The sequence below is a fragment of the Streptomyces sp. NPDC051569 genome, assembly GCF_044454085.1.
Lineage (GTDB): Bacteria > Actinomycetota > Actinomycetes > Streptomycetales > Streptomycetaceae > Streptomyces.
Genome location: NZ_JBITDJ010000016.1, coordinates 57,547 through 115,217, shown reverse-complemented (window position 1 = coordinate 115,217; position 57,671 = coordinate 57,547). Strand labels below are relative to the sequence as shown.

Annotated in this window: 41 protein-coding genes (2 of these 41 only partly in view); 32 read left to right on the top strand and 9 right to left on the bottom strand. The window is 70.7% G+C overall.

Features of this window, described 5'->3' with window-relative positions:
- Both ACIBAE_RS21915 and hflX read left to right on the top strand, forming a co-directional pair.
- Positions 1-1,309: the 3' portion of a M1 family metallopeptidase gene (locus ACIBAE_RS21915; protein WP_399288074.1), read on the top strand. Its footprint begins 224 nt before the window's first position; only the last 1,309 of its 1,533 coding nucleotides appear in the window; its start codon lies off the left edge, out of view; it ends in the stop codon at positions 1,307-1,309.
- A gap of 134 nt (positions 1,310-1,443) precedes the next feature.
- Positions 1,444-2,934: a GTPase HflX gene (gene hflX, locus ACIBAE_RS21910; RefSeq protein ID WP_399288067.1), complete on the top strand. Its 1,491-nt coding sequence runs from the start codon at positions 1,444-1,446 to the stop codon at positions 2,932-2,934.
- A gap of 181 nt (positions 2,935-3,115) precedes the next feature.
- Here hflX and ACIBAE_RS21905 read toward each other — a convergent pair whose 3' ends face one another.
- Positions 3,116-4,339, bottom strand: coding sequence for a trypsin-like serine peptidase (locus tag ACIBAE_RS21905; RefSeq protein WP_399288064.1), 1,224 nt, complete (start codon positions 4,337-4,339; stop codon positions 3,116-3,118).
- A gap of 407 nt (positions 4,340-4,746) precedes the next feature.
- Between ACIBAE_RS21905 and ACIBAE_RS21900 the strand changes: the two genes are divergently transcribed.
- The 5 genes from ACIBAE_RS21900 to ACIBAE_RS21880 all read left to right on the top strand — a co-directional run bounded on the left by ACIBAE_RS21900 (position 4,747) and on the right by ACIBAE_RS21880 (position 12,770).
- Positions 4,747-6,111 (top strand): diaminobutyrate--2-oxoglutarate transaminase family protein, encoded by a 1,365-nt coding sequence (locus tag ACIBAE_RS21900; RefSeq protein ID WP_399288061.1) that lies wholly within the window; start codon positions 4,747-4,749, stop codon positions 6,109-6,111.
- Between the two features lie 29 nt (positions 6,112-6,140).
- Positions 6,141-8,039 (top strand): IucA/IucC family protein, encoded by a 1,899-nt coding sequence (locus tag ACIBAE_RS21895; protein ID WP_399288059.1) that lies wholly within the window; start codon positions 6,141-6,143, stop codon positions 8,037-8,039.
- 41 nt (positions 8,040-8,080) lie between these two features.
- Positions 8,081-8,818, top strand: coding sequence for a GNAT family N-acetyltransferase (locus ACIBAE_RS21890; protein ID WP_399288056.1), 738 nt, complete (start codon positions 8,081-8,083; stop codon positions 8,816-8,818).
- A gap of 104 nt (positions 8,819-8,922) precedes the next feature.
- Positions 8,923-10,761: an IucA/IucC family protein gene (locus tag ACIBAE_RS21885; RefSeq protein WP_399288171.1), complete on the top strand. Its 1,839-nt coding sequence runs from the start codon at positions 8,923-8,925 to the stop codon at positions 10,759-10,761.
- A 38-nt stretch (positions 10,762-10,799) separates the two neighbouring features.
- Positions 10,800-12,770 (top strand): ATP-dependent DNA helicase, encoded by a 1,971-nt coding sequence (locus tag ACIBAE_RS21880; protein ID WP_399288053.1) that lies wholly within the window; start codon positions 10,800-10,802, stop codon positions 12,768-12,770.
- Between the two features lie 208 nt (positions 12,771-12,978).
- Here ACIBAE_RS21880 and lexA read toward each other — a convergent pair whose 3' ends face one another.
- On the bottom strand, positions 12,979-13,764 hold the full coding sequence (lexA, locus tag ACIBAE_RS21875; RefSeq protein ID WP_399288050.1) for a transcriptional repressor LexA: 786 nt from the start codon (positions 13,762-13,764) through the stop codon (positions 12,979-12,981).
- A gap of 598 nt (positions 13,765-14,362) precedes the next feature.
- On the opposite strand from lexA, the gene nrdR reads away from it, so the two are divergent.
- Both nrdR and ACIBAE_RS21865 read left to right on the top strand, forming a co-directional pair.
- The gene (nrdR, locus tag ACIBAE_RS21870) at positions 14,363-14,872 is read left to right on the top strand and encodes a transcriptional regulator NrdR (protein WP_399288048.1); all 510 of its coding nucleotides are present in this window, start codon (positions 14,363-14,365) and stop codon (positions 14,870-14,872) included.
- A 147-nt stretch (positions 14,873-15,019) separates the two neighbouring features.
- Positions 15,020-17,917: a vitamin B12-dependent ribonucleotide reductase gene (locus tag ACIBAE_RS21865; protein ID WP_399288045.1), complete on the top strand. Its 2,898-nt coding sequence runs from the start codon at positions 15,020-15,022 to the stop codon at positions 17,915-17,917.
- 194 nt (positions 17,918-18,111) lie between these two features.
- On the opposite strand, the gene ACIBAE_RS21860 is transcribed toward ACIBAE_RS21865, so the two are convergent.
- The gene (locus ACIBAE_RS21860; RefSeq protein ID WP_399288043.1) at positions 18,112-18,636 is read right to left on the bottom strand and encodes a TerD family protein; all 525 of its coding nucleotides are present in this window, start codon (positions 18,634-18,636) and stop codon (positions 18,112-18,114) included.
- A gap of 214 nt (positions 18,637-18,850) precedes the next feature.
- On the opposite strand from ACIBAE_RS21860, the gene ACIBAE_RS21855 reads away from it, so the two are divergent.
- The 5 genes from ACIBAE_RS21855 (at position 18,851) to ACIBAE_RS21835 (ending at position 22,865) form a co-directional block, all read left to right on the top strand.
- Entirely contained in the window at positions 18,851-19,456 is a 606-nt protein-coding gene (locus ACIBAE_RS21855) for a YdbC family protein (protein WP_399288040.1), read from the top strand.
- A gap of 32 nt (positions 19,457-19,488) precedes the next feature.
- Entirely contained in the window at positions 19,489-20,148 is a 660-nt protein-coding gene (locus tag ACIBAE_RS21850; RefSeq protein WP_399288037.1) for a histidine phosphatase family protein, read from the top strand.
- Positions 20,149-20,160: 12 nt separating this feature from the next.
- Positions 20,161-21,084 carry an ADP-ribosylglycohydrolase family protein gene (locus tag ACIBAE_RS21845; RefSeq protein ID WP_399288035.1) on the top strand — a complete coding sequence of 308 codons (924 nt, stop codon included), beginning with the start codon at positions 20,161-20,163 and terminating at the stop codon, positions 21,082-21,084.
- A gap of 313 nt (positions 21,085-21,397) precedes the next feature.
- Positions 21,398-22,108, top strand: coding sequence for a ribonuclease HII (locus tag ACIBAE_RS21840; protein WP_399288032.1), 711 nt, complete (start codon positions 21,398-21,400; stop codon positions 22,106-22,108).
- A 118-nt stretch (positions 22,109-22,226) separates the two neighbouring features.
- The gene (locus ACIBAE_RS21835) at positions 22,227-22,865 is read left to right on the top strand and encodes a hypothetical protein (RefSeq protein WP_399288029.1); all 639 of its coding nucleotides are present in this window, start codon (positions 22,227-22,229) and stop codon (positions 22,863-22,865) included.
- A 127-nt stretch (positions 22,866-22,992) separates the two neighbouring features.
- Here the strand turns inward: ACIBAE_RS21835 and ACIBAE_RS21830 are convergent, their stop codons facing one another.
- Positions 22,993-23,622: a hypothetical protein gene (locus ACIBAE_RS21830; protein WP_399288026.1), complete on the bottom strand. Its 630-nt coding sequence runs from the start codon at positions 23,620-23,622 to the stop codon at positions 22,993-22,995.
- Between the two features lie 217 nt (positions 23,623-23,839).
- A complete protein-coding gene (locus tag ACIBAE_RS21825; protein WP_399288023.1) occupies positions 23,840-26,011 on the bottom strand; it encodes a RecQ family ATP-dependent DNA helicase in 2,172 nt (723 codons plus the stop codon).
- 110 nt (positions 26,012-26,121) lie between these two features.
- Here ACIBAE_RS21825 and ACIBAE_RS21820 point away from each other — a divergent pair, with 110 nt between their 5' ends.
- The 7 genes from ACIBAE_RS21820 (at position 26,122) to ACIBAE_RS21790 (ending at position 36,332) form a co-directional block, all read left to right on the top strand.
- The gene (locus tag ACIBAE_RS21820; protein ID WP_399288020.1) at positions 26,122-27,459 is read left to right on the top strand and encodes a DUF4192 domain-containing protein; all 1,338 of its coding nucleotides are present in this window, start codon (positions 26,122-26,124) and stop codon (positions 27,457-27,459) included.
- Positions 27,460-27,574: 115 nt separating this feature from the next.
- The gene (locus tag ACIBAE_RS21815) at positions 27,575-29,626 is read left to right on the top strand and encodes a glycogen debranching N-terminal domain-containing protein (protein WP_399288017.1); all 2,052 of its coding nucleotides are present in this window, start codon (positions 27,575-27,577) and stop codon (positions 29,624-29,626) included.
- Positions 29,627-29,733: 107 nt separating this feature from the next.
- The gene (locus ACIBAE_RS21810; protein WP_399288015.1) at positions 29,734-30,498 is read left to right on the top strand and encodes an NUDIX domain-containing protein; all 765 of its coding nucleotides are present in this window, start codon (positions 29,734-29,736) and stop codon (positions 30,496-30,498) included.
- 140 nt (positions 30,499-30,638) lie between these two features.
- Entirely contained in the window at positions 30,639-32,402 is a 1,764-nt protein-coding gene (locus ACIBAE_RS21805; RefSeq protein ID WP_399288012.1) for an ATP-binding cassette domain-containing protein, read from the top strand.
- Positions 32,403-32,562: 160 nt separating this feature from the next.
- Positions 32,563-33,450 carry a FadR/GntR family transcriptional regulator gene (locus tag ACIBAE_RS21800; RefSeq protein WP_399288009.1) on the top strand — a complete coding sequence of 296 codons (888 nt, stop codon included), beginning with the start codon at positions 32,563-32,565 and terminating at the stop codon, positions 33,448-33,450.
- A 351-nt stretch (positions 33,451-33,801) separates the two neighbouring features.
- On the top strand, positions 33,802-35,349 hold the full coding sequence (locus ACIBAE_RS21795) for an RNA polymerase sigma factor (RefSeq protein ID WP_399288006.1): 1,548 nt from the start codon (positions 33,802-33,804) through the stop codon (positions 35,347-35,349).
- A gap of 134 nt (positions 35,350-35,483) precedes the next feature.
- On the top strand, positions 35,484-36,332 hold the full coding sequence (locus tag ACIBAE_RS21790) for a serine protease (protein ID WP_399288003.1): 849 nt from the start codon (positions 35,484-35,486) through the stop codon (positions 36,330-36,332).
- Between the two features lie 160 nt (positions 36,333-36,492).
- Here the strand turns inward: ACIBAE_RS21790 and ACIBAE_RS21785 are convergent, their stop codons facing one another.
- The gene (locus ACIBAE_RS21785; RefSeq protein WP_040025353.1) at positions 36,493-36,723 is read right to left on the bottom strand and encodes a hypothetical protein; all 231 of its coding nucleotides are present in this window, start codon (positions 36,721-36,723) and stop codon (positions 36,493-36,495) included.
- Between the two features lie 446 nt (positions 36,724-37,169).
- Between ACIBAE_RS21785 and ACIBAE_RS21780 the strand changes: the two genes are divergently transcribed.
- From ACIBAE_RS21780 to ACIBAE_RS21765, 4 genes are all read left to right on the top strand, one after another.
- Complete coding sequence (locus ACIBAE_RS21780; protein WP_399287999.1) at positions 37,170-39,296, top strand: type IIA DNA topoisomerase subunit B; 2,127 nt, start codon at positions 37,170-37,172, stop codon at positions 39,294-39,296.
- 61 nt (positions 39,297-39,357) lie between these two features.
- Positions 39,358-39,525 carry a LuxR C-terminal-related transcriptional regulator gene (locus ACIBAE_RS21775; RefSeq protein WP_399288168.1) on the top strand — a complete coding sequence of 56 codons (168 nt, stop codon included), beginning with the start codon at positions 39,358-39,360 and terminating at the stop codon, positions 39,523-39,525.
- 98 nt (positions 39,526-39,623) lie between these two features.
- Complete coding sequence (locus ACIBAE_RS21770; protein WP_399287996.1) at positions 39,624-40,106, top strand: DUF485 domain-containing protein; 483 nt, start codon at positions 39,624-39,626, stop codon at positions 40,104-40,106.
- A complete protein-coding gene (locus tag ACIBAE_RS21765) occupies positions 40,103-41,695 on the top strand; it encodes a cation acetate symporter (RefSeq protein WP_399287993.1) in 1,593 nt (530 codons plus the stop codon). Before ACIBAE_RS21770 ends, ACIBAE_RS21765 begins: the two co-directional genes overlap by 4 nt.
- Positions 41,696-41,757: 62 nt before the next feature.
- Here ACIBAE_RS21765 and ACIBAE_RS21760 read toward each other — a convergent pair whose 3' ends face one another.
- Together ACIBAE_RS21760 and ACIBAE_RS21755 are read right to left on the bottom strand one after the other, a co-directional pair.
- On the bottom strand, positions 41,758-42,435 hold the full coding sequence (locus tag ACIBAE_RS21760; RefSeq protein ID WP_399287991.1) for a response regulator: 678 nt from the start codon (positions 42,433-42,435) through the stop codon (positions 41,758-41,760).
- Positions 42,432-44,090 carry an ATP-binding protein gene (locus ACIBAE_RS21755; protein ID WP_399287988.1) on the bottom strand — a complete coding sequence of 553 codons (1,659 nt, stop codon included), beginning with the start codon at positions 44,088-44,090 and terminating at the stop codon, positions 42,432-42,434. Before ACIBAE_RS21755 ends, ACIBAE_RS21760 begins: the two co-directional genes overlap by 4 nt.
- Positions 44,091-44,474: 384 nt before the next feature.
- On the opposite strand from ACIBAE_RS21755, the gene ACIBAE_RS21750 reads away from it, so the two are divergent.
- The 6 genes from ACIBAE_RS21750 to ACIBAE_RS21725 all read left to right on the top strand — a co-directional run bounded on the left by ACIBAE_RS21750 (position 44,475) and on the right by ACIBAE_RS21725 (position 55,797).
- The gene (locus tag ACIBAE_RS21750; RefSeq protein WP_399287985.1) at positions 44,475-48,701 is read left to right on the top strand and encodes a discoidin domain-containing protein; all 4,227 of its coding nucleotides are present in this window, start codon (positions 44,475-44,477) and stop codon (positions 48,699-48,701) included.
- Between the two features lie 175 nt (positions 48,702-48,876).
- Positions 48,877-49,884 (top strand): LacI family DNA-binding transcriptional regulator, encoded by a 1,008-nt coding sequence (locus ACIBAE_RS21745; protein WP_399287982.1) that lies wholly within the window; start codon positions 48,877-48,879, stop codon positions 49,882-49,884.
- Between the two features lie 850 nt (positions 49,885-50,734).
- A complete protein-coding gene (locus ACIBAE_RS21740; protein ID WP_399287979.1) occupies positions 50,735-52,084 on the top strand; it encodes an ABC transporter substrate-binding protein in 1,350 nt (449 codons plus the stop codon).
- A gap of 7 nt (positions 52,085-52,091) precedes the next feature.
- On the top strand, positions 52,092-53,048 hold the full coding sequence (locus ACIBAE_RS21735; RefSeq protein ID WP_399287976.1) for a carbohydrate ABC transporter permease: 957 nt from the start codon (positions 52,092-52,094) through the stop codon (positions 53,046-53,048).
- Between the two features lie 15 nt (positions 53,049-53,063).
- Positions 53,064-54,014, top strand: a complete 951-nt coding sequence (locus tag ACIBAE_RS21730; RefSeq protein WP_399287973.1) for a carbohydrate ABC transporter permease — start codon at positions 53,064-53,066, stop codon at positions 54,012-54,014.
- A gap of 160 nt (positions 54,015-54,174) precedes the next feature.
- Positions 54,175-55,797, top strand: a complete 1,623-nt coding sequence (locus tag ACIBAE_RS21725) for an alpha-amylase family glycosyl hydrolase (RefSeq protein WP_399287970.1) — start codon at positions 54,175-54,177, stop codon at positions 55,795-55,797.
- Positions 55,798-55,950: 153 nt separating this feature from the next.
- Here ACIBAE_RS21725 and ACIBAE_RS21720 read toward each other — a convergent pair whose 3' ends face one another.
- Positions 55,951-57,234: a citrate synthase gene (locus tag ACIBAE_RS21720; protein ID WP_399287968.1), complete on the bottom strand. Its 1,284-nt coding sequence runs from the start codon at positions 57,232-57,234 to the stop codon at positions 55,951-55,953.
- A 101-nt stretch (positions 57,235-57,335) separates the two neighbouring features.
- Between ACIBAE_RS21720 and ACIBAE_RS21715 the strand changes: the two genes are divergently transcribed.
- Positions 57,336-57,671: the 5' end (the start) of a citrate synthase gene (locus ACIBAE_RS21715; RefSeq protein ID WP_399287965.1), read on the top strand. Its footprint extends 828 nt past the window's final position; the window shows 336 of its 1,164 coding nt (coding positions 1-336); its start codon is at positions 57,336-57,338; its stop codon lies beyond the right edge, outside the window.

Genomic DNA, 57,671 nt, shown 5'->3' with positions numbered 1-57,671 from the left:
GACCGAGCGCCTGGAGCGGATCAATCTCGACTTCACCCAGGGCGAGGTCCGCTCGGTCGAGGTCAACGGGGCTCCGGCGGTGTTCGCGACCGCCGGCGAGGATCTGGTGGTGACCCCGGCCGAGGCGGTCGAGGCCGGCTCGCGGATGCGGATCACCGTCAGCCACACCAGCGACCCGAACGGTGACGACGGCGGCTGGGTGCGGACATCCGACGGGCTGGTGATGGCGAATCAGGCCGACGCGGCACACCGGGTCTTCCCGGGCAACGACCACCCGGCCGACAAGGCGTATTTCACCTTCCGTGTCACCGTGCCCGCCGGGCTGACGGCCGTGGCCAACGGGCAGCCCGAGGCGGAGACCCGCAGCGGCGGAGCCACCACCTGGGTCTACCGCACCCGCCACCCCATGGCCACCGAACTCGCCCAGGTCTCCATCGGCACCTCCGCCGTGATCCACCGCGACGGGCCGGACGGGAAGCCCGTACGGGACGTCGTGCCGGCGGCCGACCGCGCGAAACTGGAACCCTGGCTCAAGAAGACACCGGACCAGATGCGGTGGATGGAGCAGCAGGTCGGCCCGTACCCCTTCGAGACGTACGGCGTGCTGATCGCCGGCGCGAACACGGGCTTCGAACTGGAGACGCAGACGCTCTCGCTCTTCGAGCGGTCCCTGTTCACGCGCACCGAGTATCCCGAGTGGTACGTCGACTCGGTCATGGTCCACGAGTTGGCCCACCAGTGGTTCGGCGACAGCGTCTCACCGCGCACCTGGTCCGACCTCTGGCTCAACGAAGGGCACGCGAGCTGGTACGAGGCCCGGTACGCGCAGGAACACGGCGACAAGTCGATGGAAACGCGGATGCGGGACGCCTACCGGCAGTCCGACAACTGGCGCGCGGCCGGCGGCCCGCCGGCCGCGCCCGAGCCCCCGACGCCGGGACACCCGATCAGCCTGTTCCGGCCGGTGGTGTACGACGGCAGCGCTCTGGTGCTCTACGCGCTGCGGGAGGAGATCGGCGACGGCTCCTTCCGGCTGCTGGAGCGGGAATGGGTACGCGACCACCGGGACGGGACGGCGACCACGGCGGACTTCACCGCGCTGGCGTCGCGGATCGCCGGGCGTGACCTGTCCGCCTTCTTCCAGGCGTGGCTGTACGAGCGGAAGACCCCGCCGATGCCCGGCCACCCCGACTGGCGCGTGGGGGCCTCGCCCAAGGCCCCCGAGAGCCGCCCGGGTCACGGAGCGGCGGGCCCGGCCGCCGCTCCGGTGCCCGGACAGCGCCCGGAACAGGGTGCGAAACCGGAGTGACGGCCGCGCCGAACCGTGCCACCATCGACGGGTCGGCACGGCGACCGGGGAATCAATCCCGACGGTCACACGTTGTGACTGCCATACGGGCACGGACTTCTCCGTGACCGGCTTTTCTTCGACGTAAGGATCCAATGACCTCCTCTTCTTCCCCTTCTCAGGACGCGCAGAACTTCGCGGACCCCCGCACGGACAGCCTTCGGGCCGATGCCCTGATGGAAGAGGACGTCGCCTGGAGCCACGAGATCGACGGAGAGCGGGACGGCGAGCAGTTCGACCGCTCCGAGCGCGCCGCCCTGAGGCGCGTGGCGGGGCTCTCCACCGAGCTGGAAGACGTCACCGAGGTCGAGTACCGCCAGCTGCGCCTGGAGCGCGTCGTGCTGGTCGGCGTCTGGACCTCCGGGACCGTGCACGACGCGGACAACTCCCTCGCGGAGCTGGCCGCGCTCGCCGAGACGGCGGGCGCGCTGGTTCTCGACGGTGTGATCCAGCGCCGTGACAAGCCCGACCCGGCCACGTACATCGGTTCCGGCAAGGCCCAGGAGCTGCGGGACATCGTGCTGGAGACCGGCGCGGACACCGTCGTCACCGACGGTGAGCTCAGCCCCGGCCAGCTGATCCATCTCGAAGACGTCGTCAAGGTCAAGGTGGTCGACAGGACCGCCCTGATCCTGGACATCTTCGCCCAGCACGCCAAGTCCCGCGAGGGCAAGGCGCAGGTCGCGCTGGCACAGATGCAGTACATGCTGCCGAGGCTGCGCGGCTGGGGTCAGTCGCTGTCCCGGCAGATGGGTGGCGGCGGTGGTGGCGGCATGGCCACCCGCGGCCCCGGTGAGACCAAGATCGAGACGGACCGGCGCCGGATCCGCGAGAAGATGGCGAAGATGCGCCGGGAGATCGCGGAGATGAAGACCGGCCGCGACATCAAGCGGCAGGAGCGACGGCGCCACAAGGTGCCCTCGGTCGCGATCGCCGGGTACACCAACGCCGGGAAGTCGTCGCTGCTCAACCGCCTCACCGGCGCGGGCGTCCTGGTGGAGAACGCGCTGTTCGCCACCCTGGACCCGACCGTGCGCCGGGCCGAGACCCCGAGCGGCCGCCTGTACACCCTGGCCGACACGGTCGGATTCGTCCGGCACCTGCCGCACCACCTCGTCGAGGCGTTCCGCTCGACGATGGAGGAGGTCGGTGACTCCGACCTGATCCTGCACGTGGTGGACGGCTCGCATCCGGCGCCGGAGGAGCAGCTGGCCGCCGTGCGCGAGGTCATCCGCGACGTGGGCGCCGTGGACGTCCGCGAGATCGTCGTGATCAACAAGGCGGACGCGGCGGACCCGCTGGTCCTCCAGCGGCTGCTGCGGATGGAGCGGTACGCGATCGCCGTCTCGGCGCGCACCGGACAGGGCATCGCCGAGCTGCTCTCACTCATCGACGCCGAGCTGCCCAGGCCCGAGGTCGAGGTCGAGGTGCTCCTGCCGTACACACAGGGCGGACTGGTCTCGCGGGTGCACGCCGACGGTGAGGTGCTGTCCGAGGAACACACCCCGGAGGGCACCGCGCTCAGGGCACGCGTCCACGAGGAACTGGCCGCCGCGCTCGCCCCGTACGTACCGGTGGCGCGCTGACCGCTCCCGTCGGGCGGGCACGCCCCGGCTGATCGTGAGGACGCTGTCGTACGACAGAGGACGCGTCGTACGACAGCGGACCGGCCTGACGGCGAAGGCCCGTCCTCCCCCCTGACATCCAGGGAGGAGGACGGGCCTTCGCCGTACGCCGTGATGAGTCGCGGAGCCCGTGGACCGGGCCCTACCGGCCCGCGAACTTCTCGCTGACCATGTCGTAGACGCCCTTGGCCACATCGCCGAGGCGCGGACCGGCCAGCCAGCCGGCGTCCGCCGGCCCGATGGAGGTGTTGGACACCAGCGCGGGCCTGCGGTCCTGGCCGATCGCGACCCAGCCACCGCCGGACGCGCCGCCGGTCATGGTGCAGCCGAGCCGGTACATCGTCGGGGCATCGGCGTCGAGTGACAGCCGGCCCGGCTTGTCCTGGCACTGGTAGAGCTTCTGGCCGTCGAACGGCCCCGTCGCCGGGTAGCCGCTCGCGGTCATGCCCGCGATGTCCGCGGTGGCCGGAGCGTTGAAGTCCACCGGCAGGGCCGCGCCGACCGTCTCCTCCAGCGATGTGCCGGTGCCGCCCTTCTCCGGGGTGACATGGATGACCGCGAAGTCGTACGGAGCGCCCGCGCCGCCGGTCGACGCGCCCTCCGCCATCCACTGCTCGGAGGTCTGGGCCCAGTCGGCCCACCACATCCCGTGCGGCGTGACCTGCTCCTTGCCGGCGCTGCCCAACTCGGTCGTCGACAGACCGTCGTTGTTGTACGACGGAGCGAAGGCGATGTTCCGGTACCAGCCGCCGGTCCTGCCGGCGTGCACGCAATGGCCGGCGGTCCACACCATGTTGGACTTGCCGGGGTGCGCCGGGTCCTTGACCACGGTCGCCGAGCACACCATCGAACCCTCGGGACCGTCGAAGAACAGCTTGCCCGCCTCCGGCGCGCTGTCGCCGTACGGCGTCTTCACGGCTCGTGCCCCGACCGGCCGCGGCGTCGGGTCGGTGACCCCCGCGTCGCCCGAGATGTCCTGCTCCTCGACGGGGTGCTGGGGTCCCTCGGCGTCCCGCATCCGGTCCGCGTCCCACAGACCCTGGATGATCGGGTTGACGAAGTCCCTGGCCTCACGCAGCCAGGTGGCCCGGTCCCAGTTCTTCCATTCGCCGCCCCGCCACTTGTCCATGTCGATCCCGCGCTCCTTGAGGCGCTCCTTGAGATCGTCAGGGATCTTGATCCTGCCGTCGGACGAGCTGCCGGCGCTCTGATCCGGCTGGTCGGACGCGTTGTCCTCGCCGGGAGCACAGGCGGTCGCCGTCAGCGCGAGGGCCACGGCTATCGAGGCCGCGCCGAGGGCGGAGGACATTCCGTGCCGCGCGCTCGCCCCACGGCGTGCGGTGGACATCGGGCGAATGGGTCGCATGGCGTGATCTCCCTGGGACTTCGGGACGGACGTCGGAACGCGTCGCGGAACGGTGGAACGGACCGCGAGGCGAACGGACTGCTGAACGGATGGCGGAACGGACGGCGCGACCGGCTCCGGAACTGACGCGGAAACAGTTGCCGTGGTGGAAGGAGCCGATGGGGCACCCGGCCGCGGTGCCCGAGCCGGGGCGCGGCCCTCAACTATGCCGTTGCCGATACGGACGGCGCACGGCAGGGCCGTGGTTCCGCGCCACAAGGATCTTCCGACGAACCCGTGATCCCCCGTGTCCGGCGTCGTTGGTATGTACGGGGGACACACCAGCGGTCACCGTCGAACATCCGGCGGGTGAGCGCCGTACGTACTGACACGCAACCGCACTGGGACAGCCGGAGGACCGATCAGCCGTGGCCGTGACCGAACCAGCACCGGCGGCGGCGACCGTCGCTCACGAGGGCATTCTCCGGCGTCAGGCGCTGCGCGAATCGGCGGCCCGGACGTACGCGAGGTCACTGCCCATCGTGCCGGTGCGCGCCCGGGGCCTGACGATCGAAGGGGCGGACGGGCGGCGCTACCTCGACTGCCTCTCCGGGGCGGGCACCCTGGCCCTCGGCCACAACCACCCGGTGGTGCTGGAGGCGATCAGAAAGGTCCTCGACTCGGGTGCCCCGCTGCACGTGCTCGACCTCGCCACCCCCGTCAAGGACGCCTTCACCAGCGAGCTCTTCGCCACCCTGCCACCGGAGTTCGCCAAGAACGCGAGGGTGCAGTTCTGCGGGCCCGCGGGCACGGACGCGGTCGAGGCCGCCCTGAAACTCGTCCGCATCGCCACCGGCCGCGACGGGCTGCTCGCCTTCACCGGCGCCTACCACGGGATGACCGCCGGAGCCCTCGCCGCCTCCGGAGGCGCCCCGGACGTACGGGTGACCCGACTGCCCTACCCGTACGACTACCGCTGTCCCTTCGGTATCGGTGGGGAACGCGGCGCCGAACTCGCCGCTCGCTGGACCGAGAACCTGCTCGACGACCCCAAGGGCGGACTGCCCGCCCCCGCAGGCATGATCCTCGAACCCGTGCAGGGCGAAGGCGGGGTGATCCCGGCCCCTGACACCTGGCTGCGCGCCATGCGCCGTATCACCGCCGAACGGTCCATCCCACTCATCGCCGACGAGGTGCAGACAGGAGTGGGACGGACCGGTACCTTCTGGGCCGTGCAGCACAGCGGGATCACTCCTGACGTCATGGTGCTCTCCAAGGCCATCGGCGGCTCCCTGCCGCTGGCGGTGATCGTCTACCACGCGGACCTCGACCAATGGGAACCCGGCGCCCACGCGGGCACCTTCCGGGGCAACCAGCTGGCGATGGCGGCGGGCGCGGCCACCCTCGCTTACGTACGCGAGAACCGGCTCGCCGACCGCGCCGCGATCCTCGGCGCCCGTATGCTCGGCCAGCTCCAGGGCCTCGCCGTGCATCATCCGTGCATCGGGGACGTACGAGGCCGCGGCCTCATGATCGGCGTGGAACTCGTCGATCCGGAGGCCGGCGACCCGGCCCCGCCGGCCTCCGCCCTCGCCGCCGCGGTCCGGCGGGAATGCCTCGACCGCGGCCTCATCGTCGAACTCGGCGGACGTCAGAGCGCTGTCGTACGGCTGCTCCCTCCGCTCACGCTCACCGACGAACAGGCCGTGGCCGTTCTCGACCGGTTCGCCGACGCGCTGGCCGCCGCCGAGCGTGCCGCCCTTCGCGGAGAAGAGACCGGCTCGTCGTGCTGACCCCTGACCACCCCACAAGGAAGCCCTCCGTGAACCCCACTCCCGCACCCGAAGTGCCCGAGACCGACAGCCTTCCTGCCGCCCGCGAGCCGGGGAAGATCCCGGCGCACGGCACCCGTACCGCCGAATCGGCGACAGTGCCACGGCAGTCGGGGGGCGGCTTCGGGGCACCACACCCGCCCGCCGGGGGCCCGGCTACCCTCCCGGCGGCCGATCACCTCGATCACCCCGACCCGCACAAGGCGGCCGACGCGGCGACCGTCGAGAATCTGCTGCGCTGCTGGGTCAGGGAGAACAACGTGTCCCGCCCCGACGGCCAGGTGCTGCGGATCCCGCTCGACGCCAGCGGCACCGCGCTCCTCGTCCCGGTGCGCTACTGGTCCGCGACGGGCTGGCACCGCTTCGGGATGCCGTTCCTGGAGAACGCGCCCCAGGACGCCCCCGCCGCCGAAGCCGTCACCGTCGCCGCGCTCATCGGCCGTGAGTCGGGCCGCTACCAGGGCGCCGATCTGGTCGGCCGCGTCGCCAACTCGGTCGGCCACACGGCGGACTTCCTCGCCGACCGGCGCCGCCACCCCGGACCGGCCCCCGAAGCGGACCTGTTCCTCACCGCTGAGCAGTCGCTGCTCCTCGGCCACCCCCTCCATCCCACGCCCAAGAGCCGGGAAGGGCTCTCCGAGGCCGAAGGGCGGCTCTACTCACCCGAGTTGCGCGGCTCCTTCCCGCTGCACTGGATGGCCGTCGACCGGTCCGTACTCACCGCCGACTCGGCCTGGACCGAGCAGGGCCGTGTCCTGCCCGCCGAACAGCTCACGGCCCGCCTCCTCGGCGACCTTTCCCTTCCCCGCCACACCGTCCCGCTGCCCCTCCACCCCTGGCAGGCCCGCGAACTGAAGCACCGTCCCGCCGTCGCCGAGCTCCTCGATGCGGGGCTCCTCCACGACCTCGGGCCCCACGGAGCCGCCTGGTACCCCACGTCGTCGATCCGCACGGTGCACCGGCCCGGTGCCGCCGCCATGCTCAAGCTCTCCCTCGGCGTCCGCATCACCAACTCCCGGCGGGAGAACCTCCGCAAGGAACTCCACCGGGGCGTCGAGGTCCACCGGTTGCTGCGGAGCGGCCTCGGCAAGGAATGGAACGCCGCCCATCCGGGCTTCGACATCATCCGCGACCCCGCCTGGCTCGCCGTGGACACCCAGGACGGCGAAGCCGTGGGCGGCCTCGACGTCCTGGTGCGCCACAACCCGTTCGGCCCCGGCGACGACGCCGTCTGCATCGCCGCACTGACCTCGCCACGGCCCGGCCCGGGTGGCCCCGGCAGCCACTCGCGCCTGGCCGGGATCGTCACCGGACTCGCGGCCCGTACCGGCAGGTCCACCGGGGCGGTGGCCGCCGAGTGGTTTCTGCGCTATCTCGACCAGGTCGTACGGCCGGTGCTCTGGCTGGACGGCACCGCGGGCATCGCGCTGGAGGCGCACCAGCAGAACACGCTGGTGCTTCTCGACACCGACGGCTGGCCCGTCGGCGGGCGCTACCGGGACAACCAGGGCTACTACTTCCGCGAATCCCACCGCTCCGCGCTGGAACGCCGCCTCCCCGGCATCGGTTCGGCCAGTGACACCTTCGTCTCCGACAAGGTCACCGACGAGCGCTTCGCCTACTACCTCGGCATCAACAACATCTTCGGCCTGATCGGCGCCTTCGGCGCCCAGAGCCTCGCCGACGAACGCGTTCTCCTCGCCGCCCTGCGTCAGTTCCTCTCCGGCACGGCCCCACTCGGCTCGCCGCTGTCCCGGCATCTCCTGGAAGCCCCCACCCTGCGCTGCAAGGCCAACCTGCTCACCCGGCTGCACGGCCTCGACGAACTCGTCGGCCCCGTCGACACCCAGTCCGTCTACGTCACGATCGCCAACCCCCTCCGCCCCTGACCGCACACGACCGTCCGAACTGCTGAGAGGAGAGCGCCACCGTGCCTCCCACCGACGCGAGCGCCGACACCGGAACCGGCCCCACCCCGCAGATCGGCGAGGGCACCGAGGACACCCTTGATCTACGGCTCTCCGAGGAGCTCAAGGCCATGTTCACCGAGGGCGGCCTGCCGGCCGGTGAGCCGCCGGCCGACGACGCCCCGCCCGGTGACCTCCTCGACACCCCTGGTGGCTGGGGGCCGGTGACCACCTCCTTCGGTGTCTTCCAGCTCGTTCCCGTACGCGTCGAACGTGATCTGGCACTGATCACCCGCTGGATGAACGACCCCGCCGTCGCCGCCTTCTGGGAGCTGGCCGGTCCGGGAAGTGTCACCTCCGCCCATCTGCGCCCCCAGCTCGACGGCGACGGACGCAGCGTGCCCTGTCTCGGCGTGCTCGCCGGCGTCCCCATGAGCTACTGGGAGATCTACCGGGCGGACCTCGATCCGCTCGCGCGCCATTACCCCGCGCGCCCGCACGACACCGGGATCCACCTCCTCGTCGGAGGCGTCGCCGACCGCGGCCGGGGCGTCGGCACCGCTCTCCTCGGAGCCGTCTCCGACCTCGTCCTCGACCATCGTCCCCGCTGCGGGCGGGTCATCGCCGAACCCGATCTCCGTAACACCCCCTCCGTCGCCGCCTTTCTCAGCGCCGGCTTCCGCTTCTCGGCCGAGGTCGACCTGCCCGGCAAACGAGCCGCCCTGATGATCCGTGAACGCGCCCTGCGCGAGCTGCTGTGAATCTTCATCACCCTCTGTACACCGCTCGAGCCGCATCGGTTCCCTTCTGAGGAGTCCCCGTGCCGAAGTCCATAGCCGCCCATGACTCCATCGCCCATGACTCCATCGCCCCCGACTCCACCGCCCCCGACTCCACCGTCCGCACCGGCGCCGCCGAGCCGGCCGCCCTCTTCTCGCCGCCCGAGCTGAACCCGCGGTCCTGGGACCGGGCAGCCGGTCGCCTCCTCGCCAAGATGCTCGGAGAATTCGCGTACGAGGGGATCATCGAGCCGGTCCCAGGACCCGCCGAAGGCCACTACGCCCTGACGCTCGACGACGGCGGGACGCTCACCTTCCGGGCCACGCGAGGCGCGTACAGCGGCTGGCGCGTCGAACCCGGCTCCGTCGAGTGCCAGGACGAGCCGTTCACCGACCCCCTGCGTTTCCTGCTGCGCGCCCGGCACCTGCTGGCACTCGACGGCGGCACCCTCGGCCATCTCCTGCGGGAACTCACCACCACCCTCGCCGCCGACGCCCGGCTCGACCACTCGGCCCTCAGCTCGGCACACCTCGCCGACCTCGACTACGCCGAACTCGAAGGCCACCAGACCGGTCATCCGTGGATCGTCCTGAACAAGGGAAGAAACGGCTTCTCCGGTACGGATGCCGCCCGCTGGTCCCCCGAGGCCCGCACGCCGGCCCGGCTCCCCTGGATCGCGGTCAGTACCTCCCTCGCCACGTACCGAGGCGTCCCGGCCCTCGACACGCCGGACCGGCTCTACGCCCTCGAACTGGACGCCTCCGTCCGCGAGCGCTTCGACGCCGTGCTCCGTGACCGGGGCCTCGACCCCGCCGGCTACCTCTACCTGCCCGTACACCCCTGGCAGTGGGACGAGGTGCTGCTGCCGCTCTACGCCCCGGCCATAGCCGGCGGAGCGATCGTCCCCCTCCCCGCGGACGGTGATCTCCGGCTGCCGCAACAGTCGATCCGCACGTTCCTCAACGTAGGACGGCCGGACCGGCACACGGTCAAACTGCCGCTGTCGATCCTGAACACCCTCGTATGGCGCGGACTCCCGACCGAACGCACCCTCGCGGCGCCCGCCGTCACCGCGTGGGTGCATGCCCTGCGCGACGCGGACCCGTTCCTGCGGGACGAATGCCGGGTGATCCTGCTCGGTGAGGTCGCCTCCGTGACCGTCGGGCACCCCCTCTACGATCACCTGCCCGAGGTGCCCTACCAGTACAAGGAACTGCTCGGCGCGATCTGGCGCGAGCCCCTCCCGGCCGCGCTCGCCCCCGGGGAACGCGCCCGTACCCTCGCCTCCCTGCTCTCCACGGATCCTCAGGGGCGGGCGTTCACCGCCGAACTCGTGGCCCGTTCCGGGCTCACCGCGGACAGGTGGCTCCGGCGCCTCTTCTCGGCCCTTCTGCCGCCCCTGCTGCACTTCCTCTACCGCTACGGGACCGTCTTCTCCCCGCACGGAGAGAACGCCATCGTCGTCTTCGACGACCACGACGTGCCCGTACGGCTCGCGATCAAGGACTTCGTCGACGACGTCAACCTGAGCGCCCAGCCGCTGCCCGAGCACGACACCATGCCCAGGGACGTGAAGGACACCCTCCTCACCGAGGAGCCGGCCTTTCTCACCCAGTTCATCCATTCCGGGCTCTTCGTCGGCGTCTTCCGATTCCTGGCGCCGCTCTGCCAGGAACAGCTGGATGTTCCGGAGGAGGAGTTCTGGTCCCTCGTACGGGCGGAAATCCTGCGCTATCAGGCGCGCTTTCCCGAGTCCAAGGAGCGGTTCGAGACGTTCGACCTGTTCACACCGCATATCGAGCGCCTCTGCCTCAACCGCAACCGCCTCCATCTCGACGGCTACCGCGACCGCCCCGAACGGCCGCACGCCGCCGTGCACGGTACGGTTCCCAACCCGCTGGCCTCCTGGCGGCCGAGCGAGTGACCGCTGTTGTCAGTGGCGCCCCGTAGGGTGGTCGGGCTATGACGAAGCCATCACTTCCCGAGCTCCTCCACGCCGCCGTCACCTCGGTGGGCGGTGTGGAACGGCCAGGCCAGGTCACCATGGCCGAGGCCGTCGCCGAAGCCATCGACGCCCCGTCCCATCTGCTGGTCCAGGCCGGCACCGGCACCGGTAAGTCGCTCGGCTACCTGGTGCCGGCCCTGGCCCACGGAGAGCGGGTCGTGGTCGCCACGGCGACCCTGGCGCTCCAGCGCCAGCTGGTGGAGCGCGACCTTCCGCGTACGGTCGACGCCCTGCATCCCCTGCTGCGCCGGCGCCCCGAGTTCGCCATGCTCAAGGGCCGCTCGAACTACCTCTGCCTGCACCGGCTGCACGAGGGCATGCCGCAGGACGAGGAGGACGGTCTGTTCGACCAGTTCGAGGCGGCAGCGCCCACCAGCAAGCTGGGCCAGGACCTGCTGCGGATGCGGGACTGGGCGGACGACACCGAGACCGGTGACCGCGACGACCTCACGCCCGGGGTCTCCGACCGCGCGTGGTCCCAGGTCTCCGTCTCGTCGCGGGAGTGCCTGGGGGCGACGAAGTGCGCGTACGGCGCCGAATGCTTCGCCGAGCAGGCGCGGGAGCGTGCCAAGCTCGCCGATGTCGTCGTGACCAACCACGCGCTGCTCGCGATCGACGCGATCCAGGGCGCCCCGGTGCTTCCGTCACACGAGGTGCTGATCGTCGACGAGGCCCATGAGCTGGTCTCCAGGGTGACCGGGGTAGCCACCGGTGAGCTGACCTCGGGCCAGGTCAACCGGGCGGTGCGCCGATCGGCCAAGCTGGTCAACGAGAAGGCCGCGGACGCCCTGCAGACCGCCGCCGAGACCTTTGAGCGGCTGATGGAGCTGGCCCTACCCGGGCGGCTCGTGGAGATTCCCGAGGACCTCGGCTATGCCCTGATGGCGCTGCGCGACGCGGCGCGTACGGTCATCTCGGCCCTGGGCTCCACCCGGGACAAGTCCCTCCAGGACGAGGATGTCGTGCGCAAGCAGGCGCTGGCCTCCGTCGAGTCCATCCACGGGGTGGCCGAGCGGATCGCCAACGGCTCCGAGTGGGACGTGGTCTGGTACGAACGGCACGACCGGTTCGGCGCGTCGCTGCGGGTCGCCCCGCTCTCCGTGTCCGGGCTGCTGCGGGAGAAGCTCTTCACCGACCGCTCCGTCGTCCTCACCTCCGCCACGCTCAAGCTGGGCGGTGACTTCAACGGTGTGGGCGCCTCGCTGGGTCTGGCGCCGGAAGGCACGGAGGGCGACGACGTCCCGCAGTGGAAGGGCATCGATGTCGGCTCGCCGTTCGACTATCCCCAGCAGGGCATCCTCTACGTCGCCCGCCATCTGGCGACGCCCGGCCGGGAGGGATCCCGCGGCGACATGATGGATGAGCTGGCCGAGCTGGTGGAGGCGGCCGGTGGCCGTACGCTCGGCCTGTTCTCCTCGATGCGGGCCGCCCAGGCCGCCGCCGAGGAGCTGCGCGGCAGACTGGACGCCCCGATCCTGCTCCAGGGTGAGGAGACGCTGGGCGAATTGATCAAGGCTTTCGCCGCTGATCCGAAGACGTGTCTGTTCGGCACGCTCTCGCTGTGGCAGGGCGTCGATGTGCCGGGGCCGAGTTCGCAGCTCGTGGTGATGGACCGGATTCCGTTCCCGCGTCCGGACGATCCGCTGATGAGCGCGCGCCAGAAGGCGGTGGAGGAGGCCGGTGGCAATGGCTTCATGGCGGTGGCCGCGACGCACGCGGCTTTGCTGATGGCCCAGGGGGCCGGCCGGCTCGTCCGGGCGAGCGGCGACCGGGGTGTGGTGGCCGTACTCGACCCGAGGTTGGCCAATGCCCGCTACGGCAGCTTCCTGCGGGCCTCCCTGCCGGACTTCTGGTACACGACGGACCGTAACCAGGTACGACGGTCTCTCGCGGCGATCGACGAATCCGCCAGAGCCGACGGCCGGTAGTCGCACCCGTCGATCGACCGGCCACCACCGGCGGGTGGCCGGCTCCGCGCGAGCGGCGGGTGGGGGCTCGACCCGCGAAAACCTTGACCCGCACAGCTTCCCCGCACAGCTTTCCCGCGCAACCTTCGCGCACAGCGTTGCCCCGCAAAACAATGGGCCCCGGGACCGGCGCAGAGGTCCCGGGGCCCGGTCGGAGCCGGTGGAGGTGTCACACCCGGCGCAGGACCGCCACCACCTTGCCGAGGATCGTCGCCTCGTCGCCGGGGATGGGTTGGTAGGCGGCGTTGTGCGGGAGCAGCCAGACATGGCCGTCCTCGCGCCGGAAGCGCTTGACCGTCGCCTCGCCGTCGAGCATCGCGGCCACGATGTCGCCGTTCTCCGCGACGGGCTGGCGGCGGACCGTCACCCAGTCGCCGTCGCAGATCGCGGCTTCGATCATGGAGTCGCCGACGACCTTCAGGAGGAAGAGCTCCCCGTCGCCCACCAGCTGGCGGGGGAGCGGGAAGACATCCTCGACGGACTCTTCCGCGAGGATCGGTCCGCCGGCCGCGATCCGGCCGACCAGCGGGACGTAGGAGGCGGCGGGCTTGCCGGTCGTGTCCGTCTGCTGGGTGCTCGGCTGGTCGGAGCCGCGTACCTCGTAGGCCCTCGGCCGGTGCGGGTCCCGGCGCAGGAAGCCCTTGCGCTCCAGAGCCATCAGCTGATGGGCGACCGACGAGGTGCTGGACAGGCCCACGGCCTGGCCGATCTCCCGCATGGAGGGCGGATATCCACGGCGCTGCACGGAATCCCTGATGACCTCGATGACCCTGCGCTGCCGGTCCGTGAGTCCGGAGCTGTCCGCCCTGATTCCCGGAGGGCGTCCGGGCAGTGCGCGGTTGGGCTTGGGGCCCTCCGGATTCGTGACTGAGTCATTCATGGCATGCACCGGCTCGAGTCGGCTTTGGGAGCGATCCTGGGCAGTGATGGTGGCACTGTCTGCGGTGGTGGTCACGTCGGGCCCCTCTCGAATTGGTCTCCCTAGCTGGACAACGGTAGTAGCTTTCGAAAGGTTGCGCCAAACACACGTTCGAGTGAAAAATCGACGAGAGTCCGACGTGAATGTCTGACGCGGTGTATGGACGTGGTTCATGGGCGTCGGCGAATTCCCACCCCTCACGCTATCGGCCGGTTCCGTGTCGTCGGCGTTGTCGGTCCCGTCGTCCCGTTGTCCCGTCGGTCTCACCGGCCTCGTCGTCCGGTCGGTCTCTCGCGTCATCGGTGCCTCGGCCCGGCGCCATCGGCGTCCTGGATGGTGGCGAGTCTCCACCGAGCGGCCCGCGAGCCGGACCGCCGAGCCCTTCGGCCCCCTTTCCGTACGCCCGCCCGCCGCCCCCAAGGCGCCGTCGCAAGCCTTCCCGTGCGCGACACGCGCGGGGCGGCGGAGTGCGGATAAACCCAAGATCTAGTGGTTGGATTTTCGTGGCCACCCAGAGGTTGTGGTCCCGGGTCATTCGAGGCCCAGGCCATCCCCTATGCTTGGGGTTGCTTCGAGGGGCTCTTTCCGGGCCCTGACGAGGCCATTCAGTCACACTGTGAAGGAGGGTCGGACCATGCACTGCCCCTTCTGCAGGCACCCCGACAGCCGTGTTGTCGACAGTCGCACCACCGACGACGGGACGTCGATCCGACGCCGCCGCCAGTGCCCCGACTGCTCCCGCCGTTTCACGACGGTGGAGACGGCCTCGCTGATGGTTATCAAGCGCAGTGGTGTGACCGAACCCTTCAGCCGTACGAAGGTCATCTCCGGTGTGCGCAAGGCGTGCCAGGGGCGGCCGGTCACCGAAGACGCCCTCGCCAAGCTCGGCCAGCGGGTCGAGGAGGCGGTGCGTGCCACCGGGAGTGCCGAATTGACCACCCACGATGTGGGGCTGGCCATACTCGGCCCGTTGCAGGAGCTCGACCTCGTCGCGTACCTGCGTTTCGCGTCCGTGTACCGGGCGTTCGATTCACTGGAAGACTTCGAGGCCGCCGTCGCGGAGCTGCGCCGACGACCTCTCACCGATCGGAGCGGCGCCGGAGAGACCCACGAGGTCCCCGTGCCCGCCACCGCCGCGGACTGACCGGCCGGCTTTCACCGGCCGCTCCGCGGCACCACACATACCTGCCCCGGGCGCCCTTTCGCGGCGCCCGAGGTGTCAGACACACGCGCCGTGCCAGGGGAAGAACGTGGCACTTTTAGGCGTTTTTGTACGTATATGGGAGGCGGCATGACAGAGACGGCGAGCGGCTCGGCACGGGGTTCCCGCACCAGGGGAACGAAGTCCGGCAAGGGCCTGCGTATCGAGCGCATCCACACGACACCCGGCGTGCATCCGTACGACGAGGTGGCGTGGGAACGCCGTGACGTCGTCATGACCAATTGGCGCGACGGCTCGGTCAACTTCGAGCAGCGTGGCGTCGAGTTCCCCGACTTCTGGTCGCTGAACGCGGTCAACATCGTCACCAGCAAGTACTTCCGCGGGGCCGTCGGCTCCCCGCAGCGCGAGACCGGGCTGAAGCAGCTCATCGACCGGATCGTGAAGACGTACCGCAAGGCCGGCGAGGACTATCAGTACTTCTCCTCGCCCGCCGACGCCGAGATCTTCGAGCACGAGCTGGCCTACGCCCTCCTGCACCAGGTCTTCAGCTTCAACTCGCCGGTCTGGTTCAACGTCGGCACGCCCCAGCCCCAGCAGGTCTCCGCCTGCTTCATCCTGTCCGTCGACGACTCCATGGACTCGATCCTCGACTGGTACAAGGAAGAGGGGATGATCTTCAAGGGCGGCTCCGGCGCCGGCCTGAACCTCTCGCGGATCCGCTCCTCCAAGGAACTGCTCTCCTCCGGAGGCAACGCCTCCGGACCGGTCTCCTTCATGCGCGGCGCCGACGCCTCCGCCGGAACGATCAAGTCCGGTGGCGCCACGCGCCGTGCGGCCAAGATGGTCATCCTCGACGTCGACCACCCCGACATCGAGGACTTCATCGAGACCAAGGTCAAGGAAGAGGAGAAGATCCGCGCCCTGCGCGACGCGGGCTTCGACATGGACCTGGGCGGCGACGACATCACGTCCGTCCAGTACCAGAACGCCAACAACTCGGTCCGGGTGAACGATGAGTTCATGAAGGCCGTCGAGACCGGCGGCAAGTTCGGACTGCGCGCCCGGATGACCGGTGAGGTCATCGAAGAGGTCGAGGCCAAGTCCCTCTTCCGCAAGATGGCCGAGGCGGCGTGGGCGTGTGCCGACCCGGGCATCCAGTACGACGACACGATCAACCACTGGCACACCTCGCCCGAGTCCGGCCGGATCAACGGCTCGAACCCGTGCAGTGAGTACATGCACCTGGACAACACGTCCTGCAACCTGGCCTCGCTGAACCTCATGAAGTTCCTCAAGGACGACGGCGAGGGCAACCAGTCCTTCGAGTCCGAGCGCTTCGCGAAGGTCGTCGAGCTGGTCATCACCGCGATGGACATCTCCATCTGCTTCGCGGACTTCCCGACGCGGAAGATCGGTGAGAACACCCGCGCGTTCCGCCAGCTCGGCATCGGCTACGCCAACCTCGGCGCCCTGCTGATGGCCACGGGCCACGCGTACGACTCGGACGGAGGCCGCGCGCTCGCCGGCGCCGTCACCTCGCTGATGACGGGCACCGCCTACCGGCGCTCCGCCGAGCTGGCCGCGGTCGTCGGCCCGTACGACGGCTTCGCCCTCAACGCCGAGCCGCACAAGCGGGTCATGAAGCAGCACGCCGACGCCAACAGCGTGGCCGTCCACGTGGACGACCTGGACAAGCCCGTCTGGGCCGCCGCCACGGAGGCCTGGCAGGACGTTCTCCGCCTCGGCGAGAAGAACGGCTTCCGCAACGCCCAGGCGTCGGTCATCGCGCCCACCGGCACCATCGGTCTCGCGATGTCCTGCGACACCACCGGCCTGGAGCCCGACCTCGCCCTGGTCAAGTTCAAGAAGCTGGTCGGCGGCGGATCGATGCAGATCGTCAACGGCACCGTCCCGCAGGCGCTGCGCCGCCTCGGCTACCACCCCGAGCAGATCGAGGCGGTCGTCGCCCACATCGCCGAGCACGGCAACGTGATCGACGCGCCCGGTCTGAAGACCGAGCACTACGAGGTCTTCGACTGCGCCATGGGCGAGCGCTCCATCTCCGCCATGGGCCACGTCCGCATGATGGCGGCCATCCAGCCGTGGATCTCGGGCGCGCTGTCCAAGACGGTGAACCTCCCGGAGGCCGCGACCGTCGAGGACGTCGAAGAGGTCTACTTCGAGGCCTGGAAGATGGGCATCAAGGCCCTCGCGATCTACCGCGACAACTGCAAGGTCGGTCAGCCGCTCTCCGCCAAGAAGAAGGAAGAGAAGGTCGCGGAGAAGGCCGAGGACACCATCCGCCAGGCGGTGGAGAAGGTCATCGAGTACCGCCCGGTCCGCAAGCGCCTCCCGAAGGGCCGTCCCGGCCTCACCACCTCCTTCACGGTGGGCGGTGCCGAGGGCTACATGACCGCCAACTCCTACCCCGATGACGGTCTCGGCGAGGTCTTCCTGAAGATGTCCAAGCAGGGATCCACCCTCGCCGGGATGATGGACGCCTTCTCGATCGCCGTATCGGTCGGTCTGCAGTACGGCGTGCCGCTGGAGACGTACGTCTCCAAGTTCACCAACATGCGCTTCGAGCCGGCCGGCATGACGGACGACCCGGACGTACGGATCGCGCAGTCGATCGTCGACTACATCTTCCGCCGTCTCGCTCTGGACTTCCTGCCCTTCGAGACCCGCTCGGCCCTCGGCATCCACTCGGCCGAGGAACGCCAGCGTCACCTGGAAACCGGTTCGTACGAGCAGTCCCTGGACGATGACGACCTGGACGTCGAGATCCTGGCGCAGTCCGCACCGCGCCGGACCGAGGCCCCGGCTGTGGTCTCCCCGGTCGCGCCCCAGGCGGCCGCGGTCGTGGCCCCCGCGCTGAAGGAAGCGCGCAGCTCGGCCGAGCTGGTCGAGATGCAGCTCGGTATCAGCGCCGACGCCCCGCTCTGCTTCTCGTGCGGTACGAAGATGCAGCGCGCCGGATCCTGCTACATCTGCGAGGGATGCGGTTCCACCAGCGGCTGCAGCTGAGCCGTGGCGCGGTGATCAGTCGCACGCTCCGAGGGGCGGCGGGCCGATGGGCTCGCCGCCCCTCGGGGCTGTGCGCGGGGATTTTCGCGTGCCTCCGCGCGTGTCTCCGCGCGTGCCTTGTGCGTGGGGTGTTCGCGCGGGGCCCTACCGCGGGCCTCGCGCGGTAGGGCCCCGCGGGACGAGCGGTCCCCGGATCAGGCGCGGCCCATCAGGGCGCCGAAGGACTGCGGGTCCGTGTCGAAGCCGCGGACGGACGTACGGAACTGCCAGGCCCCCGAGGCGTCCCGGGTGAACTCGGCGACCGTCGCCGCCGTGGAGCCGGCGACATCGGCGAAGTCGTACTCCGCGAGCTCCGTGTATCCCTCCTGGAACTGGATCTCGGGGCTCGCTATGTCGCCGAACGTCCTGCGTCCGTCACGCTGCTGAATGGCCACGCCCACCAGGACGCGGACGTAGGCCGTCCCCATCCGGTCCAGCTCCAGCGTCATCTCCTCGTCGGAGCCGAAGCCCTGGCCCGTCCTGCTCTCCCGCTCCAGGGTGATCGTGCCGTCCGGCGACCGGCTGCCGAAATAGACCAGGTAGTCGGGGTCCCCGGTGGGGGCGGCCGACGTGTAGGTCGCCGCGACCAGATCGAGATCGTGTGCGGGCTCACCCAGGGGACTCGGGTCCCACTTGAGCGTGACCCCGATCTTCGCCACTCCTCTGTTGAGACTGCTCACCGGTCTGCCCCCTCTCCGAACCGGGCCGGGTCCTCGGCCTTCGACGTAAGGCTAGTCCGCGGTGCCGACAACGCGCCGGGCGGGAAGTCCAGTTGACGCCATCTTGGCCGATACTCGCCGCACCATGGTGGAGTGTCGGCCCTGTGCGGGATGCTGAGGGACATAGTCGCCCGGACGACGACCGGTGACGCGCCGCGCCCCGTACGATGGCGCGGTGCTGGTCAAGTGGATTCGCTGCACCGTGACCGATCGTCGGGGTTTTGAGCGCGGGCAGCGGAAATGGGCGGGGTTGCTCGGTGAGCCGGGTTTCCGGGGGCAGGGCGGGGGATGGAGCAGGAGCAGGCCGGGCGTGGCCCATGTCGTCGCGTTCTGGGAGAGCCGGGCGTTCTACGACTCGTTCATGGCGCGCTCGCACGACCGGCTGGCGGCCGCGCAGTCGGGGACGTACAAGGACCTCCAGGCCAAGCTGTTCGACCACCGCTTCGATGTGAAGACCGGTTTCGAGCCGCGCTTCACCGACGCGGACGTGGTCCGGGTCGCGCACTGCACGGTCCATGAGGAGCGGGTCGAGCACTTCGCGCTGATGCAGGAGAAGGTGTGGAACCCGGCGATGGCGGGTTCGCCCGGGATGGTGCGCGGACTGTTCGGGGAGGCGCCCGGGCATGAGTTCATCGTGCTGTCCATGTGGCAGTCGGCGGGCGAACACGGAAAGTACCGGGACGAACGCGTGGAGCGGCTGACCCTGCGCGCCCAGACGGCCGCGGACGTGGCGGCCCTGGCGGGCGACGTCGTCGACCTCGAACCGTCCTGGACGGTATGACGGGCTGATCCGGACCGATCTATGGTCGTGACATGGCACGACCGCGGCGCATCGTCCTGGTCCGGCACGGCGAGTCGGCGGGAAACGCCGACGACACCGTGTACGAGCGTCAGCCCGACCATGCCCTGAGGCTCACCGAGACCGGCCGGCGGCAGGCCGAGGAGACCGGCGTGCGGCTGCGCGCGCTGTTCGGCCGGGAGCCGGTGAGCGTCTATGTGTCGCCGTACCGCCGCACCCACGAGACACTGAGCGCGTTCGCCCTCGATCCGGCACGGGTGCGGGTGCGGGAGGAGCCCCGGCTGCGCGAGCAGGACTGGGGGAACTGGCAGGACCGCGACGACGTACGGCTGCAACGGGCCTGGCGCGACGCGTACGGGCACTTCTTCTACCGCTTCGCGCAGGGCGAGTCGGGTGCCGATGTGTACGACCGGGTCGGAGCGTTCCTGGAATCCCTCTACCGGAGTTTCGAGGCGCCCGATCACCCGCCGAACGTGCTGCTGGTGACCCATGGCCTGACCATGCGGCTGTTCTGTATGCGCTGGTTCCACTGGTCCGTCGCGGAATTCGAATCGCTGTCGAACCCGGAGAACGCGGAGACACGCACCCTGCGGCTCGGCCCCGACGGAAAGTACACGCTGGACCGGCCGTTCAGGCGCTGGCGTACCCCTGAACCGTACGGACGCACCGGATAGGGTGAACGGTCGATGACCGCTGACACGACATCCGACCGGCGCTGCGAACGCGCCCTGGCCAGCCTGCGCGGACTGGCCGTGGGAGACGCCCTGGGCTCCCAGTTCTTCGTACCTTCGAACCATCCCCTGCTGAAGCGGCGGGAGCTGCCGCCGAGCCCCTGGCAGTGGACCGACGACACCGAGATGGGCGCCTCGGTCCTGGCCGTGCTGGCCGGGCACGGCCGCATCGACCAGGACGCGCTCGCGCACTCCTTCGCCGAGCACCACGACTTCGACCGCGGTTACGGCCCCGCCGTCAACCGGATGCTCCGGCTCGTCCGGGAGGGCGGCGACTGGGGCGAGCTGGCCGCAGGGCTCTTCGACGGCCAGGGCTCGTGGGGCAACGGGGCCGCGATGCGGATCGCGCCGCTCGGCGCCTGGTACGCCGGAGACCCCGAGCAGGCCGCACAGCAGGCCGAGATCTCCGCGTACACCACACACCAGCACCGCGAGGCCGTGGCGGGCGCCATGGCGGTGGCCGCCGCGGCGGCGCTCGCGGCGGACCCGGCGGGGCCGCCCGCACCGGAGGAACTGCTCGACGCCGTCGTCGCGCTGGTGCCACGCGGCGCGGTGGGAGCGGGGCTTCGGCGGGCACGGGGCATGCTCGATCACGGTGACGCCGACACGGTCGCATCGGTCCTCGGCCGCGGGCGGCGCACCAGCGCGCAGGACACCGTGCCGTTCGCCCTCTGGTCGGCGGTGCGGGCCCTCGGCGACTTCGAGCGGGGATTCTGGACCACGGCCCAGGTGGGCGGCGATGTGGACACCAACTGCGCCATCGTCGGGGGCGTGATCTCCGCCGGGGCGGCAGGGGCGCCGCCGGGGCGCTGGCTGGAACAGACGGAAGACCTCCCCGGCTGGCTGACCAACGGCCTGCCGGCGGCCGGGGGCCGCTGACGTCCCGGCCCGGTCGGTCTTCGGGCCGGTCGGTCTTCGGCCCGGTCGGGCGCGGGCAGGGCCCGGGAGATCCTCGCGCGAGCGCGACCCGTCGGGTGGCCCTCAAGGAGGCGCCCCCCGTGCCCGCACGCGCCGGGGCTGCTCGGCTCCGTTCGCCGATGTCACCGGTCCCGGCCGATGGCGGACCGGTCACGGAGAGTCCCGGATCCGCGCCAGGGAGCGGATCCGGGACACCCCACCGGAGGGCTCCGCGAGGGACGGCCGGTACCCGGTCTGTCGCGACGTCTTCGGGCGGCGTAATCTTGCTCGCGCCATGCCGTACGAACCACCCACGCACACCGTCGAGCGCTCGCTCCGGGCCACCACCGACGCCAGGATCATCGCTGGCGTCGACGAAGTCGGACGCGGAGCGTGGGCCGGGCCGGTCACGGTGTGCGCGGCCGTCACCGGACTGCGCAGACCCCCGGCCGGACTCACCGACTCCAAGCTGATCAACCCCAAGCGCCGTACCGAGCTGGCCGGTGAGCTGGAGAGCTGGGTCACCTCGTACGCCCTCGGGCACGCCTCCCCGGAGGAGATCGACGCCCTCGGGATGACCGCGGCGCTGCGGCTCGCCGCCGTACGCGCCCTGGAGGCGCTGCCGGTACGGCCCGACGCGGTGATCCTCGACGGCAAGCACGACTATCTCGGAGGGCCCTGGCAGGTGCGTACGGTCATCAAGGGCGACCAGTCCTGCGTCTCGGTGGCGGCGGCCTCGGTCATCGCCAAGGTGCGCAGGGACGCGATGATGGCCGAACTGGGCGCGGGGTCCGACGAGTACACCCCCTTCGCCTTCGGCGCCAACGCCGGTTATCCCTCGCCGGTGCACAAGGCGGCACTGGCGGAGCGGGGGCCGACGCCGCAGCACCGGCTCTCCTGGTCCTATCTCGACGCGCTGCCCCGGTGGCGGCACCTCAAGAAGGTCCGGGCCGCTCCGGAGGCCGTCGCTCTGGAAAGCGGGGGCCAACTCGGCTTCGATTTCTGAAACATCCGGTGAACTTTCCGGCCTGTTCCGGCCTGCGTGCCCCCCGGCCGCAGGCAAGGGTGCGAATGTGCCCACCCGTCGGTGCTTTTCCCACCGGCGTTTGATAGACATCCCCGTCATGCCTCTCATCCCCGAGGAGTCTCAGATTCACGAGAGAGCCCAGGGTTCCAGCGCTACGCCGGCCACCGGCCACGCCGCGCAGACCCCTCGTCCTGTACCCGGTCCGCGTCCCGTACCCGGTCCGCGCTCCGCGTCCACGCCGCGTCCCGGACGTCCGGGCCCCGGTCCCGCGAGGCCCGCGCCGCCGGCGCAGCGCTCGCACAGCTCCGCCGGGCAGCCCCAGGCGCCCGGGCCCAGCACCCCTTCCACTCCCCAGATCCAGCTGATCCCGGCTCCGGTGGACGGGGCGCTCGACGCCGCGGAAGAGGCGGTCGACCTGCTGCTCGACTCCGGTCGGGCGCCGGGCGACATCCTGGTGCTCACCACCGGTGAGCAGCACCCGTGGGCGGTCCACGAGCTGTCCTTCGGGGAAACCGCCTACTGGGCCCAGCACGACGCCCGCGAGGACGTCTTCTTCGCCGGTGCCGCCGCCGTCGCCCGCGCGCAGTCCCGGCCCGTCGTGGTCGTGGCGGTCAACGGAGGCGGTGACGACGCCTTCTCCCAGCTGCTGCCGCTGGCCAGGGAGCGGGCCGCCACCCTGCTGGTCGTGTGCGGTGACGCCGAGCGGATCAACGCCCTCCTGGGCGCCGGCGTCTGAGCCGCACCCCGCTCGGTGCGCCTCCGCGCGCGTGGGTCGTACGTCCCGGTCGTGACCCGGCTGCCCGTTCAGGGGGCGGCCGGGCCGCCGCCGTGACGGACCCGGCGCGCGGCGGCGGCCCGGCCGCTCAGCGGGCGGCCGTGCGGCGCAGCGCCTCCACGGCGCCGCCGCCACCGCGCAGCAGTGCGGGGCCGGTGTCGGACAGCGTCCGCGCCAGAGCGGCCGGCGGGGATTCGGAGCTTGGCCGACGGCCCCCGCGTCCTTCGCCCAGCACCTGCCAGCCGCCCCGCGTCAGCGTGATGTACGCACCGCACCGCAGACCGTGCAGGGTGCAGGCGTCCCGCAGCCCCCACATCCAGGCCCCGTCCTCCCGCGTCCAGCGTTCGTCACCGTCACGGCAGTAGAGCAGGACGGCGGTGCGCACGGGTGCGCGGCGGCGCAGATCGTGCGGGATGACACGGCGCAACTGCGCCAGCAGCGCGTTGCGGAACTCCCAGCCGTCCACCTGCGTGGCGCGCGGGGTGAACGAGGCGCTGGCGATGAGCCGTTCCTCATGGTCGAGCACGGCCACGACGGCGGTCGCCGGAGTCGGGTGGTGCCGGCTGTGCAGGCCGCTGACGACCTCACGCGGATCGCGCAGCAGGGGTATCCCCGCCGCGGCCCATTCGGCCGGTTCGAGCATCCTGGCGAGGTGGCTGACGGAATCGGCGGGCGTGGTGATCGAAGTGGCTGCGGACGAAGCGAATCCGAAGGTCACGTTCCTCCCTTCGCATACGCGCCCACAGTGCGGGCAGGGTCGGGTGGGGACGCTCCGCGGCACAGCCCTTGCGGACCACGACCGGGCCGTGCGGGGGGCAGTTCCGATTCTTCCTGGCGTATGCGCGTGCGGCAACGAGCAATTGACACTGCTGACCGTAATGCTCTGGTATGACACTCATATCCCTGCCCAGAGCGGCCACGGGTGATGCCTTTCGTCACGTCTGAACGGCAAGGACCAGCGGAAACACTCCCTCCGCTCCGGCTTTGCGCAGCAGTCGCGTGGCCACCGCGAGCGTCCAGCCGCTGTCGGAGAGATCGTCGACGAGCAGGACGGGGCCACCGGCCGACGTGAGTGCTCGGGCCAGTACGGGTGGCACGGTCAGCGCCTCGTGAAGGGCCCGCACCCGCTGAGCGCTGTTGGTGCGGGAGATGGGGGCGTCACCCGCACCCGGCGCGTACTCGACCGTCCCGAGCAGCGGCAGCCTGCCCACCTCCGAGATGCGGCTGCCGAGCGATCCGACGAGCCGCGGCCTGTCGTACGAGGCCACCGTCACGATCCCGACGGGCCTGGGCGGCGCGTCGGCAGCGCCGGACGCCCATCCCCCCGGTCCCTTGGCCCAGTCGGCGAGCACGCTCACCACGGCGTTCACCACATCGTCGGGTGCCGGGCCGTCCGGGGCCCGCTCCGCGAGCATCGGACGGAGCCTGTTGCCCCAGCCGATGTCGGAGAGTCGTCCCAACGCTCTTCCCGCGAAGGCCTGTTCACCCTGTGGAATGCGTCCCTTGAGGTCGATGCCGACCGCCGCGAGCCCGGTCGGCCACATCTTGCGCGGCTCCACCTCCACGCCCGGCCTGCCCAGCTCGCCGCGTGCCGCGTCCAGGGCCGCGGCACTCACCTTGGCCTCGAACCGGACCCCCGCGCAGTTGTCACACCGCCCGCAGGGGACGGCCTCCTCGTCATCGAGCTGCCGCCGCAGGAACTCCATCCGACAGCCGCCCGTCGACGCGTACTCGCGCATCGACCGCTGTTCGGCCTCCCGCTGACGCGCCACCCACGCGTACCGCTCGGTGTCGTACACCCACGGTTGCCCCGTGGTGTGCCAGCCGCCCTTCACCCTGCGGACCGCCCCGTCCACGTCGAGGACCTTGAGCATCGTCTCCAGCCGGGTACGCCGCAGCTCGACCAGCGGCTCCAGGGCGGGCAGCGACAGCGGCCGGCCGGCCCCGTCCAGCACGTCGAGTGTGCGGCGGACGAGCTCCTCGGGCGGGAAGGCCACCGAGGCGAAGTACTGCCAGATCGCCTCGTCCTCCTTGCCTGGCAGCAGCAGTACCTCGGCGTGCTCCACCCCACGGCCCGCGCGGCCCACCTGCTGGTAGTACGCGATGGGTGAGGAGGGCGACCCGAGGTGCACCACGAATCCGAGGTCCGGCTTGTCGAAGCCCATGCCCAGCGCGGACGTGGCCACCAGCGCCTTCACGCGATTCGCCAGCAGATCATCCTCCGCCTGCTGCCGGTCGGCGTTCTCCGTCCGGCCGGTGTACGAGGTGACCGTGTGCCCGCACTGCCGCAGGTACGCCGTGACCTCCTCGGCCGCCGCGACCGTCAGGGTGTAGATGATCCCGGATCCGGGGAGCTCGCCCAGGTGGTCGGCCAGCCAGGCCAGCCGATGAGCGGCGTCCGGCAGCCGGAGGACATGGAGGCTGAGACTCTCCCGGTCCAGCGGCCCGCGCAGCACCAGAGCGTCCGTCCCCGCGCCCGTGCCCAGCTGCTCCGCCACATCGGCGGTCACCCGGGAGTTCGCCGTGGCGGTGGTCGCGAGGACCGGAACGCCCGGCGGAAGCTCCGCGAGCATGGTCCGCAGCCGGCGGTAGTCCGGCCGGAAGTCGTGGCCCCAGTCGGAGATGCAGTGCGCCTCGTCGACGACCAGCAGCCCGGTCGCGGCGGCCAGCCGGGGAAGGACCTGGTCGCGGAAGTCCGGATTGTTCAGCCGCTCCGGACTCACCAGCAGGACGTCGACCTCCCCCGCGGCCACCTCGTCCTGAATCGTGTCCCACTCCTCCGCGTTGGAGGAATTGATCGTCCGGGCCCGGATACCGGCCCGCGCCGCGGCCTCCACCTGGTTGCGCATCAGCGCCAGCAGCGGCGACACGATCACGGTCGGCCCCGCGCCGCGCTCGCGCAGCAGCGAGGTCGCCACGAAATACACCGCGGACTTGCCCCAGCCGGTCCGCTGGACGACCAGCGCTCTGCGCTGGTCGGCGACGAGCGCCTCGATGGCCCGCCACTGGTCCCCGCGCAACCGCGCGGCGCCGGTCGGATCACCGACGAGTCGGGCGAGAACGGAGTCGGCCGAGGCCCGGAGAGCTGCGCGGTCTGCGTTGGTCATGCCCCCATGCAACCCGATGGCCCGGACAAACCGCGAATGCGGCCGAGCCCCTGTGGATAACGTTATCCACAGGGGTCGCGCATGACGGCCCGACGCGGGACGGTCGTGCCATGAACAAACACCACGAACCGACCGGATCCGCCGAAGGGCAGCAGATCACCTTGCGCAGTCCGGCGGAACTCGCCGACGCCCTTCCGTACTTGCTGGGTTTCCATCCCACCGACTCGATCGTCATGGCCGCACTGCACGGAGACCGGGGCCGTTTCGGCGGACGGCTCAGGCTCGGCATCCCCCGCTCGCCGCATGAGTGGCCCCCGGTGGCCGAGCAACTCGCCGAATGCCTCATCGAGGGCAGCGAGCGGCGCGGCGCCCGCCCCGACGGCGTTGTCGTCTTCGTCTGCCAGGACCCGGAGGGCGGGGAGACAGGGCGGCAGGTGATGGAGCGGCTGCGCCCGCTCGCCCAGCGGCTGCGGACCGCGTGCGGGGCGCTCGACGTGCCCGTGCACGAGGCGCTCTGTGTCTCCGACGGCCGCTTCTGGTCCTACTGCTGCCCCGATGTCCGCTGCTGTCCGCCGGAAGGGAACGTCCTGGCCCTGCCCGGCACGTCGGTGATGGCCGCCGCCGCCACCTATGCCGGAGTCCAGGTGCGCGGATCCCTGCGGGACATGGAGGCCCGGCTGGAGCCCTGGCGTACCCCTGACGCCGGTGAGCAGGAAAGGGCCATGGACGACGCGGGCGCCGCCCTCGTGCCCAGGATTCTGAGCGGGGGAGACCGTGAACAGGTGGGTACGGAGACTCTGCGGCTGGCGCGCGGGCTCATGAAGCGCTTCGGCGAGGCGACGAGCGGCGGCCCGGCCCCTACGGATGCCGAGGACGACGGGCTGATCAGCCATGACGAGGCCGCCGCTGTCATCCTCGGCCTGCAGGACCGCGAGACACGGGACCGGGCGGCGGAGTGGATGGAGGGAGCCGAGGCGGAGCCGGCGTTACGGCTCTGGCGAGCGCTGTCCCGCCGCTGCGTCGGCCCGTACGCCGAGCACGCGACCGCCCCGCTGACCCTGGCCGGCTGGGTCGCCTGGTCCACCGGCGACGAACCCGGTGCCCGGGTGGCCCTCGGGCTCGCCCTGCGACTCGACCCGCAATACGTCTTCGCCCAACTGCTCCATCAGGCATGCAACGAAGGACTGGATCCCGAGGCCTTGCGCCGCTGTCTGCGCGGCGAGCGCGCAGCGCGTGCCCGCTCCGGCGCGCGTGCCACATCCGGCCCACCTGGCACACGCCGTGCGCGCGGCACGCTCGGCGCGGCCAGGCGGCCGAAGGCCCGTCCGGTGCGCACGCCCGTGACAGGCAAGGCGGTGCCGCCCGCCCGGCCGCGCCCGGGTGCCGCCGGGACCCGCGACCGGGGCGGACGGCGGAGCGGACAGCGCGGAACCAGGAGCGGGCGGTGACGGCCGTGACCCGCCCGCCCGTACGGGCGTTCACCTCAATGGCGGATTCGTACGATCCGCGCCGTCGCGGACGCGGTGGCTCTCCGGAGCGCACAGAAGGCACAGCAGACCACTCATGGCTCTCACCGTCCCTCCAGCAAGCAGCGAACCGTCGCGTGCCGTGCCCTTCGGGGCAGCGCGGAAGGCGCCACCGCCGGGCGAACTGCCCGCCGTACATCACCTGCTCCTCTGCGTCGCCCTGCCGCACTTCGCGGTCTCACCCGATGACGGCCAGCTCACCGGCGAGGGACTGGAAGGGGTCTACGGGTCGGGCCGGCGGCTGCTGTCCCGCTGCCGACTGCGGATCGCCGGACGGGAGCCCGTTCCGCTGCAGGGCAGGATGGTCGCGGCCGACCGAGCGCGGTTCCTGGCCGTGGTCCGCACCCCTGCCGACGCCGGCCCCGATCCGGAGCTCAGTGTCGAACGACTGCGGGACGCCGACGGCACGGAACGCATCACCCTGCACAACTCCGCCCGCCGGGCCCGCAGGATCCCGGTGGAGATCGCGCTCGGGACAGATCTCGCGGAACTGGCCACCGTCGCGGCCGGCCGTGCCGGGCCCGCGCTTCCCGCCGGCGTACACGCCACAGGGCTGCGCTGGTCGGCGGCCGACGGCGCACACGCCGTCGTCAGCGCCGACCCCGCGCCCGGCGACGCGCTCGCTTCGGCGGGGGTGCTGCGCTGGGACATGGAGCTGGGGCCCGGAGCGTCCCGCACCATCGAGTTGCGGATCCGCTCGGGTCGCTCAGGCCGTCCGGCGCGCCCGGCCCGGCCGGTGGGCCGCACCGGGAGCGACCCGCTGCCCGACGCGGCGGCCGACGGCGACGACCCACGTCTGCGAAAGCTGTTCGCCGTCTGCCTCGGCGACCTCCGCGCACTGCTGCTGCGCGGCCCCGGTGGCCCCGCGGACGTGTACCTCGCCGCAGGCGTGCCCTGGCGCTGCGGGCCACCCGCCGCGGAAGCCCTCTGGGCCGCGCGGATGGCCCTCCCGCTCGGCACCCGGCTGGCCGCGGCCACACTGCGCACGCTCGTCCGCGGCCAGTTCAGAGGCCCGGGAGGCGACTTCGGACGGCTTCCGGGCCCCCTGCGGGACGCCGGTCCGCATCTGCCCCCCAGCTGTACGGGCGTCGAGGCGACGCTCGCCTTCCCGGTGGTCCTCGCCGAGGCGCGCCGCTGGGGACTGCCCGAGCAGGAGCTCGCCGAACTGCTTCCGGCGGCCGAGCGCTGCCTGCACTGGCTGCGCGCCGCGGTGGGCGACAGCGGGCTGCTGGCGGAACCGGGCCCCGCCGGGCCGCAGCGTGCCGAGACCCAGGCGCACGCGCACCGCGCGGCCCTGCTCGGGGCCGATCTGCTGGAGGCATGCGGGCGGCCGGGAGCCGACGACTGGCGCGACTGGGCGGCCGCGCTGCGACGGCGCTTCCGGGAGACGTTCTGGATCGACGACCGCGCCGGTGGGCGGCCGGCGGCCGCCCGCTCTCCCGACGGCCGGCTGCTGCCCTATCTGAACGCCGGCGCCGCGCACCTCCTGGACACCGGTCTGCTCGGCGAGGGGAAGCAGGCACCGGGGCTGCTGGACGCTCCCGCGACCGAGCGGCTGGCCGCCCTGCTCGGCGGCCCCGCGCTCGACTCCGGCTGGGGGCTGCGCGGTCTCGGCGGCAAGGAGCCCGGACACAATCCGTTCGGCCACCGGGCGGGCGCGGTGCGGGTGCACGAGACGGTTGTCGCGATCGCGGGCCTGGCCGCCGCCGGACACACGAAGGAGGCGGTCTCCCTGCTGCGCGGTCTGCTGGAGGCGTCCGAGGCGTTCGACCACCGGCTGCCCGAGATGTACGCGGGGGAGCGGCGGAGCGTCGGCGGTGCGCCCGTGCCCCATCCCGCCGCGTGCCGTCCGGCGGCGGTGGCCGCCGCCGCCGGGATCCATCTGCTGACGACGCTCGCCGGGATCCGTCCCGACGCGCCGGCCGGAACGGTCGCGCTGCGCCCCCTGCCCGGCGCCCCGCTCGGGGCGGTCCAGCTCACCGGGCTGCGGGTCGCCGGGGAGCCCTTCTCGGTACGGGTCAGCCGGCTCGGGCTGGGGATGGTCGAGGAAGCGGCCGCCGGTCTCCAGCTGGGGGTGCGAGCCGAGTGAGCATCCCGGCCGGCCGGGTGCGCCCCGGCCGTGAGGATGGCCGAGAAGCGGTCACTGTCAGAGACGGAAGGAGTGTTTATCGTCAGGGAGACGACTATGATCACGGCATGTCGCCCTACGACCCGTCGGCCTTCCCGCCCTTCGCTGTCACCGTCGACCTGGTGGTGCTCACCGTGCGCCGCCACGCGCTCTGCGCGCTGGTCGTACGGCGCGGAGAGCCGCCGTTCCAGGGCCGGTGGGCGCTGCCCGGCGGTTTTGTCAGAGGCGATGAGGATCTCGCCGCCGCGGCCGCGCGCGAGCTGGTCGAGGAGACCGGCCTGCGCGCGCACGATCCGCTGTCCCCGGCCCCCGGGAACGCCGCCCACCTCGAACAGCTCGCCACCTACGGAGATCCCGGTCGGGATCCCCGGATGCGGGTGGTCAGTGTGGCCCACCTGGCGCTCTCGCCCGATCTTCCCGCGCCCCGAGCCGGAGGCGACGCCAACAGCGCCCGCTGGGCCCCCGTCGAGGACCTGCTCAACAAGGAGGGCGGCTTCGCCCGCGAGGACGAACTGCCCGCGCAGCTCGCCTTCGACCACGCGCGGATCCTCGCGGACGGGGTGGAGCGGGCCCGCTCCAAGATCGAGTACTCCTCGCTCGCCACGGCCTTCTGTCCGTCCGAGTTCACCGTCGGGGAGCTGCGCAGGGTCTATGAGGCCGTGTGGGGCGTGGTGCTGGACCCGCGCAACTTCCACCGCAAGGTGACCGGCACCCCCGGATTCCTGGTCCCCTCCGGGGGGACCACCACCCGGCAGGGCGGCCGGCCCGCGCAGCTGTTCCGGGCCGGAGGAGCGACCGTGCTCAATCCGCCGATGCTGCGGCCCGAGGTCTGAGGGCCCCGCCCGGGGGCATCCCCGTCGCGGACACCGGGACGGCTGAGGGCTCACCTGCGCCACAAGTCGGACATATCGCGTTATCTTGCTGCGGTACCCGCCCTGCCGCCGAGCGGTCTCACCTCCCCGCGAGAGAAGCGATGCTCCAGGCCATCGGACTGACCAGCAAGCCCCGTCGAGACCTCACGCCCGCCGTGGACGATCTGACTTTCGAGGCCCGGGCCGGCTCGGTCACGGCGCTTCTCGGGGCCCCCGGCGCGGGCAAGACCACCGCGCTGCGGCTGATGCTCGAACTCGAACCCGGACGCGGTGTCGCGTACTTCCGCGGCCGTCCGCTCCACCGGCTCGCCCACCCGGCGCGCGAGGTCGGCGTGCTCCTCGGTGACGTGCCCGGTCACCCCGCCCGTACCGCGCGGGGGCAGCTCCGGATGCTCTGCGCCGCCGCCGGGGTGCCCGCCGCACGCGCCGACGAACTCCTCGAAGTCGTCGGCCTCGGCGCTCTGCGCGACGAACGCCTCGGCGCCCTCTCGCTCGGTATGGAGCGCAGACTCGGGCTCGCCTCCGCGCTGCTGGGCGATCCGCACACCCTGCTGCTCGACGCACCGTCGGCGGGCCTCTCGCCCCGGGAGAACAGCTGGCTGTCCGGACTGCTGCGCGCCCACGCCGCCCAGGGGGGCACCGTCCTATACACCACCAGCGACCCCAAGGAGGCCGCCCGCACCTCCGACCGGGTGGTCACCATCGACGGGGGACGCCTGGTGGCCGACCAGGACGGCGCCTCCTTCGCCCGCACCAGACTGCGCCCCCGTGTCGCCGTCAGGACGCCGCACGCCGCCCGTCTCGCCGACGCGCTGAGCCGGGAGGCCCGCGCCGACCGCCGCTCGGTCGAAGTGGTCGCCGAGGCCGGCAGCCACCTCACCGTCTACGGCAGCAGCTGCCCGGAGATCGGTGAGACCGCCTTCCGGCACGGCGTTCTCGTCCACCAGCTCGCCGACGAGGTCGGCGACACGGGCCCCGGTCCTGTCGCCGCCGTTCCCGCTCCCGCCCCGGCCCCCGAGGCGGAGCGGCGCCCGGCCGACGCGATCACCGACGGTTCCGGCCCGCTCCCGCCCCCCCTGTCGTCACGGCCCGCCCGCAGCCCGCTCAGGCCGGTCCGCTACGAATTGCGCCGCATGCTCGGCGTCCGCACCGCGCCGCTCATCATGGCCGCCGTCCTCGTGGCGTCCGTCGCCCTCGCCGTGCCCCTCGCCCGTACCGGCGGCACCCCCCTGGCCGACCTGCTCGCCGCGTGGCCCGCGATCCTGCCCCTGCCCCCAGCCGCCCTCGGCGCGGGGCTGCTGGGGGCGTTCTCCTTCGGCGACGAGTTCCGCTATCCCGCTCTCGCGGGCGCCCGGGGCACCGTCCCGCGCCGGCTCGGCCTCCTGCTCGCCAAGCTCGCCGTGACGGCCGGTACGGCTCTGCTGCTCGCTCTCCTGGCGGTGGTGGCGGACGCCGGGGCCCTGCGTCTCGTCTACGGCGCCGACGCCGTCCCCGTACCGGACGACTGGTTCGCGCTGGGCGCCGGCTGGGCCGGACTCGCCGTCGGCTGCGCCTGGGCCGGGCTGCTGGGCGCCGGGGTCTTCCGGGTCACGGCCGCCGGAGTGGCCGCGGTCATCGCCGTGCCCGTGCTGGTGGTCCCCCTCGTACAGAAGGCTCTCGCCGGTCCGTCCGCGCGTTCGGTCGCCGGACTTCCCGGCAGGCTGCGGGAGCTGGCGTGGCTGCAGTGGCCGCGCGAGGCCGACCGATGGCTGATGGCCACGGTCAGACTCGTCGCCCAACCCGTCGCCGCGGCGCTGACGTTGTCGCTGTCGGCTCTGCTCTGCGCATATCTGCTCACCGGCCTTCGCCGCAGGGCCCGTTGGTGACCACAGAACGACCGGAGTGTGTCGTCCTGTCCGGAACTCCCCTGATAACGGCCGCTTCTTTACGATAAGGCGTCAATCGAGGGGGGAACGCCGATCACCCTTTCGTGTGCTTTTCACCAAAGACCTCAAGACTGGGGGAATCAACGCCGACAAAGGATGCGTGAGTACCCTTGCGCACACCATGATGACCGCCGCCCGCTCCGTCGAGTCCGGCCTCTCCGGCCCGGGCGAACTCGACCGCTACCCCTTCGCGGAGGCGCCCGGCGCCGACCGCGTGAACGCACCCGTCTGGGAGGGCGCCGACACCGATCTGGGCCGGGTGGGACGCCGTACGACGAGCAGTCGCGGCCGGGGGCTGCACGGGCAGCTCGTCCAGCAGCTCGGCCAGATGATCGTCTCCGGCGACCTGGGCGCCGACCGGCCGCTCGTGCCCGAGGAGATCGGCCAGCGCTTCGAGGTCTCCCGCACGGTGGTGCGGGAGTCGCTGCGCGTTCTCGAGGCCAAGGGCCTCGTGAGCGCCCGCCCCAATGTCGGTACCCGTGTCCGCCCGGTCAGCGACTGGAATCTGCTGGACCCCGACATCATCGAGTGGCGCGCCTTCGGGCCGCAGCGTGACGACCAGCGCCGGGAGCTGAGCGAGCTGCGCTGGACGATCGAGCCCCTTGCCGCGCGTCTGGCGGCCGGCCATGGCCGGGAGGATGTCCAGCAGAGGCTCTCGGACATGGTGGAGATCATGGGTCATGCCCTCGCGCAGGGCGACTCGATCACCTTTACCAGGGCGGACGCCGAATATCACTCGCTGCTGATCCAGCTCGCCGGGAACCGCATGCTGGAGCACCTCTCGGGGATCGTCTCCTCGGCGCTGCAGGTATCCGGCGGTCCGGTCACCGGGTGTGAGCGTCCCACCGACGCCTCGCTCGTCCACCACGCGCGGATCGTCGACGCCCTCGCCGCCGGCGACGCGCAGGCGGCGGAGTCGGCCATGCGTCAGCTGCTGACCGTTCACCCGGAAGGGGAGCGCGTCGTTCCCGCGCCCCGCGAGCACTGAGCGCGGTCCCGGGCCGGGGCGTACGGGGGATGTACGCGCCGTGCGTCGCCGGACCTCCGGGTTCGGCGACGCACGCGTGGGCGCCGAATCTCCCCCTTGGGCCCTTCTGGTCGCTTTGTCGCCAATGAGGTGTGACTCGGGCCACGTGGATTGGGCGTAACACTCTTCGGCGCAGGGCGATGACCTAAGAGGTGATGGCCGAGGAGGGAATACGACCGCCGCGCATGGCGCTGTATTCACCTCTGAGGCTCCACCCCGCGACGCCGGCGACATCCCCAGCCGGCGGACGTCGGCTCCGGCCCGTTTTCGGGCGGGGCCGGAAGCCGTTTCCATCGTTCCGAGAGGTTGTTCGTGTCGGCCAGCACATCCCGTACGCTCCCGCCGGAGATCGCCGAGTCCGAGTCTGTGATGGCGCTCATCGAGCGGGGAAAGGCTGATGGGCAGATCGCCGGCGATGACGTGCGTCGGGCCTTCGAGGCCGACCAGATTCCGCCAACCCAGTGGAAGAATGTTCTGCGCAGCCTCAACCAGATCCTCGAGGAAGAGGGTGTGACGCTGATGGTCAGTGCCGCGGAGTCGCCGAAGCGAACCCGCAAGAGCGTTGCAGCGAAGAGCCCGGCGAAGCGCACCGCCACCAAGACCGTCGCGGTCAAGACCACCACGACGAGGACCGTGGCGGCCACCGCCGCCTCGACGGCGGAGTCCGTGGACGCGTCCGCCGACGAGGCCGGTTCCACCGCCAGGAAGACGGCCGCGAAGAAGACCGTGGCCAAGAAGGCGACGGTCAAGAAGACGGCCGCCAAGAAGACCACGGCGAAGAAGACCGCCGGCAAGAAGGACTCCGACGACGGCGTCGACGGCGAAGAGCTGGCCGACGAGGTCCAAGCCGGCAAGGGCGAGGAGGAGGAGACCGAAGGCGAGAACAAGGGCTTCGTCCTCTCCGACGACGACGAGGACGACGCGCCCGCGCAGCAGGTCGCCGTCGCCGGTGCCACCGCCGACCCGGTCAAGGACTACCTGAAGCAGATCGGCAAGGTCCCGCTCCTCAACGCCGAGCAGGAGGTCGAGCTCGCCAAGCGCATCGAGGCCGGCCTGTTCGCCGAGGACAAGCTGGCCAATTCCGACAAGCTCGCGCCGAAGCTCAAGCGCGAGCTGGAGATCATCGCCGAGGACGGCCGCCGCGCCAAGAACCACCTGCTGGAGGCCAACCTCCGACTCGTGGTCTCGCTGGCCAAGCGCTACACCGGCCGCGGCATGCTCTTCCTGGACCTGATCCAGGAGGGCAACCTCGGTCTGATCCGCGCGGTCGAGAAGTTCGACTACACCAAGGGCTACAAGTTCTCCACGTACGCCACCTGGTGGATCCGTCAGGCGATCACCCGCGCCATGGCCGACCAGGCCCGCACCATCCGTATCCCGGTGCACATGGTCGAGGTCATCAACAAGCTGGCGCGCGTGCAGCGCCAGATGCTCCAGGACCTGGGCCGCGAGCCCACGCCGGAGGAGCTGGCCAAGGAACTCGACATGACCCCCGAGAAGGTCATCGAGGTCCAGAAGTACGGCCGTGAGCCGATCTCGCTGCACACCCCCCTGGGTGAGGACGGCGACAGCGAGTTCGGAGACCTCATCGAGGACTCCGAGGCCGTCGTCCCGGCCGACGCCGTGAGCTTCACGCTCCTCCAGGAGCAGCTGCACTCGGTGCTCGACACGCTCTCGGAGCGCGAGGCGGGCGTGGTCTCCATGCGCTTCGGCCTCACCGACGGCCAGCCCAAGACGCTGGACGAGATCGGCAAGGTCTACGGCGTGACGCGTGAGCGCATCCGTCAGATCGAATCGAAGACGATGTCGAAACTGCGTCACCCGTCGCGTTCGCAGGTGCTGCGCGACTACCTCGACTAGGCGCACGGAAGCACAAACGCTCAGGGCCCGGATTCCTTTCGGAATCCGGGCCCTCGCGCTGTCCGGGGGTGCGAGACTCGGCCGGTTGGATGACTCTGGGTAGAACAGAGTCCACCGGAGAGTCAGGAGCCTGTATGCGCCGTCCCCTTGCCCGAATGCTGACAGGAGGACTGGCCGTGATGGCGGCGGGGGCCGTGCTGCCGCTCGTCCCGCCCGTTCCCGCAGCCGCCGACAGTGTGGTCATCGGCGGTCAGCCGGTGCGGGCCACGGACAGTCCCTGGGCCGTCGCCCTGTCCAGCCGGTCCCGTTTCGGGGCCGCCCGGGCCGGTCAGTTCTGCGGAGGCGTGGTGGTGGCACCGACGAAAGTGCTGACGGCCGCGCACTGCATGGGCCGGGACGTCCTGGGGGCGGCGCCCGGGGAGCTGCCTGATCTCCGGGTCATCGCGGGGCGTGAGCGGCTGCGCGGTGGCGGAGGGCAGGAGGTCGCGGTGCGCTCCGTGCGCGTCGATCCGGCCTACGACCCGAATACGAACGCGTCGGACATGGCCGTACTGACGCTGTCGGAAGCACTGCCCGAGGGGTATGCGATCCGGCCCGCCGAGCCCGGTGATCCGGCGTCGGCGCCCGGCACCGCGGCCGAGGTCTACGGCTGGGGTGACACGTCGGGCAGGGGCGCTTACGCGTACGCGCTGCGCTCGGCGCCCGTGACGGTTTTGCCGGACGCGAGCTGCGAGCGGGCTTACCCCGGCAGCTCAGGAGGCCGCTACGAGGCTTCCACGATGCTCTGCGCGGGCGATCCGCAGGGCGGGCACGACGCCTGCCAGGGGGACAGTGGGGGGCCGCTGGTGGCCCAGGGGCGGCTTATCGGGCTCGTCTCCTGGGGCAGCGGCTGTGGCCGGGCGGGGAGCCCGGGGGTCTATGCCCGGGTCACCACGGCCATGCGGCCCGTCGCCGAGGCGCTCGGAACGCGCGCACGGCGGTGACAGGGGCGATGGTCACGGTGACGGGGGACTGATCACGATGACGGGGGGCTGGGTCACGGGGGGTACGTGACGAGAACGGGCGGCCGTCCCTGGTGTTCAGGGGTGGCCGCCCGTCGGCCGGTCCAGGACCGGGCCCTTGGCTCGTCGTGGATGCGAGGTGTCAGTGTTCCTCTTCACCGCCGCCGGCCGGTACGGCCGTCAGTCGGTCGGTCTCATCCTGTATTTCCGCGGCGATCTTCTTGAGTTCCGGCTCGAACTTGCGTCCGTGGTGGGCGCAGAAGAGCAGTTCACCACCGCTGGACAGGACGACGCGCAGATATGCCTGGGCGCCACAGCGGTCGCAGCGGTCAGCCGCCGTCAGCGGGCTCGCGGGGGTCAGAACAGTAGTCACGTCGCCTCTTCTCTAGCTCGACGAGCTGTCGTACCAGGGTCAACATCCAACCAGGCCGAAAACGTTCCCGCTCGCGGCATTTCCTCGAAACTTCTTTCCGTGGTGGCCGGCTGCTGACGATTGGCGGCGAATGAGCCGTATTGCTTCGCATGGCTTCGCACTACGGGTTTCGCGTTGCTTGTCTGGGTGGTCCGCCCTCCCGGCTGGCTTGCCGGTTGTAGATGAGGACGTGCCCGGAGCCTAAATGGTTCATGCGTGGAAGGGAACGTGATGTGGGCTTCACCCCATCGAGGGATCGAACACCTATGCGACGTTGGACTAGCATGAGAATTGACGAGGGTGGCGTGACAACCGCTCTACCAGGCCTCTGTACCCTCTAGCCGGTGACAGACGACGGGCCTCTACCCCACCGGGCCTGATTCCAAATTCAGCGAGGAGCGAACCGCGTGACCGCCGAGACGTCCGTGCCGTCCAGTGCGCTGCTGACCGCAGACCGTGATGGTTCCAACTACACCGCGCGGCACCTGCTCGTCCTTGAAGGGCTCGAAGCGGTCCGCAAGCGCCCTGGTATGTACATCGGCTCGACGGACAGCCGCGGCCTGATGCACTGCCTCTGGGAAATCATCGACAACTCCGTCGACGAGGCCCTGGGCGGTTACTGCGACCACATCGAGGTGATCCTCCATGAGGACGGCTCGGTCGAGGTCAAGGACAACGGCCGGGGCATCCCGGTCGACATCGAGCCCAAGACCGGCCTCTCCGGCATCGAGGTCGTGATGACCAAGCTGCACGCCGGCGGCAAGTTCGGTGGCGGGTCGTACGCCGCTTCGGGTGGTCTGCACGGCGTGGGCGCCTCCGTCGTCAACGCCCTCTCCGCCCGGCTGGACGTCGAGGTGGACCGCAACAGCTCCACCCACTCGATCAGCTTCCGGCGCGGTGTTCCCGGCATCTTCACCGAGCAGGGCCCCGACGCCCCGTTCGACCCGGCGAACGGGCTGCTGAAGGGCAAGCGGGTCCCCAAGGTCCGCACCGGCACCCGCGTGCGCTACTGGGCCGACCGGCAGATCTTCCTCAAGGACGCCAAGCTCTCCCTGGAACACCTCCACCAGCGCGCCCGCCAGACCGCCTTCCTCGTCCCCGGGCTGACCATCGTCGTCAGGGACGAGCGGGGCGCCGGTGAGAGCGAGGGCAACGGCACCGTCGAGGAGACGTTCCGCTTCGACGGCGGCATCAGCGAGTTCTGCGAGTATCTGGCGCAGGACAAGGCCGTCAGCGACGTCCTGCGCCTGACCGGTCAGGGCACCTTCAAGGAGACCGTGCCGGTCCTCGACGAGCGGGGGCACATGACCCCCACCGAGGTCACCCGCGAGCTGGGCGTCGATGTCGCCCTCCGCTGGGGCACCGGGTACGACACGACGCTCAGGTCGTTCGTCAACATCATCGCCACCCCCAAGGGCGGCACCCATGTGAGCGGATTCGAGCGTTCGCTGACCAAGACGGTCAACGAGGTGCTGCGCTCGGCGAAGATGCTGCGCGTCGCGGAGGACGACATCGTCAAGGACGATGCCCTGGAGGGCCTGACCGCGGTGGTCACGGTGCGGCTCGCCGAGCCGCAGTTCGAGGGCCAGACCAAGGAGGTCCTCGGCACGTCCGCGGCCAACCGGATCGTCGCCGCTGTCATCGCCAAGGAGCTCAAGGAGTTCCTGACGTCGACCAAGCGCGACGCCAAGGCGCAGGCGCGCGCCGTGCTGGAGAAGGCCGTCGCCGCCGCCCGTACCCGTATCGCCGCCCGCCAGCACAAGGACGCGCAGCGCAGGAAGACGGCGCTGGAGTCCTCCTCGCTGCCCGCGAAGCTCGCCGACTGCCGCAGCGACGACGTGGACCGCAGCGAGCTGTTCATCGTGGAGGGCGACTCCGCGCTCGGTACGGCGAAGCTCGCCAGGAACAGCGAGTTCCAGGCGCTCCTGCCGATCCGGGGCAAGATCCTCAATGTCCAGAAGGCCTCCGTCTCGGACATGCTCAAGAACGCCGAGTGCGGTGCGATCATCCAGGTCATAGGGGCGGGCTCCGGGCGGACCTTCGACATCGACGCAGCCCGCTACGGCAAGATCGTGCTCCTCGTCGACGCCGATGTCGACGGCGCCCACATCCGCATCCTGCTGCTCACGCTCTTCCAGCGCTACATGCGCCCGATGGTGGAGGCGGGCCGGGTCTTCGCCGCCGTACCTCCGCTGCACCGCATCGAACTGGTGCAGCCCAAGAAGGGCCAGGACAAGTACGTGTACACGTACTCGGACAACGAGCTGCGGCAGACCCTGCTGGAGTACCGGCGCAAGAACATCCGGATCAAGGACTCGATCCAGCGCTACAAGGGCCTCGGCGAGATGGACGCCGACCAGCTGGCCGAGACCACGATGGACCCGCGCCACCGCACGCTGCGGCGGATCAACATCGGGGACCTGGAGTCCTCCGAGCAGGTCTTCGACCTGCTGATGGGCAACGAGGTCGCGCCCCGCAAGGAGTTCATCACCAGCTCGGCGGCGACGCTGGACCGCTCGCGCATCGACGCCTGACACACGCTCCCGGAAGACCGGCCTCCACCCGCACGGGTGGAGGCCGGACCTCTACCCACGGCTGTCTCACCACCAGGAGATCGCGCGGCGGCCGCACATCGGGACGGCCACCGTGAAGACGCACATCAACAACCTGTTCGCCAGGACCGGGATGCGCGACCGCGCGCGGGCCGTGCGCCACGCGTATCGGCGCGGGCCCATCCCGGCAGCGGCGGCCGCTGTCACCTGATGGGGTGAAGTCGGGGGAGAGAAGAGTCCCGGAGCTTCCCGCTCCGACCATCCTTGGGGCGCGGCCGAAACGGTCCGCTGACAAGGAGAGTTGAACCGGTGGAGAAGCAGGAAGGGCGTGACGCCGCCGCAGCCGTGCGGCTCGACGCCCCGTGGTACGAGGCGCTGGACGACGGCTGGGGCGCCCTGGACGGCACGGGCATACCCGCGGCGCCCGCCGCGCCGGACCCGGCCGTGGCTCCCGAGCGCCCCCACAGCGCCGCCGACATCTACCTGGAAGTCCAGCGGAGCGCCGCCTTCCAGGAGGTACGCGGCCGCTACCGGAGGTTCGTCGTCCCCGCCTCGCTGGCCTTCTTCCTCTGGTATCTCGCCTACGTCGTGGCGGCGTCCGCCGCACCGGAGCTGATGGCCAGACCGGTGGCGGGGGCGGTGAACGTGGCGATGGTCGCCGGACTCGGCCAGTTCCTCTCCACCTTCCTGCTGACCTGGGCGTACGCGCGGCATGCCCGGCTGCGCAGGGACCGCGCGGCGCTCGAACTGCGCTGGGAGACCCAGGAGATGACGCGGGGAGTCGAACAGTGAACGGCGATCACCAGATCCTGGCGCTGGTGCTCTTCAGCGCGTTCGTCGCGGTCACCCTGGGCATCACCACCTGGGTGAGCCGCAACCGGCACGGTTCCGCCGAGGAGTTCTACGCGGGCGGCCGGCTCTTCTCCCCCATGGAGAACGGCTTCGCCATCGCCGGGGACTACATGTCGGCGGCCTCCTTCCTGGGCATCTCGGGCGTGATCGCCCTCTCCGGCTACGACGGGGTGCTCTACTCCGTCGGCTTCCTCGTCGCCTGGCTGGTCGTGCTGCTCCTTGTCGCCGAACTCGTGCGCAACTGCGGTCGGTTCACGCTCGCCGACGTGGTCGCGGCGCGCATGAGCGAACGTCCCGTCCGGATCGCCGCGGGCACCTCCTCCGTGACCGTCTCCGTGCTCTACCTGGTCGCGCAGATGGTCGGCGCGGGCAGTCTGGTGGCGCTGCTTCTCGGCGGCACGAGCGGGGCGGCGCGCGCCTGGACCGTGATCGGTGTGGGCGCGCTGATGGTCATCTACGTCTCGCTCGGCGGGATGCGCGCCACCACCTGGATCCAGATCGTCAAGGCCGTGCTGCTGCTGGCCGGTTCGATCGCGCTGACCGTCCTCGTGCTGATCCGCTTCCACGGCGACATCAACGACCTGCTCACGAGCGCGGTCGCGCACAGCGGGCAGGGCGAGGCGTTCCTCTCACCCGGTCTGCGGTACGGCGGGAGCTGGACCGCGCGCGTCGATTTCATCAGCCTCGGCCTGGCCCTGGTGCTGGGCACGGCCGGCCTGCCGCACATCCTGTCGCGCTTCTACACCGTGCCGACCGCGCGCGCCGCGCGCCGCTCGGTCGTCTGGTCCATCGCACTCATCGGCGGTTTCTACCTGATGACGATCGTGCTCGGTTTCGGCGCGGCCGCGGTGGTCGGCTCCGACGCGGTCCGTTCCTCGAACGCCGCCGGCAACACCGCGATCCCGCTGCTCGCCCTCGACCTCGGCGGTGGAGCGGGCTCGACCGGCGGAACGGTCCTGTTCGCGATCGTCGCGGCCATCGCCTTCGCCACCATCCTCGCCGTCGTCGCGGGGATCACGCTCGCCTCCTCGGCCGCCGTCGCCCACGATCTCTACGCCTCGCTCAAGCGTGAGGGCGGCAAGCGGCGCAGTGAGGTCGCGGTGGCCCGCATGGCGGCGGCGGGGATCGGCGCGGTGGCCATCGGACTCAGCCTGCTGGCCGACGACCTGAACGTCGCCTTCCTGGTCGGTCTCGCCTTCGCGGTCGCCGCGTCCGCCAATCTGCCCGTCCTGCTCTACTCGCTGTTCTGGCGGAACTTCACCACCCGCGGGGCGGTCTGGTCGGTCTACGGGGGGCTGATTCCGGCCGTCGTGCTGGTCGTGCTCTCGCCCGTGGTCTCGGGCGGCCCGGACGCGATCTTCCCGGGTGTCGACTTCCATGTCTTCCCGCTGGACAACCCGGGCGTGGTCTCCATCCCGCTGGGCTTCCTGGCGGGCTGGATCGGTACGGTCCTCTCGCCCGAGGGGCCGGACGCGGCCAGGCACGCGGAGACCGAGGTCAGGTCGCTGACCGGAGCGGGAGCGGTATAGGTCAGGCCCGCGACGGAAGCGAGGGGCAGGACGGCCCACCGTGGAGCGGCCCGGGCGGCGCGTCAGGCGCCGGCTGTCCAGACGTAGCGGTGTTCCGGGCGCCCCGTCCCGCCGTACCGGAGGCTGAGCCGGACCCGCCCCGCCCGCTCCAGCAGCTTGAGGTAGCGCTGCGCGGTCTGCCGGCTCATTCCCGCCCGCTCCGCGATCTCCTGCGCGGAGAGCGGTCCGTCCGCGCCCAGCAGTACCTGGCGTACCAGTTCGGCGGTGGTGGGGGAGTGGCCCTTGGGGAGGGACGGGGTGGTCGCGGCGGAGAGGGCCCCGAACATCCGGTCGACCTCCGACTGCTCCGCCTCGCCACCCCCGTCCACCGTTCGGCGGAGCGTCGCGTACGCCTCCAGTTTGGTCCGCAGCCCGGCGAAATTGAATGGTTTGACCAGGTATTGCAGTGCTCCGTGGCGCATCGCCGCCTGGACGGTGGCGACATCGCGCGCCGCCGTCACCATGATCACGTCGGCCTGATGGCCGAGCCCGCGCAGCTTCCGGACCACCGCGAGCCCGTTCTCGTCGGGCAGATGGTGGTCCAGGAGGATGAGATCGATGGGTCGTTCGGCGAGCCGGGTGAGGGCCTCGGCGGCCGAGTGGGCCTGGGCGACGACCCGGAAACCGGCCACCTTGGCCACATACGCCGTGTTGATCCGCGCGACCCTGAGGTCGTCGTCCACGACCAGTACGTCGATCATCGTTCCCCTTCCACCGTGGCCTGTTCCCGTTCCTGTGCGGCGCCGGCCGTCAGCGCTTCGGGGAGTACGACCGTGAACTCGGCGCCGCCCGCCGCCGATTCGCCGGCCCGCGCGCTGCCGCCCTGCCGCTCGGCCAGCCTGCGCACCAGCGCCAGACCGAGGCCGCGCTTGCCGTGGGCCGGCGGGGCCTTGGTCGACCAGCCTTCCGAGAAGACCAGTTCCCGCTGCCCGGCCGGGATGCCCGGTCCGCTGTCGGAGATCCTGATGACGACCGTACGGCCCTCGGCGCGCAGTTCCACCTCGATGCGCGGGTCCGCGGATCCCGCCGCCGCGTCCAGCGCGTTGTCGATGAGGTTGCCGACGACCGTGACCAGGCCCTGCGGGTCCACCAGCCGGTCCGGCAGCCGGGTGCCCGGCGACAGGCGCAGCGCCACGCCCCGCTCCGCCGCGACCGTGGCCTTGCCGACCAGCAGCGCGGCCGGCAGCGGATCGGTGATCTTCTCGGTGATCTGCTCGGCGGTGGCGCGGTGGACGCCGACGACCTCGGTGACGAACTCCGCCGCCTCTTCGTGCAGGTCCAGCTCCAGCAGCCCGAGCAGCGTGTGCATCCGGTTCGCGTGTTCATGGTCCTGGGCGCGCAGCGCGTCGATCAGCCCGCGGGTGGCGTCCAGCTCACGGCCCAGGCGTTCCAGTTCCGTACGGTCGCGGAGCGTCACGACGGCGCCCCCGTCGTCGGTGGGCATCCGGTTGGCGACCAGGACGCGGCTGCCCCGTACGGCCAGCAGATCCTCGCCCACCACGCGTCCCGTCAGCACGTCGGTGGTGCGTCCGGCGCCGAGTACGTCGCGGAGCGAACGGCCGGTGGCATCGGGGCCCAGCCCGAGCAGCCGCTGCGCCTCGTCGTTCATCAGCCGGATCCGGCCGGTCCCGTCGAGGGCCACCACCCCCTCGCGCAAGCTGTGCAGCATGGCCTCGCGCTCGGCGAGCAGGGCCGAGATGTCGGAGAAGGCCAGGTCATGGGTCTGCCGCTGAAGCCGCCTGGAGATGAGATACGCGGCGAGCGCCCCGGCCGCCAGCGCCCCGCCCGCGTACGCGAGCAGCCCGGGGATCGCGGCGAGGAACCGGTCGCGGACGCTGTCGTACGCGATGCCGACCGATACGGCTCCGACGATCTCCCCGGAGCCGTCGCGGAGCGGGACCTTGCCGCGCGCCGAGCGGCCGAGGGTGCCGCTGTCGATCTCCTTGACGTGCTCGCCCGCCAGGGCCCCGCTGGGGTCGGTGGAGACGACCCCGCCGATCTGGCTCAGGTCCGTGTGCGACCAGCGGACCCCTCGCCTGTCCATGATCACTACGTATTCGGCGCCGGTGGCCTCTCTGACGCGCTCGGCCTCGGCCTGTACGGGCCCGTCCACCGCCGGGCGTGACTCCAGCAGTTCGCCGGCGAGCCGGGGCGAGGCGGTGGTCTCGGCGATGGCGAGCGCGCGGCTCATCGCCTGGTCGTCCAGCTCGTCGCCGAAGGGTGCCAGAAAGAGCCCGGTGGCCAGCACGGTGACGCCCGCGGCGACGGCGAGCTGCATCAGCAGCACCTGGGAGAAGACCCGGCGCGGCCAGCCGAATCGCCGTCGTCCGCCCGCGGTGCCCGGTCCTGCGCTCATGCGTACGAACGGTAGAGGGCGGAGCGCCCTTTCCGAAATTTTGCCCCGGCGACGCAAATACTTCGCAAGGTTTGCAGGTCGCTTGCGTTTGCCTGATGAGCGGGCGGATGGCGGACGTTGGCGTCTTCCAGGTGTCAACTCGGGTGGCGATCCACGGGATTTGGTTCTGTCGGATCTGTGGACGGCCTCGCATTTCTCTGCAACTCTCTGACCGCTATACGCAAAAGACTCCGTTCATTAGTGCAGAAACGCTTGCCGTATCGGCAGGCATGCCAGAGCCGCGCCCTCGCCGCCCCCGCGCCGAGGCCGAAGATCGGGGATCCATTGAGATCGCTAAGCCGGAGATGGCGGGTCCTCTCGACCGCTGTAGCCACCAGTCTTTTGATGGTCGGTTGGCCGTCGCTCGCCTCGGCGGCCGGCGGCCCCAACATCGCCGCGGGGCGGACCGCGGCGGCGAATGCCACGACGGGCGACGCGACCGCCCGTAATGCCACGGACGGCAACCAGTCGACCTACTGGGAGGGCAAGGGCACGAAGGCCCCGCAGTGGGTGCAGACCGACCTCGGGTCCACCAAGCGGGTCGACCAGGTGGTGCTGAAGCTCCCCGCAGGGTGGGAGTCCCGTCAGCAGACCCTGTCCCTGCAGGGCAGCGCGGACGGCACCAGCTTCGAGACGCTGAAGTCCTCCGCGACCTACACCTTCAGCAAGGGCGCGGGCAACAAGGTCGCCATCTCCTTCCCCGCCACCAAGGCGAGGTTCGTCCGGGCCACCATCACCAAGAACAGCGCGGGCAAGAAGGCCCAGCTCTCCGAGCTGGAGGTGCACACCGCCCTGGCGGCGTCGACGAACCTCGCCCTGGGCAAGACGCTCACGGCCAGCAGCTTCACCGACGTCTACCCGGCGGCCAAGGCCAACGACGGTGACAAGGGCTCCTACTGGGAGAGTCAGAACAACGCCTTCCCGCAGTGGATCCAGGCCGACCTCGGCTCCTCGGTCGCCATCAACCAGGTCGTGCTGAAGCTGCCCGACGGCTGGGGCTCCCGCGCCCAGACGCTGAAGGTCCAGGGCTCGACGAACAACAGCGACTTCACCGACCTGACCGCCTCGAAGGCGTATACCTTCGACCCGGCCACCGGCAACACGGTGACGATCTCCCTCAACTCCACCACCACGCGCTACGTCCGGGTGGCGATCACCGCCAACACCGGCCAGCCCGGTGGCCAGCTGTCCGAGCTGGAGATCTACGGCCCCACGACCGGTGACACCACGGCCCCCAGTGCCCCCGCCGGTCTCGCCTTCACCGAGTCGACTCCCGGCCAGGTCAAGCTGACCTGGACGGCGTCCACCGACAACGTGGGTGTGACGGGCTACGACATCTACGCCAACAACACGCTGCGCACCAGCGTCGCGGGCAACGTGCTGACCTACACGGACACGCAGCCCACCAACACCACGGTCGCGTACTACGTGCGGGCCAAGGACGCGGCCGGCAACGTGTCGGGCAACAGCAACACGGTGACCCGGCAGGCCGCGAGCGGTGACACCCAGGCGCCGACCACCCCGGCGAACCTGGCCTTCACCGAGTCGACCCCCGGGCAGGTCAAGCTGACCTGGACGGCGTCCACCGACAACGTGGGTGTGACGGGCTACGACATCTACGCCAACAACACGCTGCGCACCAGCGTCGCGGGCAACGTCCTGACCTACACGGACAGCCAGTCGACCGGCACCACGGTCTCGTACTACGTACGGGCCAAGGACGCGGCCGGCAACGTGTCGGGCAACAGCAACACGGTGACCCGGAACGGCAGCTCGGGTTCGGCGTCGAACCTCGCCATCGGCAAGCCGATCACCGCGTCCTCGACGGTCTTCACCTTCGTCGCCGAGAACGCCAACGACAACAACGTCGCCACCTACTGGGAGGGCGCGGGCGGCAGCTACCCCAACACCCTCACGGTGAAGCTCGGCGCCAACGCCGACACCCAGAGCGTCGTCGTCAAGCTCAACCCGGACAGCAGCTGGGGCGCGCGGACACAGAACATCCAGGTGCTGGGCCGCGAGCAGAGCGCGACCGGCTACACCAGCCTGGTGGCCGCCAAGGACTACGCCTTCAACCCGTCGAGCGGCAACTCGGTGACCATCCCGGTCAGCGCCCGTGTCGCCGACGTCCAGCTGAAGTTCACCTCCAACACCGGCTCCGGCGCGGGCCAGGTGGCGGAGTTCCAGGTCCTCGGTGACCCGGCGCCCAACCCCGATCTGACGGTCACGGCTCTGACCGCTTCCCCGTCGGCCCCGGTCGAGTCGGACGCGATCACCCTGTCGGCGACCGTACGCAACGCCGGATCGAACGCCGCTCCGGCCAGCACGGTCGACCTCCAGCTGAACGGCACCAAGGTCGGTTCGGCGTCCGTGGGCGCTCTGGCGGCCGGTGCCTCCACCACGGTCACCGCGAACATCGGGGCGCGTGACGCGGGCTCGTACACGCTCACCGCCGTCGCCGACCCGGCCAACGCGGTCATCGAGCAGAACGAGACCAACAACAGCTACACCGCCTCCGCTCCGCTGGTGGTGAAGCCGGTCTCCAGCTCCGACCTGATCGCCACCTCGGTCAGCACGTCCCCGTCCTCCCCGGCGGCCGGGAACACCGTCACCTTCTCGGTGGCGCTGAAGAACCAGGGCACCATCGCGTCCGCCTCGGGCAGTCACGCCATCACGCTGAACCTGGTGAACTCCTCGGGCGCCACGGTCAAGACCCTGACCGGCTCGTACAGCGGCACCATCGCGGCCGGGGCCACCTCCCCGTCCGTGGGTCTCGGCACCTGGACGGCCGTCAACGGCTCGTACACGCAGAAGGTCGTCATCGCCGACGACGCCAACGAGCTCCCGGTGAAGCGCACCAACAACACCAGCTCGCAGCCCCTCTTCGTCGGCCGCGGCGCCAACATGCCGTACGACATGTACGAGGCGGAGGACGGCACCCTGGGCGGAGGCGCGCAGGTCGTCGGTCCGAACCGGACCGTCGGTGACCTCGCGGGCGAGGCGTCCGGCCGCAAGGCCGTCACCCTCAACAGCACCGGCAACTACGTCGAGTTCACCACCCGCGCCAGCACCAACTCGCTGGTCACCCGGTTCTCCATCCCGGACGCGGCCGGTGGTGGCGGCACCAACTCCAACCTGAACATCTACGTCGACGGCACCTTCCTCAAGGCGATCGACCTGACCTCGAAGTACGCCTGGCTGTACGGGGACGAGACCGGCCCCGGCAACTCGCCCGGCTCCGGCGGCCCCCGTCACATCTACGACGAGGCCAACGTCCTGCTCGGCAAGACCGTCCCCGCCGGCAGCAAGATCCGCCTGCAGAAGGACACGGCCAACACCTCGACCTACGCGATCGACTTCATCAACCTGGAGCAGGCGACCCAGGTCGCCAACCCGGACCCGACCACCTACACGGTCCCGACCGGATTCGCCCAGCAGGATGTCCAGAACGCGATCGACAAGGTCCGGATGGACACCACCGGCAAGCTGGTCGGCGTCTACCTGCCGGCCGGTGACTACCAGACGTCCAACAAGTTCCAGGTGTACGGCAAGGCGGTCCAGGTCGTCGGTGCGGGTCCCTGGTACACCAGGTTCTTCGCCCCCTCGGGCCAGGAGAACACCGACGTCGGGTTCCGGGTGGAGGCCGCCGCGAAGGGTTCCTCCTTCAAGAACTTCGCGTACTTCGGCAACTACACCTCGCGCATCGACGGCCCCGGCAAGGTGTTCGACTTCTCCAACGTCACCGACATCACGATCGACAACATCTGGAACGAGCACACGGTCTGCCTCTACTGGGGCGCCAACGCCGACCGCATCACGATCAGCAACTCCCGGATCCGTGACACGTTCGCCGACGGCATCAACATGACCAACGGCTCGACCGACAACCACATCATCAACAACGAGGCGCGAGCCACGGGTGATGACAGCTTCGCGCTCTTCTCGGCGATCGACGCCGGCGGCGCGGACATGTACAACAACGTCTACGAGAACCTGACCGCGCTGCTGACGTGGCGGGCCGCGGGTGTCGCCGTATACGGCGGCTACCACAACACGTTCCGCAACATCACCATCGCGGACACCCTCGTGTACGCCGGTATCACGGTCAGTTCGCTGGACTTCGGGTACGCGATGAACGGCTTCGGGACGGATCCGACGACGATCGAGAACGTGTCGGTCATCAGATCGGGCGGCCACTTCTGGGGCTCGCAGACCTTCCCCGGAATCTGGCTCTTCTCCGCCTCGAAGGTGTTCCAGGGGATACGGATCAACAACGTCGACATCGTCGATCCGACCTACAGCGGCATCATGTTCCAGACCAACTACGTAGGCGGTCAGCCGCAGTTCCCGATCAAGGACACCATCCTCACCGGCATCTCGATCACCGGTGCCCGCAAGAGCGGTGACGCCTTCGACGCCAAGTCCGGCTTCGGACTGTGGGCGAACGAACTGCCCGAGTCCGGTCAGGGCCCGGCGGTCGGTGAGGTCACCTTCAACGGCCTGACGCTCAACAACAACGCCGTGGACATCAAGAACACGACGTCCACCTTCAAGATCAACGTCAACCCGTAGGGGAGCGGGTGAGGGCCCCGTAGCGGGCCCGTAGGGTGATGCCGGCCGGACGCCTCCGGCCGGCATCACCGCGTGCCCGTCTCCTGACGCGCTCCGTGCCCGCCTCGGTGTGCCGATGAACAAGTTTTACGCGGCTGAGCAAGTAGCTTGCATCCTTTGCGATAGTCTTGCGTGTATGACGCGACGACTTGCTCAGGTGGCGAAGAAGGTTGGGGTCAGCGAGGCCACGGTCAGCCGGGTGCTCAACGGCAAGCCGGGAGTCTCCCAGGCCACGCGGCAGTCGGTGCTGACCGCGCTGGACGTTCTCGGATACGAGCGGCCGACCCAGCTGCGCGGCGAGCGCGCCCGGCTCGTCGGCCTGGTCCTGCCGGAGTTGCAGAATCCCATCTTCCCCGCGTTCGCCGAGGTGATCGGCGGTGCGCTGGCCCAGCAGGGCCTCACGCCCGTGCTCTGCACCCAGACCAAGGGCGGGGTCTCCGAGGCCGACTACGTCGAGCTGCTGCTCCAGCAGCAGGTCTCCGGGGTGGTCTTCGCGGGTGGCCTGTTCGCCCAGGCGGACGCCCCTCACGACCACTACCGGCAGCTCGCGGAACGCAAGATTCCGGTTGTCCTGATCAATGCGCCCATCGAGAACCTCGATTTCCCCTGTATCTCCTGTGACGACGCCGTCGCGGTCGAGCAGGCGTGGCGCCATCTGGCCTCGCTCGGCCACGAGCGCATCGGTCTGGTGCTCGGCCCGTCCGACCACGTGCCGTCCCGGCGCAAGCTCGCCGCCGCCCTCGCGGCGGCGAAGGCGGCCAAGTCGAAGCTGCCCGACGAATACATCGAGCGGACCATGTTCTCCCTGGAAGGCGGCCAGGCGGCCGCCTCGCGGCTGCTCGACCGGGGGGTCACGGGGATCATCTGCGCCAGTGACCCGCTGGCACTGGGAGCGGTACGGGCCGCACGCCGGCGCGGTCTCGACGTACCGCGCGAGGTGTCGGTCGTGGGCTTCGACGACTCCGCGTTCATGAACTGCACCGAGCCCCCGCTGACCACGGTGCGCCAGCCCATCGAGGCCATGGGGCGGGCCGCCGTCGAGATGCTGAGCGCTCAGATCCAGGGCGGCTCCGTGCCCCCAGGTGAGCTGCTCTTCGAGCCGGAGCTGGTGGTCCGGGGCTCCACGGCGCAGGCTCCCCGGTAGCCCGCGCGGGCGGAAGCGGTTGGCTCCCGCCGGGCGGCCGGATATCGTCTGTCGAACTTTTTCGAAACAAGCAAGAAATATTGCGAACGCCGGGCGCCCGCTGATCGGGGTGTGGGTCGGCAGGCCCCCGTAGGTCGCCATGGGGCGCCCTGTGGCCCGGTGGGGCGGCGGCCCGGCGGCTCGGGCGTGCGCGGCGGCTTCGCGGCGCTCCACGGGGCCGCCACGCGACGGCGCGTACGGCGCGCACGCCCGAGCCGCGTACGAACACGTACGAACACGTACGGACGCACGCGGACACCCACGACGCCGATGGCGCGTGCGGCAGTGGTCGCGGCCGGCTCGGTAGGGGACGGCTCCCGCGCGCCCGGCCCGCTCGCCCCCACCCCCGGTCGCGTCCTCCGTCGCCTCGCCCGTCGCGTCACCGCTCACGCTCGCGAGTAAGCGGCTTGCGGGATCTGCCCATGGCTTGCGCATGCGTCCCGCAGGGCTCCGCAAGAAAAGTGACCGGGCCGCATCGGCCCCGCCTGGCCGGATCCGCCCCCCGGGCCGGCGTCGTAGGCCCCCCGCCGCCTGGAACCGCGCCCTCCGGGCCCCGGGCGTGACGGCCCGTCGGCCCCGCGACGACAGGTCCGCAGGGCGGCCCGATGACGCTTTCCGCACCACTGCGGCAGTCGTCCGAAAGCATAGGGTACGGACCCCCCTTCGAGCCCCCCTCATGCAGGCATCTGTCAAGTATTTGCGAAATCGGAGCGACATATTGCGGACATCCGTAGTTAGTGGTTGAGTGAGCGCCGCCACACAGCGAGCGGCTGTGGGTTTCCCACGCTCCTGCCCAAGAGGGGTTCCACCGATGAGAAGCTCCGGGTTCCGACGTACCTGTACCGCCGCCATAGCCTCCGCGCTGGCCCTGACCGGGCTCGCCGCGTGCAGCTCGGACAGCGGGAACGACGCGAACGGCAAGACGCAGTTCACCGTGAACTGCGAGCCGCCGAAGAGCGCCAAGATCGACCGCAAGAGCTTCGAAGACGACATCGCGACGTTCAAGAAGGCGAACCCCGACCTCGACCTGGTCGCCCACGACGCCTTCCCCTGTCAGGACCCGAAGACGTTCGACGCCAAGCTCGCCGGCGGCCAGATGGAGAACGTGTTCTACACGTACTTCACCGACGCCCAGCACGTCATCGGCATCAACCAGGCCGCCGACATCACCTCGTACGTCAAGGACATGAAGGGCTACAGCGACATCCAGCAGTCGCTGCGCGACGTGTACTCGAAGGACGGCAAGGTCTACGGCGTCCCGCGCACCAACTACTCGATGGGCCTGCTCTACAACAAGAAGCTCTTCACACAGGCCGGCCTCGACCCCAACAAGCCCCCGGCCACGTGGGAAGAGGTCCGCGCCGCCGCCAAGAAGATCGCGGCGCTCGGCAACGGCACCGTCGGGTACGCCGACTACAGCGCGCAGAACCAGGGCGGCTGGCACTTCACCGCCGAGATGTACTCGCAGGGCGGCGACATCGTCACACCGGACGGCAAGAAGGGCGCGGTCGACAGCCCCGAGGGCAAGGCGGTCCTGCAGAACCTCAAGGACATGCGCTGGGCCGACAACTCCATGGGGACCAAGCAGCTGCTGATCCTGAACGACGTGCAGCAGATGATGGGCTCCGGCAAGCTCGGCATGTACATCTCCGCGCCGGACAACATCCCGATCCTGGTCAAGGAGAAGGGTGGCAACTACGACGACCTGGCGCTCGCCCCCATGCCGGGCGGCAAGGGCACGCTCGCGGGCGGCGACGGCTACATGTTCAAGAAGAAGGACACGCCGGCCCAGATCAAGGCCGGTCTGAAGTGGCTCGAAGCCCAGACCAACACGCCGGGCAGCGGCCTGAACGACTGGAAGCGCGCGTCCGAGCTCAAGGCCCCCGTCGGTCTGCCCGAGCCGCGGCTGTGGACCGGCGCCACCGACGCCAAGGACCAGGAGCTGAAGAAGCAGTACGCGAACGTCCCGGTCGCGAACTACCAGCCCTTCCTCGACGGCAGCCAGCAGCTCACGCTCAAGCTGGAGCCCCCGCAGGCCCAGCAGATCTACTCGGTTCTCGACGGGGCGGTGTCGGCGGTCCTCACCAAGAAGGACGCCGACATCGACCAGCTCCTGAAGGACGCCCAGTCCAAGATCGACGGAATTCTGGCCCGGGGCTGACGTACCGATGAAGACAGCCCAGGTCCCCCAGCGGTCCGCCGCCGCGCAGCCCCCCACCTCGGGGCTGCGCCCGGCGGGCCGCGGGGCTCCCAGCCCCTTCCGCCGCAAGCTCTCCCATCAGGTGCGCGCCTACGCCTTCCTGATCGGCGGCCTGATCTGCTTCGCGCTGTTCTCCTGGTACCCGGCGATCCGCGCGGTGATCATCGCCTTCCAGAAGTACACCCCCGGATCAGCTCCGGAATGGGTGGGGACCGCCAACTTCACGCAGGTCTTCCACGACCCGGAGTTCGGTGCGGCCTGGCGCAACACCCTCACCTTCACCGGAATCGCCCTGCTGATCGGGTTCGCGGTGCCGTTCGTGATGGCTCTCATCCTCAACGAACTGCGCCACGCGAAGTCGTTCTTCCGGGTGGTCGTCTACCTCCCGGTGATGATCCCGCCGGTGGTCAGCTCCCTGCTCTGGAAGTGGTTCTACGATCCGGGCGCCGGCCTCGCCAACGAGGCGCTCAGCACGCTCCACCTGCCCACGTCGAACTGGACCAACAGCACGAGCACCGCGCTGATCTCCCTGGTCATCGTCGCCACCTGGGCGAACATGGGCGGCACGGTACTGATCTACCTCGCCGCACTCCAGGGCATCCCGGGGGAGCTGTACGAGGCGGCGGAGCTGGACGGCGCCGGCATCCTGCAGCGCGTGCGTCATGTGACGATCCCGCAGACCCGCTTCATCATCCTGATGCTGATGCTCCTGCAGATCATCGCCACGATGCAGGTCTTCACGGAACCCTTCGTGATCACCGGCGGCGGACCGGAGAACTCCACCGTCACGATCCTCTACCTGATCTACAAGTACGCCTTCCTCTACAACGACTTCGGCGGGGCGTGCGCGCTGAGCGTGATGCTGCTGGTGCTGCTCAGCCTCTTCTCCGCCCTCTATCTGCGGTTCACCCGCACCGACGACTGAGAGGAGCGCAGCGCCATGACCCAGATCGCGCCGCCTCCCCGGCAGGCACCGCCCGAGCCCGGCGAGCCCGCCCGCGAGAAAAGCCGGGACCAGGCCGTACGTACCCTCGTGTCGCCGCTCACGATGGCGAGCACCCGGGGCAGGACGCTCTACTGGATCGTCTTCACGCTGGTGGTCGTCGTCTTCGCGCTGGCCTTCCTGTTCCCCGTGTACTGGATGGCCTCCGGAGCCATGAAGTCCCCGGACGAGCTGGTCAGGACACCGCCGACGCTGCTCCCGGAGACCTGGCACTTCAGCGCGTACACCGACGCGTGGGACCTGATGCAGCTCCCTCAGCATCTGTGGAACACGGTGGTGCAGGCCGCGGGTGCCTGGATCCTCCAGCTCGTCCTCTGCACGGCCGCGGCCTACGCCCTGTCCAAGCTGAAGCCGGCCTTCGGAAAGGTGATCCTCGGCGGCATCCTCGCCACCCTGATGGTCCCGGCCCAGGCGCTCGTCGTCCCCAAGTACCTGACGGTCGCCGACCTGCCGCTGATCCACACCAGTCTGCTCAACGACCCGCTGGGTATCTGGCTGCCGGCCGTCGCCAACGCCTTCAACCTCTACCTGCTCAAGCGCTTCTTCGACCAGATACCGCGCGACGTGCTGGAAGCGGCGGAGATCGACGGCGCCGGACAGCTCCGTACGCTCTGGTCGATCCTGCTGCCCATGTCCAGGCCGGTGCTCGGCGTCGTGTCGATCTTCGCCCTGGTCGCCGTCTGGCAGGACTTCCTCTGGCCCCTGATGGTCTTCTCGGACACCGACAAGCAGCCCATCAGCGTCGCGCTCGTCCAGCTGTCGCAGAACATCCCGCTGTCCGTGCTGATCGCCGCCATGGTGATCGCGAGTATCCCGATGGTGCTGATGTTCCTGGTCTTCCAGCGGCACATCATCGCCGGCATCAGCGCCGGCAGCACCAAGGGCTGACGGCCGTCCCCGTCCCCCGTCCCGATCCTGCGCACCGCCGCCACCCATCTCAGTCCCCGCTGTGGAGCGGCGGTGCGCAGCTCATGCTCATGAACCCCCCGCCTCGTCACGGAAGGGACCACCGTGAGGGCCACAGCACCAGCCCCGAAAGGAATGTCGCATGGAAGGCAGCCCTCTGGAGCCCGCCGACCGGAACTGGTGGCGCGACGCTGCCATTTACCAGATTTACGTACGCAGCTTCGCCGACGGTGACGGAGACGGCACCGGCGATCTCGCGGGTGTACGGGCCAGGCTGCCGTATCTCGTGGAACTGGGCGTGGACGCCCTCTGGTTCACCCCGTGGTACCTCTCGCCCCTCGCCGACGGCGGCTACGACGTGGCGGACTACCGCACCATCGACCCGGCCTTCGGGTCCCTCGCCGAGGCCGAGAAGCTCATCGCCGAGGCACGCGAGCTGGGCATCCGTACCATCATCGACGTCGTGCCCAACCACGTCTCCGACCGGCACGCGTGGTTCCAGGCGGCGCTCGCCGCCGGCTCCGGCAGCCCCGAGCGCGAACTGTTCCACTTCAGGACCGGGCGCGGCGAGCACGGTGAGATCCCGCCGAACGACTGGACCTCCGAATTCGGCGGTACACCCTGGACGCGGCTCGACGACGGCGAGTGGTACCTGCACCTCTTCGCACCCGAGCAGCCCGACCTCAACTGGGCTCATCCGGCGGTGCGTCAGGAGCACGAGGACGTCCTGCGCTTCTGGTTCGAGCGTGGTGTCGCCGGTGTACGGATCGACTCGGCGGCCCTGCTCGCCAAGGACCCGGCCCTGCCGGACTTCATCGCGGGCCGCGACCCGCACCCGTATGTCGACCTGGACGAACTGCACGACATCTACCGCTCCTGGCGGGCCATCGCCGACGAGTACGACGCCATCTTCGTCGGCGAGGTATGGCTGCCCGACACCGAGCGCTTCGTCCGCTACCTGCGTCCGGACGAACTGCACACCGCGTTCAACTTCACCTTCCTGGCGTGCCCCTGGGAGGCGGACCCGCTGCGTGCCGCGATCGACGAGACACTCGCCGAACACGCGCCGGTCGGGGCCCCGGCGACCTGGGTGCTCTGCAACCACGACGTGACCCGTACGGTCACCCGCTACGGGCGCGAGGCCACCGGCTTCGAATTCGCGGCCAAGGAATTCGGCACCCCGACGGATCTGGAGCTCGGCACCCGTCGCGCACGCGCCGCCGCGCTGCTTTCGCTGGCGCTTCCGGGAGCCGTCTACCTCTACCAGGGCGAAGAGCTGGGCCTCCCGGAGGCGGATATTCCGCTCGACCGGATCCAGGACCCGATGCACTTCCGCTCCGGCGGCAAGGATCCGGGCCGCGACGGCTGCCGGGTGCCGGTGCCCTGGACGGCGCGGGCGCCCCACGCCGGCTTCGGCTCGGACGCCGAACCCTGGCTTCCGCAGCCGGAGTCCTGGGCCTCGTACGCCGCCGATCTCCAGTCGGGCGACCCGGAGTCGATGCTCAGCCTCTACCGCCAGGCCCTGCGGCTGCGCCGTGCCGAGCCCGGCTTCGGGGACGGGCCGATGACCTGGCTGGCCGCCGCCCCCGGGGTGCTGGCCTTCACCCGTACCGGCACCACGGGGCCCGGCGGTGTGGTCTGCGTGGTGAATCTCGCCGGTGAGTCCGCGGAACTCCCCGCCCACACCGGTGTCCTGCTCACCAGCGGCCCGCTGGACGGCGGCGGGCGCCTCCCACGGGACACGGCGGCCTGGCTGCGGATCTGACGTCGCGGCCGGCGTCCCGCCGGCCGGCTCCCTCCTGCTCCCGGGCGAGCGCGGCAGCGTCTCCGACATCGCTGCCGCGCACGGCCGGTCCATCCCGGCGGCCCCGGGGCCACGAACCGTGCCTGCCCACAGGGCAGGCACCCGCACGGTCGCTCAGGGCAGTTCCACCGGCGGGCGGGGCCCGTTGTACCGGCCGCTCGGCCGCATCCGCAGCGGCTGTTCCCCGTACTCCTCCAGCGCGTGCGCGATCCAGCCCGCCGTACGGGCCACCGCGAAGACCGTCTCGCCCGCCTCGGGCGGCATCCCGGTGGTCACCGAGAGCGCCGCCAGCGCCAGATCGACATTGGCGTGCAGCCGCACATGGCGGGCGGTGGTCGCCTCCACCTCGCGCGCTGCCGCCAGCACGGGACCGGCGCCGGGGACCTCCTTCAGCACGGTGAACAGCGCCTCGGCGCGCGGGTCCCGGCCCGGGTAGATCCGGTGGCCGAGTCCCGGCACCCGGCGGCCCGCCCGCAGATGGTCCGCGACCACGGCGGCCGCGCTGCCCCGCTCCAGGACCTCGGCGAGCATCCGGTGCGCCGGACCGCTGGCCGCACCGTGCAGCGGACTGTCCAGGGCGCCGAGCCCGGCGGAGACCACCGCGTACGGATGGGCGCGGGCCGATGCCGCCACCCGGGCGGCGAGCGTCGAGGCGGCCAGATCATGGTCGATGAGCAGCGACAGGGCCATGTCCAGCGCCCGTACGCCTGATGCGTCGGCCGGCCGCGAGGTCAGCCGGGGCCACAGCCGCCACGCCAGGCTCCCGTCCCCGTGGCGTGCCGGGCCGATCGGCGGGAGCGCGCCCACCAGGGTGGGGATCAGCGCCCGGGCGGCGCCCAGGACCGCGTCCCTGGAGAGGTCGAAGCGGAGCGGATCGGCGACCGCCGCCGCGATGACGGCCATCCGCAGCCGGTCCGTCGAGCCGCTGTGCCCGGGCAGGGACTCGACGGCGCGGCGGGCGGCGGTCAGCGCCTCGGCGGGCGCGGTGAACCGGACGCCCCGGCGCATCGTGCCCGTCCAGAGCCAGTCGGCGATCTCCTCGAAGCCGAAACGCCGCGCCAGTTCGGTCGCGTCCACGCCCCGGAAGTAGTAGTGATCCGTGTCGATCAGGGTGATGCCGGTACGGATCCGTGGGGGGCCGTCGCCGCCCGCCGGGGGTTCCCGCCTGCCCTTGCGGACGAGCGCGTCCACCTCCCTGGCGTCGAAGGTGCTGCCACGGCCGGCCGGGTCCCGCCGACTGGTGAGCAGGCCCCGGCTGACGTACGCGTACACCGTCTCCGGCTTCACCCCGAGCCGCTCGGCCACCTCCCGCGTGGTCAGACGCTGTTCGTCGTCCCCGCCCAGCGGGCCCCCACCCAAAGGGCCCCCGCCCACAGCGTCCCCGCCCACAGCATTCATGCCCACACCGTACACATATTGATTTAATCAATGTTGACAGTGGAGTAGTCAAGCGTAGACAGTCGAATCAAGGTAAAGGGGCCAGTGCAGGGAGGAAGCACATGCCGATCAACGGGACCACCGTCTCCGCGCTCGACGTACCGCACGGTCTCGCGGGCGTCGTCGTCACCGACACCGCCCTCGGGGACGTCAGAGGGCGCGAGGGCTTCTACCACTACCGCCAGTACTCCGCCGTCGAGCTGGCCCGGAGCCGGAGCTTCGAGGACGTCTGGCACCTGATGTTCCACGGAGAGCTGCCGGACGCGGCCGGACGGGCGGCCTTCACCGCGCGGACCGCCGCGCTGCGCCCGCTGCCCGCGGAGGTCCAGGCGGCGCTGCCCGTCATCGCGCGGTCCTCCGCCCGGTCGGGACCGCTCGCCGGACTGCGCGGCGCGCTC

What these genes read in the sequence shown, in the direction of transcription:
- hflX (WP_399288067.1), top strand. Translation starts at nt 1,444, where the DNA reads ATGACCTCCTCTTCTTCCCCTTCTCAGGACGCGCAGAACTTCGCGGAC.
- ACIBAE_RS21905 (WP_399288064.1), bottom strand. Translation starts at nt 4,339, where the DNA reads ATGCGACCCATTCGCCCGATGTCCACCGCACGCCGTGGGGCGAGCGCG.
- ACIBAE_RS21880 (WP_399288053.1), top strand. Translation starts at nt 10,800, where the DNA reads ATGACGAAGCCATCACTTCCCGAGCTCCTCCACGCCGCCGTCACCTCG.
- nrdR (WP_399288048.1), top strand. Translation starts at nt 14,363, where the DNA reads ATGCACTGCCCCTTCTGCAGGCACCCCGACAGCCGTGTTGTCGACAGT.
- ACIBAE_RS21865 (WP_399288045.1), top strand. Translation starts at nt 15,020, where the DNA reads ATGACAGAGACGGCGAGCGGCTCGGCACGGGGTTCCCGCACCAGGGGA.
- ACIBAE_RS21850 (WP_399288037.1), top strand. Translation starts at nt 19,489, where the DNA reads ATGGCACGACCGCGGCGCATCGTCCTGGTCCGGCACGGCGAGTCGGCG.
- ACIBAE_RS21845 (WP_399288035.1), top strand. Translation starts at nt 20,161, where the DNA reads ATGACCGCTGACACGACATCCGACCGGCGCTGCGAACGCGCCCTGGCC.
- ACIBAE_RS21840 (WP_399288032.1), top strand. Translation starts at nt 21,398, where the DNA reads ATGCCGTACGAACCACCCACGCACACCGTCGAGCGCTCGCTCCGGGCC.
- ACIBAE_RS21835 (WP_399288029.1), top strand. Translation starts at nt 22,227, where the DNA reads ATGCCTCTCATCCCCGAGGAGTCTCAGATTCACGAGAGAGCCCAGGGT.
- ACIBAE_RS21825 (WP_399288023.1), bottom strand. Translation starts at nt 26,011, where the DNA reads ATGACCAACGCAGACCGCGCAGCTCTCCGGGCCTCGGCCGACTCCGTT.
- ACIBAE_RS21820 (WP_399288020.1), top strand. Translation starts at nt 26,122, where the DNA reads ATGAACAAACACCACGAACCGACCGGATCCGCCGAAGGGCAGCAGATC.
- ACIBAE_RS21815 (WP_399288017.1), top strand. Translation starts at nt 27,575, where the DNA reads ATGGCTCTCACCGTCCCTCCAGCAAGCAGCGAACCGTCGCGTGCCGTG.
- ACIBAE_RS21810 (WP_399288015.1), top strand. Translation starts at nt 29,734, where the DNA reads ATGTCGCCCTACGACCCGTCGGCCTTCCCGCCCTTCGCTGTCACCGTC.
- ACIBAE_RS21805 (WP_399288012.1), top strand. Translation starts at nt 30,639, where the DNA reads ATGCTCCAGGCCATCGGACTGACCAGCAAGCCCCGTCGAGACCTCACG.
- ACIBAE_RS21790 (WP_399288003.1), top strand. Translation starts at nt 35,484, where the DNA reads ATGCGCCGTCCCCTTGCCCGAATGCTGACAGGAGGACTGGCCGTGATG.
- ACIBAE_RS21760 (WP_399287991.1), bottom strand. Translation starts at nt 42,435, where the DNA reads ATGATCGACGTACTGGTCGTGGACGACGACCTCAGGGTCGCGCGGATC.
- ACIBAE_RS21755 (WP_399287988.1), bottom strand. Translation starts at nt 44,090, where the DNA reads ATGAGCGCAGGACCGGGCACCGCGGGCGGACGACGGCGATTCGGCTGG.
- ACIBAE_RS21750 (WP_399287985.1), top strand. Translation starts at nt 44,475, where the DNA reads ATGGTCGGTTGGCCGTCGCTCGCCTCGGCGGCCGGCGGCCCCAACATC.
- ACIBAE_RS21745 (WP_399287982.1), top strand. Translation starts at nt 48,877, where the DNA reads ATGACGCGACGACTTGCTCAGGTGGCGAAGAAGGTTGGGGTCAGCGAG.
- ACIBAE_RS21740 (WP_399287979.1), top strand. Translation starts at nt 50,735, where the DNA reads ATGAGAAGCTCCGGGTTCCGACGTACCTGTACCGCCGCCATAGCCTCC.
- ACIBAE_RS21735 (WP_399287976.1), top strand. Translation starts at nt 52,092, where the DNA reads ATGAAGACAGCCCAGGTCCCCCAGCGGTCCGCCGCCGCGCAGCCCCCC.
- ACIBAE_RS21730 (WP_399287973.1), top strand. Translation starts at nt 53,064, where the DNA reads ATGACCCAGATCGCGCCGCCTCCCCGGCAGGCACCGCCCGAGCCCGGC.
- ACIBAE_RS21725 (WP_399287970.1), top strand. Translation starts at nt 54,175, where the DNA reads ATGGAAGGCAGCCCTCTGGAGCCCGCCGACCGGAACTGGTGGCGCGAC.
- ACIBAE_RS21720 (WP_399287968.1), bottom strand. Translation starts at nt 57,234, where the DNA reads ATGAATGCTGTGGGCGGGGACGCTGTGGGCGGGGGCCCTTTGGGTGGG.